This is a genomic window from Paraglaciecola sp. 20A4 (assembly GCF_011378905.1).
Taxonomy (GTDB): Bacteria; Pseudomonadota; Gammaproteobacteria; order Enterobacterales; family Alteromonadaceae; genus Paraglaciecola.
The window spans coordinates 403,700-461,370 of the sequence record NZ_WTPY01000001.1 but is presented as its reverse complement, the minus strand read 5'-3'; the positions used below and the strand labels follow the sequence as shown (position 1 = coordinate 461,370).

At 42.7% G+C, this 57,671-nt stretch carries 44 protein-coding genes and 1 pseudogene (2 of these 45 running past the window's edge); 18 read left to right on the top strand and 27 right to left on the bottom strand.

The annotated features are described in order from the left end of the window. The 7 genes from GQS54_RS01880 to GQS54_RS01850 all read left to right on the top strand — a co-directional run. Positions 1-45, top strand: the end of a protein-coding gene (locus GQS54_RS01880) for a polysaccharide lyase family 7 protein (protein ID WP_166422298.1). It extends 1,053 nt beyond the left edge of the window; only the last 45 of its 1,098 coding nucleotides appear in the window; its start codon lies beyond the left edge, outside the window; it ends in the stop codon at positions 43-45. 188 nt (positions 46-233) lie between these two features. Further along, entirely contained in the window at positions 234-2,474 is a 2,241-nt protein-coding gene (locus GQS54_RS01875; protein ID WP_166422297.1) for a polysaccharide lyase 6 family protein, read from the top strand. 180 nt (positions 2,475-2,654) lie between these two features. Continuing rightward, positions 2,655-3,416: an SDR family oxidoreductase gene (locus GQS54_RS01870; RefSeq protein WP_166422296.1), complete on the top strand. Its 762-nt coding sequence runs from the start codon at positions 2,655-2,657 to the stop codon at positions 3,414-3,416. A 75-nt stretch (positions 3,417-3,491) separates the two neighbouring features. Further along, entirely contained in the window at positions 3,492-3,926 is a 435-nt protein-coding gene (locus GQS54_RS01865) for an RbsD/FucU family protein (RefSeq protein ID WP_166422295.1), read from the top strand. Between the two features lie 100 nt (positions 3,927-4,026). After that, entirely contained in the window at positions 4,027-5,265 is a 1,239-nt protein-coding gene (locus GQS54_RS01860; protein WP_166422294.1) for an Nramp family divalent metal transporter, read from the top strand. 12 nt (positions 5,266-5,277) lie between these two features. Then, positions 5,278-5,775 (top strand): gluconokinase, encoded by a 498-nt coding sequence (locus tag GQS54_RS01855; RefSeq protein ID WP_166422293.1) that lies wholly within the window; start codon positions 5,278-5,280, stop codon positions 5,773-5,775. 98 nt (positions 5,776-5,873) lie between these two features. After that, positions 5,874-6,959, top strand: coding sequence for a polysaccharide lyase family 7 protein (locus tag GQS54_RS01850; RefSeq protein WP_166422292.1), 1,086 nt, complete (start codon positions 5,874-5,876; stop codon positions 6,957-6,959). 134 nt (positions 6,960-7,093) lie between these two features. Here GQS54_RS01850 and GQS54_RS01845 read toward each other — a convergent pair whose 3' ends face one another. The 4 genes from GQS54_RS01845 to GQS54_RS01830 form a co-directional block, all read right to left on the bottom strand. Continuing rightward, positions 7,094-8,170 carry a class I mannose-6-phosphate isomerase gene (locus GQS54_RS01845; RefSeq protein ID WP_166422291.1) on the bottom strand — a complete coding sequence of 359 codons (1,077 nt, stop codon included), beginning with the start codon at positions 8,168-8,170 and terminating at the stop codon, positions 7,094-7,096. A 134-nt stretch (positions 8,171-8,304) separates the two neighbouring features. Further along, entirely contained in the window at positions 8,305-9,546 is a 1,242-nt protein-coding gene (locus tag GQS54_RS01840) for an Nramp family divalent metal transporter (RefSeq protein ID WP_166422290.1), read from the bottom strand. Between the two features lie 128 nt (positions 9,547-9,674). Further along, a complete protein-coding gene (uxuA, locus tag GQS54_RS01835; RefSeq protein WP_166422289.1) occupies positions 9,675-10,889 on the bottom strand; it encodes a mannonate dehydratase in 1,215 nt (404 codons plus the stop codon). A 10-nt stretch (positions 10,890-10,899) separates the two neighbouring features. Further along, on the bottom strand, positions 10,900-12,363 hold the full coding sequence (locus GQS54_RS01830; RefSeq protein ID WP_166422288.1) for a mannitol dehydrogenase family protein: 1,464 nt from the start codon (positions 12,361-12,363) through the stop codon (positions 10,900-10,902). A gap of 662 nt (positions 12,364-13,025) precedes the next feature. Here GQS54_RS01830 and GQS54_RS01825 point away from each other — a divergent pair. Further along, entirely contained in the window at positions 13,026-16,046 is a 3,021-nt protein-coding gene (locus GQS54_RS01825; RefSeq protein ID WP_166422287.1) for a TonB-dependent receptor, read from the top strand. Positions 16,047-16,449: 403 nt separating this feature from the next. Here the strand turns inward: GQS54_RS01825 and GQS54_RS01820 are convergent, their stop codons facing one another. The 4 genes from GQS54_RS01820 to GQS54_RS01805 form a co-directional block, all read right to left on the bottom strand. After that, positions 16,450-17,784, bottom strand: coding sequence for an MATE family efflux transporter (locus GQS54_RS01820; protein ID WP_240919795.1), 1,335 nt, complete (start codon positions 17,782-17,784; stop codon positions 16,450-16,452). Positions 17,785-17,839: 55 nt separating this feature from the next. Continuing rightward, the gene (locus GQS54_RS01815; protein WP_166422285.1) at positions 17,840-18,604 is read right to left on the bottom strand and encodes a 2,5-didehydro-3-deoxy-L-galactonate 5-reductase; all 765 of its coding nucleotides are present in this window, start codon (positions 18,602-18,604) and stop codon (positions 17,840-17,842) included. Between the two features lie 120 nt (positions 18,605-18,724). After that, entirely contained in the window at positions 18,725-20,791 is a 2,067-nt protein-coding gene (locus tag GQS54_RS01810) for a DUF4962 domain-containing protein (RefSeq protein ID WP_166422284.1), read from the bottom strand. 64 nt (positions 20,792-20,855) lie between these two features. Beyond that, complete coding sequence (locus GQS54_RS01805) at positions 20,856-22,646, bottom strand: hypothetical protein (RefSeq protein WP_166422283.1); 1,791 nt, start codon at positions 22,644-22,646, stop codon at positions 20,856-20,858. A gap of 153 nt (positions 22,647-22,799) precedes the next feature. Between GQS54_RS01805 and GQS54_RS01800 the strand changes: the two genes are divergently transcribed. Then, positions 22,800-23,807 (top strand): LacI family DNA-binding transcriptional regulator, encoded by a 1,008-nt coding sequence (locus GQS54_RS01800; RefSeq protein WP_166422282.1) that lies wholly within the window; start codon positions 22,800-22,802, stop codon positions 23,805-23,807. Between the two features lie 609 nt (positions 23,808-24,416). Beyond that, the gene (locus GQS54_RS01795) at positions 24,417-26,663 is read left to right on the top strand and encodes an alginate lyase family protein (RefSeq protein WP_166422281.1); all 2,247 of its coding nucleotides are present in this window, start codon (positions 24,417-24,419) and stop codon (positions 26,661-26,663) included. Positions 26,664-26,786: 123 nt separating this feature from the next. Here the strand turns inward: GQS54_RS01795 and GQS54_RS01790 are convergent, their stop codons facing one another. Next, positions 26,787-27,722: a cation diffusion facilitator family transporter gene (locus GQS54_RS01790; protein WP_205967593.1), complete on the bottom strand. Its 936-nt coding sequence runs from the start codon at positions 27,720-27,722 to the stop codon at positions 26,787-26,789. Positions 27,723-27,926: 204 nt separating this feature from the next. On the opposite strand from GQS54_RS01790, the gene GQS54_RS01785 reads away from it, so the two are divergent. Further along, the gene (locus GQS54_RS01785; protein WP_166422280.1) at positions 27,927-28,334 is read left to right on the top strand and encodes a hypothetical protein; all 408 of its coding nucleotides are present in this window, start codon (positions 27,927-27,929) and stop codon (positions 28,332-28,334) included. Positions 28,335-28,444: 110 nt separating this feature from the next. On the opposite strand, the gene GQS54_RS01780 is transcribed toward GQS54_RS01785, so the two are convergent. The 6 genes from GQS54_RS01780 to GQS54_RS01755 form a co-directional block, all read right to left on the bottom strand. Then, a complete protein-coding gene (locus GQS54_RS01780) occupies positions 28,445-29,830 on the bottom strand; it encodes an NAD(P)(+) transhydrogenase (Re/Si-specific) subunit beta (RefSeq protein ID WP_166422279.1) in 1,386 nt (461 codons plus the stop codon). Positions 29,831-29,842: 12 nt separating this feature from the next. Continuing rightward, the gene (locus GQS54_RS01775; RefSeq protein ID WP_158768714.1) at positions 29,843-30,124 is read right to left on the bottom strand and encodes an NAD(P) transhydrogenase subunit alpha; all 282 of its coding nucleotides are present in this window, start codon (positions 30,122-30,124) and stop codon (positions 29,843-29,845) included. Next, positions 30,124-31,293: an NAD(P) transhydrogenase subunit alpha gene (locus GQS54_RS01770; protein WP_166422278.1), complete on the bottom strand. Its 1,170-nt coding sequence runs from the start codon at positions 31,291-31,293 to the stop codon at positions 30,124-30,126. Before GQS54_RS01770 ends, GQS54_RS01775 begins: the two co-directional genes overlap by 1 nt. A 154-nt stretch (positions 31,294-31,447) precedes the next feature. Continuing rightward, positions 31,448-32,371, bottom strand: coding sequence for a sugar kinase (locus tag GQS54_RS01765; RefSeq protein ID WP_166422277.1), 924 nt, complete (start codon positions 32,369-32,371; stop codon positions 31,448-31,450). Positions 32,372-32,440: 69 nt separating this feature from the next. Next, positions 32,441-33,739 (bottom strand): MFS transporter, encoded by a 1,299-nt coding sequence (locus tag GQS54_RS01760; protein ID WP_166422276.1) that lies wholly within the window; start codon positions 33,737-33,739, stop codon positions 32,441-32,443. Between the two features lie 139 nt (positions 33,740-33,878). Then, positions 33,879-36,161 carry a polysaccharide lyase 6 family protein gene (locus GQS54_RS01755; RefSeq protein ID WP_166422275.1) on the bottom strand — a complete coding sequence of 761 codons (2,283 nt, stop codon included), beginning with the start codon at positions 36,159-36,161 and terminating at the stop codon, positions 33,879-33,881. Between the two features lie 496 nt (positions 36,162-36,657). On the opposite strand from GQS54_RS01755, the gene GQS54_RS01750 reads away from it, so the two are divergent. Further along, on the top strand, positions 36,658-37,389 hold the full coding sequence (locus tag GQS54_RS01750) for a FadR/GntR family transcriptional regulator (protein ID WP_166422274.1): 732 nt from the start codon (positions 36,658-36,660) through the stop codon (positions 37,387-37,389). 106 nt (positions 37,390-37,495) lie between these two features. Here GQS54_RS01750 and GQS54_RS01745 read toward each other — a convergent pair whose 3' ends face one another. The 5 genes from GQS54_RS01745 to GQS54_RS01725 form a co-directional block, all read right to left on the bottom strand. After that, positions 37,496-38,242 carry a glucose 1-dehydrogenase gene (locus GQS54_RS01745; protein ID WP_158768708.1) on the bottom strand — a complete coding sequence of 249 codons (747 nt, stop codon included), beginning with the start codon at positions 38,240-38,242 and terminating at the stop codon, positions 37,496-37,498. A 352-nt stretch (positions 38,243-38,594) separates the two neighbouring features. Next, positions 38,595-39,791, bottom strand: coding sequence for an FAD-dependent monooxygenase (locus GQS54_RS01740; protein ID WP_166422273.1), 1,197 nt, complete (start codon positions 39,789-39,791; stop codon positions 38,595-38,597). Positions 39,792-39,925: 134 nt separating this feature from the next. Further along, positions 39,926-42,094 carry a 5-histidylcysteine sulfoxide synthase gene (gene ovoA, locus GQS54_RS01735; protein WP_166422272.1) on the bottom strand — a complete coding sequence of 723 codons (2,169 nt, stop codon included), beginning with the start codon at positions 42,092-42,094 and terminating at the stop codon, positions 39,926-39,928. Positions 42,095-42,112: 18 nt separating this feature from the next. Next, a complete protein-coding gene (locus tag GQS54_RS01730) occupies positions 42,113-43,240 on the bottom strand; it encodes a hypothetical protein (RefSeq protein ID WP_166422271.1) in 1,128 nt (375 codons plus the stop codon). A gap of 164 nt (positions 43,241-43,404) precedes the next feature. Beyond that, positions 43,405-44,394, bottom strand: coding sequence for a zinc transporter ZntB (locus tag GQS54_RS01725; protein WP_166422270.1), 990 nt, complete (start codon positions 44,392-44,394; stop codon positions 43,405-43,407). Positions 44,395-44,648: 254 nt separating this feature from the next. Here GQS54_RS01725 and rimK point away from each other — a divergent pair, with 254 nt between their 5' ends. From rimK to GQS54_RS01710, 3 genes are read left to right on the top strand one after another with little or no spacing between them, the layout of a single operon-like run. Further along, positions 44,649-45,554 (top strand): 30S ribosomal protein S6--L-glutamate ligase, encoded by a 906-nt coding sequence (gene rimK / locus GQS54_RS01720; RefSeq protein ID WP_166422269.1) that lies wholly within the window; start codon positions 44,649-44,651, stop codon positions 45,552-45,554. Then, positions 45,555-46,583 (top strand): succinylglutamate desuccinylase/aspartoacylase family protein, encoded by a 1,029-nt coding sequence (locus GQS54_RS01715; RefSeq protein WP_166422268.1) that lies wholly within the window; start codon positions 45,555-45,557, stop codon positions 46,581-46,583. It abuts the gene before it with no gap. Between the two features lie 2 nt (positions 46,584-46,585). After that, the gene (locus GQS54_RS01710) at positions 46,586-47,035 is read left to right on the top strand and encodes a RimK/LysX family protein (RefSeq protein ID WP_166422267.1); all 450 of its coding nucleotides are present in this window, start codon (positions 46,586-46,588) and stop codon (positions 47,033-47,035) included. 24 nt (positions 47,036-47,059) lie between these two features. Here GQS54_RS01710 and GQS54_RS01705 read toward each other — a convergent pair whose 3' ends face one another. Continuing rightward, a complete protein-coding gene (locus GQS54_RS01705) occupies positions 47,060-47,980 on the bottom strand; it encodes a diguanylate cyclase (RefSeq protein WP_166422266.1) in 921 nt (306 codons plus the stop codon). Positions 47,981-48,558: 578 nt separating this feature from the next. On the opposite strand from GQS54_RS01705, the gene GQS54_RS01700 reads away from it, so the two are divergent. Both GQS54_RS01700 and GQS54_RS01695 read left to right on the top strand, forming a co-directional pair. Beyond that, positions 48,559-49,152, top strand: a complete 594-nt coding sequence (locus tag GQS54_RS01700; protein WP_166422265.1) for a TetR/AcrR family transcriptional regulator — start codon at positions 48,559-48,561, stop codon at positions 49,150-49,152. Between the two features lie 299 nt (positions 49,153-49,451). After that, entirely contained in the window at positions 49,452-50,285 is an 834-nt protein-coding gene (locus GQS54_RS01695) for a mechanosensitive ion channel domain-containing protein (protein ID WP_166422264.1), read from the top strand. Positions 50,286-50,406: 121 nt separating this feature from the next. Here GQS54_RS01695 and GQS54_RS01690 read toward each other — a convergent pair whose 3' ends face one another. Next, the gene (locus GQS54_RS01690) at positions 50,407-51,552 is read right to left on the bottom strand and encodes an iron-containing alcohol dehydrogenase (RefSeq protein ID WP_166422263.1); all 1,146 of its coding nucleotides are present in this window, start codon (positions 51,550-51,552) and stop codon (positions 50,407-50,409) included. A 183-nt stretch (positions 51,553-51,735) separates the two neighbouring features. On the opposite strand from GQS54_RS01690, the gene GQS54_RS01685 reads away from it, so the two are divergent. Further along, the gene (locus GQS54_RS01685; protein WP_166422262.1) at positions 51,736-52,626 is read left to right on the top strand and encodes an AraC family transcriptional regulator; all 891 of its coding nucleotides are present in this window, start codon (positions 51,736-51,738) and stop codon (positions 52,624-52,626) included. Here GQS54_RS01685 and GQS54_RS01680 read toward each other — a convergent pair. The 5 genes and pseudogenes from GQS54_RS01680 to GQS54_RS01660 form a co-directional block, all read right to left on the bottom strand. Further along, positions 52,612-54,369 (bottom strand): glycosyltransferase family 39 protein, encoded by a 1,758-nt coding sequence (locus GQS54_RS01680; protein WP_166422261.1) that lies wholly within the window; start codon positions 54,367-54,369, stop codon positions 52,612-52,614. The genes GQS54_RS01685 and GQS54_RS01680 overlap by 15 nt on opposite strands. A gap of 24 nt (positions 54,370-54,393) precedes the next feature. Then, a complete protein-coding gene (locus GQS54_RS01675) occupies positions 54,394-55,113 on the bottom strand; it encodes a VTT domain-containing protein (RefSeq protein ID WP_166422260.1) in 720 nt (239 codons plus the stop codon). A gap of 3 nt (positions 55,114-55,116) precedes the next feature. Beyond that, positions 55,117-55,833 carry a glycosyltransferase family 2 protein gene (locus GQS54_RS01670; protein ID WP_166422259.1) on the bottom strand — a complete coding sequence of 239 codons (717 nt, stop codon included), beginning with the start codon at positions 55,831-55,833 and terminating at the stop codon, positions 55,117-55,119. Positions 55,834-56,009: 176 nt separating this feature from the next. After that, positions 56,010-56,968 (bottom strand): annotated as a pseudogene (locus GQS54_RS01665) (response regulator). A gap of 205 nt (positions 56,969-57,173) precedes the next feature. Next, positions 57,174-57,671, bottom strand: partial view of a molybdopterin cofactor-binding domain-containing protein gene (locus GQS54_RS01660; RefSeq protein ID WP_166422258.1) — the 3' portion only. Its footprint extends 1,791 nt past the window's final position; 498 of the gene's 2,289 nt are visible here — the last part of the coding sequence; the start codon falls outside the window, past its right edge; it ends in the stop codon at positions 57,174-57,176.

The following is a 57,671-nucleotide window of genomic DNA, read 5'->3' as shown; positions in this document are numbered from 1 at the left end:
GTGACATTTTCAAAGTTAGCGGTTAGCCCAGCAACGCCAATGTAGATTGGTTTAAGGCTTAGCACTAAGCGATAAAGATCAAGACTCAATTGTCCGTTTTGTAGCAATAATGCGGGTAATTGAGGTTTTCTAGTCAGATCAACAGTGCTTATGAAAATGAAAAAGAGTCGTTGCCAGCGACTAAATTATTTCGTTTTTAGAACCAACAAATTAAAATTAGGAGTACACAAAACATGCCAAAAGTATCCAAAAGACCCTTCTTTCCCTTTGTATTATTACTTACGCTTGCATCTTTTTCGCAAGTGAGTAACGCGGTACTGGTCGAAAATATCAAGCAGTTTAATGAAGCTGTGGCAGCAGTAAAACCGGGGGATGAAGTTGTTCTGGCAAACGGAACGTGGAAAGACGTGGAGTTAGTTTTCAAAGCGAAAGGATTACCTAAAAAACACATCGAATTAAAGGCACAAACACCGGGTAAAGTAATTATCACTGGGAAGTCTAATTTAGCATTTTCCGGTGAATATCTTGTTATTTCGGGCCTGGTCTTTAAAGACGGATACACCCCAACAGGTGAAGTGATTTCTTTTAGAACATCAGACGAAGATTTGGCTAACCACTCTCGAGTAACAAATACTGTTATCGATAACTTCAGCACCACGGATCGACAAATGTCAGACCTGTGGGTTGCTATGTACGGCAAAAATAACCATTTTGACCATAATTCTCTGGTCAACAAAAGAAACCGTGGCGTTACCTTAGCTGTCAGAATGAACTCCGAAGGTAGTCGCAAGAATAAACACCTAATTGAATATAATTACTTTGGTCCACGGCAAGTACTTGGCGCGAATGGCGGCGAGACGCTTCGCATCGGCACCAGTCATTTTTCTCGTGAGTATTCGAACACCACCGCCCAGTATAACTATTTTGACCGTACCAACGGCGAACACGAAATCATTTCAAATAAGTCCAGCGGCAACTCTCTAATTAACAATGTGTTCTTTGAAACCCAAGGTACACTCACCATGCGCCATGGCCACTTCACCACCGTGGAAGGAAACTACTTTCTGGGTAATCGCAAACCTAATACTGGTGGTATTCGCATCATTAACGAAAGTCAGTCGGTCAGTAATAACTATATGTACGGGCTGACAGGTCAAAGATTACGAGGTGCTCTGGTTATTATGAATGGAGTGCCTAACTCTACCCCTAATCGTTACGATCCTGTTATCGACTCAGCCATGAACAACAACATTGTAATTGACAGCGATCATATCGAACTTGGCGCTGGCGCGGATGAAGAACGTTCCGCGCCACCAACTACATCGGAATTCACTGGAAACATCATCTTAGGCAAGACCAATTTGACGCCCTTTACACTGTATGACGATATGTCTGGTATCAAATTCGCAGGAAACTATTTAAACGAAGAAGCCAGTACACCGATTAAATCCGGCTTCACTAGTACGCCCTACTCTGTCACAACAAATAAGTATGGCTTAAAAGCACCTGATGATGCATTACTTGAAAAAATCGGCTTTGGTGAAGTCAAACTACCTGTTACCAAAGCAGAGGTCGGCGCAAGCTTCTATCCCAAGAATGAAACTGATGTTGTCTTTAAAAGCGGTGAAAAGATTGTCGTGAAACCGGGTACCAATACACTACTTACTGCTTTGGAAGCCAGTAAATCTGGTGACATATTACTACTCGAAAATGGTGGCGATTATCTGTTAACCAAGTTCGCAGAAGTTCATCATCCCATCACTATTATGGCTAAAAAGGGTAAAAAGCCCGTTATTCGTTCGCAAAAGCCTAATTTCATTAATATTGAAAATGGTGGTGCGTTAGAAGTAGAAAATCTTTGGTTCGACGGTGCACAGTCGCCTGATTACAAAGGCAATACCATCATAAGTACGAGCAGCAATTCGATGAACATCAACTACACCTTATCGGTACGCAACGTCAAAGTGACAGACCTTGACGTGAATGGTTACTTTTATTTCTTCAAAGCTAATGCAGGGACTTTTGCCGATAGCATCGAAATTATAGATTCAGAATTTAGCAACATTACCGGTGCTATTTTGCAATTGAACAGAGAAGTAGATGACTTAGGTGTATATAGCGTCGAGAACCTCGTTATTTCTGGCAATACCTTTACCGACATAAAAGAAGAAGTCGCAACAGTATATAGAGGTGGAACAGATGAAAGTACCTTTGGGCCTGTCGTCACCGTCACAGATAATACCCTGACTAACGTTGGCAAAGGGCCAACCCATAGATCTGGCGCATCCATGTATTTTCATGGTGTTCAAAAGCTGAATATTTCAAATACAACGTGGAATAAAAGCGCTCCTCTTGAGCTGTACTTAACCAATGGTGAACCTACCACTGTGATTGAGAATGTTGAGATGAAAGACACCGATAAGATCCGCGCGAACAGTGGCGAATATAAAACCTCGAATGTGACTTACGATTAAGCTGTCATTTGGCACTTGATGGATTTTTCATACTTCCCAGTTACGTAACAAAAAGAGTCGCTGGGAAGAATCGATTTAAGTACAACAAATCCATTATCAATCAACGGGCGCAGCGGTGAAATTTATCCCCTAATCGACCCTAATATGATTTTCGACTTTTAAGATTTAGGAACAGCAAGTATGACAAAGTTAACCGGCAAAAACGTGCTTATCACCGCAGGCGCCCAAGGCATTGGCGAAGCAATTACCAAACATTTGATTGATAGCGGCGCAAACGTTGCTATTCATTACTTCTCAAGTGCCGACACAGCGAACGAATTGGTCGAATACGCAATCAGCAAAGGCCAAAAAGCGGTTGCGATAAGTGCTGACTTAACTAACGAGACTGAAGCAAATGCAATGGTCGAACAAACTGTAGATGCTCTTGGAAGTTTACACATACTTATCAACAACGCAGGCTCTCTTGTCGCAAGACGATTACTAAACGAAATGGATGCCGAGTTTTGGCACAAGGTTATGGACATTAACCTCACCTCTATGATGTTTGTGACACGTGCCGCAGCACCATATTTAGGCAAACATGAAAGCAGCAGTATTGTGAATCTGGCATCTCTAGCAGGTCGCAAGGGTGGTCACCCTGGGTCACTAGCCTATTCGACTAGCAAAGGCGCCATTCTCACGCTAACACGAGCGCTATCTGCGGAACTAGGACCGCAAGGTACAAGAGTCAACGCTGTCGCACCTGGACTTATTCTAGGTACGTCGTTTCATAATACTCACACAACCAAAGCCTCAGCGGATCAGACGATTACAGGTATCCCCATTGCACGAGCAGGCAACGCAGATGATGTAGCAAGAGCGGTGGTTTATCTGGCATCTGAATTTGACGGCTTTATCAGCGGTGCTACGCTCGATATCAATGGCGGCGTATACAATATGTAGTTGATTGTTAAACCATAAACAATCCTGCGCTCATTGACGCTACTTTCTATTCGGCTATTTAAAAAAGATAATTTTATGCTTAAAACAGCGGTAATACACCCGACCATTATGGAAGCTCTCGCTCGCTCTGGACATTTTGCCCAAGTTGTCATTGCTGACGGCAACTTGCCGGTAGGCGCTATGACAGGACCGAACTCAACGACGGTGCACCTTAACTTTCGTCCCGGTTTGTTAGATGCCTTAACAGTGCTCGAGGGCATACTTGAAGTTTGTCCGGTTCAAGGCGCTATTGTGATGGAGAAGCCCGTTGAGGCGAATGCGGAAATTCACGACGCCTACAAAGCTTTACTCGGGGATGTGACGTGGGAAGCGATGGAGCGCTGGGCTTTTTACGACAAAATCCGAGAGCCTGCGACAACGTTGATTATACAAACAGGCGAACAGCGCCGCTTTGCCAATATTATCCTCACTGTCGGGGTGGTAAAAATGGCAGAAGAAAGTGGCTTTTAATCGCTAGGCTTAATTGACTGCCAAGCACGATGGAAACACGTATAACAGGCTATAAAAGCCTGCAACTAATAATATATCAGTTCATTTTTGGGGAATAATAGTGTCAGCATTAATTAGAGCTATTTTGAGTTTTGGTCCAGCATTTTTAGCCATTGGCTACACCATAGGCACTGGCAGTGTGACGGCTATGATTGTCGCAGGTAGTACCTTTGGCATGCAGTTATTGTGGGTTTTGCTATTAAGCTGCTTGTTTTCAGGCGTCCTTATTTACGCGTATGGTAATTTTGCGTTAGTAACGGGAGAAACGGCCCTTTATAGTTTTAAAAAACACCTTAAATTCGGTAAGGTGATTGCCATCCTTATCATCATAGGAGTGTCCTTCGGCCAATGGAATTCACTGACTGGCATACTAGGGATTTCCTCCAATATTTTATTTGAAATGATCGCCATGTACTTCCCTGCTGTGATCCCACATAAATATGGTGTGGTAGTAACAATAGCCGTGCTGGTGATCACCATCATGTATGCAATATTGCTAATCGGAAAGTATTCATTATTTGAAAAAATTCTCGTAATCTTTGTATCCTGCATGGGGCTATCCTTCATATTGTCACTGTTTGTTGTACACCCAATGCCCGTTGAAGTCATGCGCGGACTTATACCCGTTATACCCGATGTCGTGGGTGGTAAAATGATGGTAGCGGCTTTTGTTGGCACGACCATGGCCTCGGCTACTTTTCTATCTAGACCTTTGTTTATTCAAGGCAAGGGCTGGGGTATGGCAGACAGAGCCCAACAAAAGAAAGATGCGATTGTTGCCGCTGTACTGGTGTTTGTTATTAGTGGTTCAGTCATGGCTGTAGCCGCAGGTGCTTTGTTTCATGAAGGAAAACCAGTTACTGACGTATTAGATATGGTCAACGCCCTTGAACCCATAGCCGGTAAGGGTGCACTGACTGTATTCTTTTTCGGTACGCTTGCCGCCGGTTTGTCTTCTGTGTTCCCATGTATGTTAATAGCCCCGCTGTTAATAGAGGATTACCGCTCAGGTAAATTGGACACCCAATCTACTCAGTTTCGTATCATCACGGGTATAGCAGCGTTATTTGCCCTAACTATTCCTGTATTTGGTTTTAATCCTGTTAAAGGGCAATTATTAACCCAGGTATTTAATGTATTTGTTTTACCGTTAGTTATCTTAGGGATCATTTTAATGATCAATAAAAAGAAACTGATGGCCGAATATGCCGCAGGTTATCTGCTTAATATCGTATTAGGCTTAGCGTTTATGTTTTCTATTCTGATTTCGTTTAACGGTATTCTTGGTCTACTAGAGTAATAAGGATACAGAATGATTGTAATTGTATGCGGTGTATCAGGAACAGGAAAGTCAACAATTGGTAAGTTGCTGGCAGAAAAGTTGGCATTGCCTTTTTATGATGCTGATGATTTTCATCCCCAGTCCAATGTACAAAAAATGACAAGTGGCGTGCCATTGAATGACGAAGATCGCCAGCCGTGGCTTGAGACGCTTGCAACTGAGCTAGCGTTATGGGAGAGCCAAGGCGGGGCAATACTCGCCTGTTCGGCTTTGAAAGAGGCATATCGCACTACGTTGGCGTCAAAATGTGCAAACGATATTGAATGGATAATTCTTAACGGTTCAAAAGCGTTACTTACCGAGCGATTGGCATCTCGTAAAGGACACTTTTTCGAGCCGCGATTATTGGAATCACAACTTAGCACGTTGGAATTACGTGATGATGACTGGGTGGTAAATATAAAACCGCCACCAGAGGAAATAGTTGGCGCAATCGTTAAGCGCTTGCAACCACTTAACAAATCCTAAGATATGAATCACTGTTAAGCCCAATTTTATTGAGCAGTTTTTATCTTCTAGCCACTACATATTCGACACCTTTTATCATCATTAATGGAGTATAAATAATGAATGTAAAAAAAATACTATTCCCTTGCAGTGCCATTGCAATATGCGTTTTTGCCTTATCAGGATGTAATGCAACTGATAATACCAATGAAAAACAACCTATGGTGCCAGCAGATAAATTTGATTTAACCCATTGGAAAATGACCATCCCTACCGACAGTAACAATGATGGTAAAGTCGATGGTATAAGTGTTGAGCAAATACAAACTTATCAACACCCTGATTATTTTTATTTAGACGCGCAGGGTAATATGGTGTTTGCTACGCCTAATAAAGCCTTCACTACCCCCAACTCATCTAATACCCGTAGTGAATTACATCAAGTCGTAGGTGGCATAAATGGTAGAAGTGATGGTTTTGCGAATAACTTTTCATTAGCAGCCAATAAACGAGCTGACCAATACGGCCAGACAGGTGGCAATCTGCAGGCCACTCTACAGGTTAACCACGTGGCTAAACGTGCTACCTATCCCAATAAACCCCCTGCTTATTCAGTGGTAGTCGGTCAAATTCATGCCACTAAAGACAAAACCTTAGTTGCCGAAGGCGAAGGTTACGGTTATGGCAATGAACCCTTAAAAATCTACTTTAAAAAATGGCCAGACCATGAATACGGTTCAGTTTTTTGGAACTACGAACGGAATCTCGAAAAAGAGGATCCTGACAGACAAGACATCAGCTATTCAGTCTGGGGAACACCATGGGACGAAGCAGCAGATCCTGGTGAGCAGGGTATTGCTCTTGATGAAACCTTTAGCTACGAAGTGAATGTATACCAAAATACTATGTATTTAACTTTCACCAGCGCTCGTCACGGCACAAAAAAATATGCCATCAATCTTGCTAACAACATCGACGCAAATGGCAACATTGATAAACTCGATCACCCAAGTGGATATGCTGGTGATGCTAATTTCTTTAAAGCTGGAGCTTATGATCAATGCAGTATTAAAGATGATCCAGGTATGTGGTATCCCGCATGTTTGGGAACTGGTGATTGGGAAACAGATAAGAAAAACGGCGACTATACACAAGTATCCTTCTCGCGCTTGGTGACAGGACCCGCCAAGAAACCTCGTAACTAGTTTCCAACGGTTATTATTTTTCTATGTTGATGGGGCTAGATTTATCCCTGCCCTGCCGACATATACTCACACCAGCACAATAAACTTGTTACTCACATGCTTATTGTGCTTTTACATTGTGCTAATTTTCGTTATCAACTATTCCCCGGATAACATTCTAAGATAGACATACCCGCTTCTGATTCGTACTGAAAATTGCTTACCCCAGCAGGACAGAAAAAACGTTCCCAACGATTCAGTTGCGTCACTTCATCGCCAATTCTAAGCGTCCCAGAACCCTGTGTTACAACACCATAGAAAAAAGCCTGTTCATGACGAGAAAAGCTGCCATTGACCGAAGCGCGCTTGACCGTAAAACAGCTTGTTTTATCAGCCCCAATAAGCTCTTCAAGGCAGTTACCCTGCTCATCGGTAGTAAGCTCTTTAGGAAGACAACGAAATTCGGCATCGACTTTATCTGCAGGAATTGGCTCAAAATTAAATACATCTAGCGCCGTTTCAATCCCTCTGTCCATGAATCTTGCCTGCTCGGGGATCACATATCCACAGCGCTCAAATTCAAACCTTACGGCCAAATCCGACGGTTCCATAATTTCCAGCATGAGTATGCCTTCGCCTAGAGCGTGTGGACGACCTCCTGGCAGCAGAAACACGTCGCCAGGCTTTACGGGTATGCGATCAAAACAACTTTCTATCGATTCGATATCCTGCGTTTCAATCCATTCTTTTAATTGCTCACGACTAGGTGGGCGCTGAAAACCCGCGTAGATATATGGCTCGCTCACGTCGTCTCGCGTTTCCAAAATAACATAAGCTTCGGTCTTTCCTCGCGGTAACCCAAGTCGCTCTTGAGCGAAAGCCCGAGTAGGATGGGCTTGAAAGTGTAAACGCGTAGCACTATCTAAATATTTAACCAGCGGAATATCGTCCAACGAGCGTGTCGAGCCTTTAGCACTTCCCAAGAAATATTGCTGATCTCGTTTGAGTAAATCACGAAACGGCACTGACTGTCCGTCGTCATCGTTAACCATCGCTAAACCTTCCGTCACATGCTCGCGACCGACATTACGTGCTTGAACGGTTGAACCAATCCAGTCTTCAGGGAAGCTCGAATCCTCAGGCGTTTCTTTACCTTCAATCGTATCGAGCAGCTTCCCCCCCTGATACGTTCGCCAAACACGATTAGCAGTAAACTTAATAATTTGATTCATAATTCTATTTCCATTACTTCATGAGCAGATGCACAGTAAATCCACCAGCCAATGAGATTTAAAATATTACCAAGGTGTAATTGGGTTTTGTCTAAAGTGGGCAGACAACGAGGCCAACCCAGCTAATTTTCACGTTACAGCGCCTGCAAAGTAGAGACGATTCCATGGTAGCTCATATAACTCATGACCAAAGCGAAGATAAAAATCATCGATAATATAACGTTAGTTATCGTTGAAAACTTGTGCTCGCCCATTAAGTTCTTTTTATTGCCTATGTAGACGATACACCCAACCGTCGCAGGCAACACTAATGCCCCAAACGCCTGCGAGCTGACCATAACGGCAATGGGCTTAGCATTAAATATAGGTACGATTAGTCCTAACAAGGAGATGACTAACGCCATAATTCGATAGCTTGGTCTCTTAAGATTTGGTTTACGTTCATGAAAGTCGTCCAGTAACCAAGGTAGCAATGCCACATTAGGGAACTGCGACGACACACCAGCAGCTATCAGTCCGATAGTAAAAATAGCCACGGCAGCAGAGCCCGCTAGCGGTTCCAGCAGGTTGATCATTTGGGTTACGTTTACCAATGTAATCCCCTTAATATATAACGAGCCAGCTGCTGCTGCCATTATTGAGGTACTAACGATAAACATCAAAAATGCCGAAAACAGCGCATCTCTATTTTGGGTCTTCAAGTCGGCCATAGTCCAACCAGCTTCTTTAACAAGAATGGTGCGTAATATAAACAACCCAGAAAAAACTGTGGTTCCCACCATAGACGCTATCACTAGAAATGAGTTTTTATCTGCCCCAGTATCGGGCACATTGGGCACCATGCCCTTTAATATTTCCAAAGCGGGGGGCATTAAAATAACAAAATTAATTAAAAAACATAGGGCCATAATGCCAACAAAAATGGCTAATACTTTTTCAAATACTTCCGTTCTTCCAACTAAAAAAATCATATAGACAAAGGCGATGAAAAAGAGGGCGAAGTAGATGGGTGAAACACCACCATCGATAAAATTCTTCGACCACTCGAAACAGACATCCGCTAAAATGCCCATCACGCCAATAACACTTCCACATATCTGGGTGGTAAGGGCGACAATAAAAAATATGCTCACCGCTGGGTGAATATGCCGTTTAAATGATTGCAGCGCCGTCAAACCCGTGACCAAGGTAAACTTGCCAAATAGGTGAATTAGAAAATAGGTAATAGCACAGGAAATAAAAATGGTCCAAAGCAAGGACATGCCGTAATCTGCGCCAGCTTTTGCCATCGCAGTGACACTGCCCGTGCCGACGGTAAATCCAAACAAGAATATTCCAGGTAGTAATGATTTAAAAAACGTTTTTATATTATTCATTTTAGTGTGCACCGGCAGTTATCGTAACCAGAGAATGACGAATTTAATCTTTACTTAATGCGATACAATTCGTAAGAAGTTGCAGGCACACACTCAAAAAAGACGGTACCTGCTAACGAGTGATATTGCTATTTTGTAGCGGATAGTGCTCGAATCACACCCCGAACTTCAGCCAGTCCTTTGAGTCGCCCGATGCCCGAGTAACCAGGATTTACGGTTTTACCAATATCTCCCATCATTTGGTGACCGTGATCAGGTCGGATAAAAATGTCTTGGAATTCAATATTTTCCCCCGCCAGTTTTTCGTCTGAGCGCCTTGTTTCTTCATTTAACAATTCCTTTATCACTTGCACCATATCGATATCGCTATCGAGATGACTGGCCTCAAAAAAAGAACGTTGTTCGTCAGGATCACGACTGACACCACGCAAATGTGAAAAGTGAATACGTGGTCCAAATTGCTTCGCCATAGCAGGCAAGTCATTGTCCGGGCGGCTGCTGTAAGTACCCACACACAACGTAATTCCGTTTGACGAACTCGGCAGAGCGTCAAACAACAACTCTAAATCATCAGCCGTGCATATAATGCGTGGTAGACCTAGCATATCTCGAGGAGGATCGTCTGGATGGATAGCCAACTTAACCCCCATGGCTTCAGCACGGGGTAGCACTTTAGAAAGAAACGCGAATAAGTTCGTGCGCAAGATATCACTGCTAACATCTTTATAATTAGCAAGCATTGCACGAAAATCATCGATACCATAACTATCAGTCATTCTGCCTGGCAAACCAGCAATAATATTATTTGTTAACTTTGAGCGCTCTGTTTCAGACATATCATCAAAAACGTGCTTAGCTTCAGCGATTTCTTGCGCACTATATTCAACCTCAGCATTTTCGCGTTTAAGAATAAAAAGATCGAAAGCAGCAAATTTTTTCTGGTCAAAACGCAGTGCATAAGCGCCACTGGAAAGCTTAAAGTTGAGATCCGTTCGCGTCCAATCAATAACAGGCATGAAATTGTAGCAGATGGTTTTGATACCACATTGAGCCAGATTTTCCATCGACACAATCCAATTCTCTATATATTTTTCATGGCCAGAACGCGCTAATTTAATGTCCTCATGAACGGGTATGCTTTCAACCACACTCCACTTAAGCGGCGCTAGATCAGTTTCGCAGTCTTCTATTAATGACTGATGCTGGCGAATTGCCGCCGTAGTCCAGATCTCACCGGTTGGTATTGTATGCAGAGCGCTGACCACGTCAGTGGCACCCGTCTGTCTTATTTCTTCTATGGTCACAGGATCGTTTGGTCCAAACCATCTCCAGGATTCGCGCATAATCGTTTCTCTATTTGTAGTGATTAAAAAAGGTATCTATCGCTCGCTCTACGCCAACGTCATTAATACTGCGGTGAAACTGTTGCACCAACGCCATAAAAGCGGTGTCACTGAAAAAGCGAAATTTGTTCGCACCAGCTAGTGTTAGAAAGCTCTCTATATCACCAGAGTCACTCTGGGATATGACCTGTGCGAATTCATCGCGCATAGGATCATTTAGATCATTGTTTACCAGCGCTTTACGTATGAAACAAACCCAAGCCGAAAGAGCGAAAGCCAGATAAGATGTCTCTCCCTCATGGTTAAGCGCATCATCAATGGTCGGTAGTAATCGTTGTTGAATTTTCTGTGAGCTGTCGGTGCCAACCTGCAATACTGCGTAAGGCAGATTGCCATTGTGAAAGCGCGTGAGCACCTGATCGATATACGTTTCGCCACTGACACCTTTTGGCACAGGAGTTACTGGCATCACATTTTGCTTAAGTGCTTGTTCAGCAAATAGGGCAAGCTTTTGGCGCTGAAGTGCTTGATGAATAAACTGATCACCCGCGAGGTACCCTAGTGCAGCGAGTATAGAATGCCCCGCATTTAAGAAGCGCAGTTTAATTCGCTCGTAGGGACCAATATCATCCACGAAAAGTGCACCTGCACGATCAAAGGGAGGACGAGCACCAGCAAAGCGGTTCTCAATAATCCACTGAGTGAATGGCTCTGCAGCCACTGGCGCAGCGTCGTATAACCCAAGTTGCTCTGACACCCTATCTTTTAATCGCTGATCAGTCGCAGGAGTCACTCGGTCTACCATTGATGAGCTAAAAGCTACGTTTAATTTAACCCAGTTTAGTGTTTCACGGCTGTGACGTTCCAAGAGCATCTGTACGCCCCGCAAAAGATGTTCTCCGCCAGCATGCATGTTGTCGCAACATAGAATAGTTAACGGGCTACCTTTATTTGCACAACGCTTAATCAATGCAGCAGCCAGATATCCGTACGTCGTTTGCGGCACTTTAAGTGATTTAAGATCTTGGGCAATTTCATTATTACTCTGGTCAATCTCTCCACTCGTTAGGTAATAACCTTTTTCCGTTATAGTGGTAGTAACTAATTGAGTTTGGTTGTTTGCCACTGCGTCAATCACTGACTGGGAAGATTCTGCAGCCACTAAAATATCTTGAATTGCACCGATGATTCGATAACTTGTAGTCTCACTTAGTGTCGCTAAAGTATACAAAAAATTCTGCGGGCTAAGATTGTCTCGCATACCAGGCGAGCGCATTGAAATACCGGTTATACCCCACTGGGTTTCCCCCTGATTCAACAATATGTCGCAATAGACTGCCTGATGGGCGCGATGAAAATTACCTATACCAAAGTGAACAATACCTGAGGTGATTGAGGCAGGTTTGTAACTCGGTCTTTTTATAGTGCTCGAAAGTTGGCGCAAGGAATCTATACTTAATGGTTCTATTTTCATCTAAATCTACTTTTTTATATGTGACCAATTCACAGGTTATTGAGAGGTTCAATATATGACAGGTTAACCAAACGCTGATCTCTTAAGATAAATAAGAATTCATCATCCGTCCCTGATTAACTATCTGTGCTCTATGGTGCAGTAGTTACTGACACAACTGGGATACATCCGTCTCTTCTGTCGTTTTTTAATAACGGTATAAACTGGCATGTCTATTACCAATAAGTCTTAATAGTTGCTCATTTGTTAACAAAATCATTATGACCATTTTTATATTGATGTCCAGCCTAGCGAATAAAAGTAAAAAGTAAATGTGCTTATTTTAACTAAAAATAGAGCTTTCCCCAGCACCTAAAACTAAAAATAAAAATAACCCAAATCATTGTTATATATGATATTTTAACCATAAAACTGGTAATGAAAATATTTTGGTAAACCAATTTACTGTAAACTGGTATAACCAAAATGTTTTTGAAAGAGCTGAATATAATAGACTGAGGGTTGACCAATTTGTTTTTTTAGAATACTTTTGTAACAACCTTGTTAGCGTTTTGCAGGCCTTATGTAATCTTGATGTTGCAAGGTGCAAAAACTATAAATTAACGAAGTGGTGTTAGGGGGATTCATTGAGGCTCTTTAATCGCTGCCCACGGAGACACAAAATGACGCACAAACTATCTAGAATATCCTTAGCGGTTTTAGCAGCAACTTCGCTGAATTTCGCATCCTCGGCCCTAGCTCAACAAAATCAGCCAGAAACTGAGGTCGATGAAACTGAAATAATTCAGGTTTCCGGCATTCGTAGCTCATTAACAAATGCGCTTGCAGAAAAACGCGATGCGAGCAACCTAGTTGAAATTATTCAATCAGAAGATATAGGTAAACTGCCCGACCAAAACTTAGCTGAGGTTTTAGAGAACGTTACCGGCGTCCAAATTACAAGAACAGCAGGTGTGGGTACTGGTGTACAAATCCGTGGTACTAACGCAAACCGCACCGAAATCAATGGTGTGTCTACTGTAGGGTCTGGTTCTGGCCGTAGCGGAATCAATTTTGAAGATGTTTCAGCCGCTATTATCTCTGCCGTTGAAGTCACCAAGGCGCCTTCAGCGAAGACCATTGAAGGATCTGTTGGTGGTACTGTAAATCTAAGAACTATTCGCCCACTGCAGTTGGACGAAGCACTGGCTTCAGTCAGAGTGCAAGGCGAAAATAGTAGCCTTACAACCGATAGCACATTTACGCCAAGATTATCAGGCACCTTTGGTGACAATTGGGAATTAGACGCAGGTAGGTTTGGGGCTGTATTTAGTGCCAGCTATTCTGAGCAAGATGTGACTGCATTCCGCCCTCGAACTGACCGGGACAACTCAGTAGCTTCTGCTAGCGGTGTTGCTAGCGCGCAATCATTCGATTATTTACCTATTCAATTCTTCGTACAAGATTACGATAACTATGAATATGAAACCAAAAACTTTGCCGGCACGTTAGAATTCGCCCCCAATGACAATACCAAGTTTTTCTTTGACGTGGTTATTAACGATCAAGAACGCCGACAAGAAAGCTCTAGAATTCAAGCATCTGGTATCAGCGGTCTTAAAGATTTCGCCGCCCCAACAGGGTTTGAAACAGTTAATTTCGGTTCTCTAGATGGAGTGAATCTAGGCAGTATACAAGCGGCAACTCAAGGTGTTATTCCACTTGATGCTGACGGATCAGACGGTAATCTACGCTTTTCAGGTGATACCAACTCTCGCATCTCAAAAAGTGAAATATACAGATTAGGTGGCGAATGGACCGGTGAAAACGTTAAGGTTAGCGTAGAATTAGCATCATCAAGTAATGACACGACGACTCCTAGCTTTAACACTACGCTTAACTTTATCAACCCTAATTCTCCTCTTGATTCAGCTACTTTACTAGCAAATGCTGAGTTGAATGCAACTAATGCGGATAATCCTGATTGGGTTGAGCTTTATGATTCGAATGAGAATGGCACACCTTTCATATATGACCTTACGGGTGGAGCATTAGCCTTTGGTATTCCAACAGGTGATGCGACAGCGCCCACTTCTGAGCAACTACTTGACCCTGCTAACGTTGTACTACGTGACGTTAATATCGGCCGAAATAAGTCTGAAAATGGCGAAGATGCTTTCCGTACTGATTTTACTTACTATATAGATAGCATAATCACCTCAGTCGATGTGGGTTATCGTTACAGCAAAGTAACGAGTATGCTCGATGAAATTAACTCAAACGTGGGTTTGCGAGATATCGCTGATAGCCCCTCAGGCGATCTTTTCTCTGAGCTTCTTGTTGCAGGGCCTAACAACTTCAATGATGCTGATGGTCGTGAGTTGTATGTTCGTGACTTCTTACTTCTTGATGCTGAGCGTGTTGCTTCTGATCCAGATGGTGCACTAGCTATTTTGCAAAATGCTATCGATGAACATGGTGGTTCAGTTTCAATTGATGCGCCTACATCAAGCTCGGCCGGTTTCTTTGATATCGAAGAAAAAACTCACGCTTTATATGCCCAAGCTAATTTTGAACATGGCATGTTCCGCGGCAACTTCGGTCTTCGTTACCTTCAAACTGACGTAACATCAACGGGTAACTCTATTACCCAAGATGGCGCCGGCAACGAATTAGTGTCGCAAGTAACAACAAAGGGTGATTATAACTTTGTGTTACCTCGAATTAACTTAGTGGCAGATGTACATGATGATGTAGTGGTTCGCGCTGGTTGGGGTAAAGACATTCGTCGTCCTGATTTTAATGAGTTATCTACCTCTGTTACCTTTTCAACCAGCCCTAACCCGGCAGTATCAATCGGTAACCCTGGTTTACAGCCTGAAGAAGTAACCTCATTTGATTTATCAGCTGAATGGTATTTCGCTGAAGCCAGTGTACTGAGTGTTGGGTTTTTCCATAAGAAACGTACCGACCTGTTCGTACAACAACAATCGAACCCGTTTGAAGATTCTGTCACGGGCTATCGCGACCTGACCGACCCATGTGAAGGCGGCGGTATTTTCAACCCTATTGCTGATGTAAACGTATTTGGTCCTGAAGTTGGCGTGGGTGTTTGTGTACCAACCACGACTCAAATCAATGACTCTGGGGAAACCACGCAAAAAGGCATTGAGTTTGCACTTCAATATGATTTAGCGAGCTTTGAAGATGATTTAGGCTGGGCATCTGGTTTTGGTATTATTGCTAACTATACCATTCAAGAATTCTCAGGTGGCGAAGCGGTTAATGGCGCAACAAGTCGTGCAAACACAGTGTTTGCGCTGTCTACGGGTGTTGATGATATCGATGTAACAGCGGTACAAGGTTTACTTGACCTGTCTGAAAATGCTTATAACTTTACGCTGTATTACGAAAAATATGGTGTTTCAGCTCGTATGCGTTATACATGGCGTGAAGCGTATCGTTCAACTGACTTCGGCAGTACTTCTAGCCTACCTTGGGGTTTCCCTGTGGTTCAAGAAGACCGAGGACAGCTTAATGCCAGCATCAATTACGATGTTAACGACCAGTTGAACATTGGTATTGAAGCAGTCAATATCACTGAGTCTGAAGTTGAGCAATCTTGTATTAATGAAGGTGCACTTTTGTGTTACCAAGGCTTAACAGACCGCCGTATTACTGCAGGCGCTACTTACCGCTTCTAATGTCTTAGACTGAAAGTTTAAGCACATTAGCGTGCTAAAGCAGGAACCCATAACCCCAGCCCAGTGCTGGGGTTAATTATTTTTGCTTCATAAGAATACGCATAGACAAATATGGCTAATAAGCCCCCACCCGTTTACTTTTCTCTCGAGCTATATTAGCGTCGTAACAGACACAACCTATGACGCATTCCTTACCTTTAAATACTATTTTAATGAGCATCAGCTTTTAGTTGATAACATTTCACCTAAAGAGCGTTTTCCAATAAACAGCAACGCCTTAGAGAAATGCCATTGTTATTCCTAGGCTCGCGAGGTGTCGTGTCCTGATAGAGTGGGTATCGTTGATAGTTTAATTGGTGGTTCGGCTTGATTAAGCGTTATTAAACTAGGCGTTCGAAGGTGATTATTCCGGGCTTAGCCGACTGATATAGCGCTGTTTAAAATGGTGAAAGGGTAACGTTTTAAGAAGCTCTTCAATGGGGATCATGGCGAATGCCCAGAAAATAGAGACATCAAAATAGAGGATAAGAAGCGCGCAAATCGGTAGCGAAATAAGCCATTGCGTCACAACGTGAATTTTCAGTACTAGATTACTATTGCCAAGCGCACGCAAAATATTACCGGCAACCGTGTTGTAAGCCCTAATAACAGGTAAAGCGATGTACAGGGGAGCGATGACTATCAAAGCCGTTTGTGTATTAGGCTCGATGTCGGGGTATATAAACAATATAAATTGGCTAAGGACTAGCAAAATCCCTGCAATGACGACAGAGACTGTCATGCCCACTTTAGTACAGCTCTTGATAAATAATTTTAGTTCTGCGGTATCTTTTTGACCCAGCGCTTGACTGATAGTAATGCCTGACGCTTGTGCCCAAGCATTAGGGAATTGCGTAGCAGCACGTAACCAAGGAAAAATTAAGGTAATAGCAACAAAGGAGTACAGTTCCAGTTGTGCAAACAATAACTGATAGACCGTCGCACCAATGGAAAGAACTAAAAAGTTAGCTGCTATAGGATATATTTGAGTGTATTGAGGCCTTAACTCCCGCCAAAAGTGGCGATTATGGGGATACCTTAAATCCACTTCAGTATCTGTTTTTAAAGCAAAATAAAGGAATATCGTTCTTAAAAGTACCGCGACTAAGCTCCCCCAAGCAGCCCCTTCTAAACCCAATCCTCGATATTCGCCAAGCCCGTTTATCAACACATAGCTAAGCAATGCATTTACGGGCAATTCAATCATAAAGCCTTTTAACGGTACTTGCGTCTTACCATTTCCATTGCAAAAAGCAGTACACACTTGAGTGTATGCAGTTAGCAAAACAATATATTTGGTAATCGAGAGATAGGATCCGGTCAGCTTAGCCAGTTCTGCATCATCAGTAATGAACGACACTATTTCAGTGCCAAAGAAGTGCAGAACAAAAAGGAAAACTAGCGAGGTAACACTGTTGATGAATAGCCCAGACCAATAAGCAACGGCAAGGTCATCGCGACTATTCGAGCCAACAGCCCTGCCAACGAGCAGTTGAATGCCATTGCCAATAGCGATCTCTATCCCTAGTACAAACGCCACTATTGTGGCTGCAATGCCCATTGCAGCCACCGGTAATTCCCCTAGAGGCGCAACCAAATAGGTGTCAATAAGTAGCATAGATTGTACAAGCAAGGCATTAAAAGCTAACGGCCACGCTAACGCCCAGTTTTTTTGAATATACGTTGCGGATTTAATCAAAAACATGCCTCTATCAATCTTACACCCACAATGCGCCTATAGAGTGGCTTAGCCTTTACCGCCCCATCCAACCACCATCAACCAATAAGATAGCGCCATTAACGTAAGCGGCGGCTTCAGAAGCTAAAAACACAGCGGGGCCTTTAAAGTCATCTGGGTTTCCCCATCGTCCCTGAGGTATACGCGCCAAAATAGAGGCGGCTCGTTCAGGATCATTGCGCAACCCTTCGGTATTGTCAGTGTCAATATAGCCTGGAGCAATTGCATTTACATTCACCCCCTTACCAGCCCATTCATTTGATAGTGCCATCACAAGTTGCCCTATCGCTCCTTTGCTTGCTGCATATCCAGGAACGGTAATCCCCCCTTGAAACGTTAATAATGACGCAGTGAAAATAATCTTCCCTGCTTGGCGAGCCACCATGTCTTTACCAATCTCACGGCTTAGGATGAACTGAGAATTTAAATTAACATCAATAACCTTATCCCAAAGTTCGTCACTATGCTCTACGGCAGGTGCGCGTAATATGGTCCCCGCGTTATTGACCAATATATCAATTTTTGGGAAATCAGCTTTGACGGTTTTAATAAATGCGTACAGCGCTTTTCGGTCTGCAAAATCACATTGATATCCTTTGAAGCTGCGCCCAAGTGCATTAACTTGCTCTTCAATTTCAGACCCGTGAGACTGCAAACTTGCGGACACACCGATGATATCCGCCCCGGCTTCCGCTAACCCCAAGGCAATACCTTTGCCAATTCCGCGCTTACAGCCGGTTACCAATGCGACTTTACCTACTAAACTAAATTTCTCTAACATGTTAATTCTTTCCAAATAATCGTTCATGCTTGACGGGCAACGTAGCCAGCCACCTGAATGGACATGGTCTATGGTTTGTTGCGGCAGCTAGGTGTCAGCTTAAAAGCCGATTCTGGATAGCTACGCAATGCCATCATAGTGGGTCGTTTTCACTTTATTTCCCGCCTTGTCTGTTAAAATAGAAATCCATTTTGCGTCGACTTGAATCTCACCGTAAGCGATCTTGTTTTCACTAGAAAACAAAAAGGTTTCAATGTGCTTTTTGGAGGTTATTTTTACACCGATACAGTTATCAGCTTCGATTCGCTGAACTGAAATATCCTGAGAGACTCTACTTTGCAGCGCATCTTTAGGCTGAAGTACATTAATAAAGTAAGCATTTTTACTTTTCTCATGGTTCTCAATCAATAACGTTTTCAAACTGATACGGCGAATATCATCTGGACGCTGTGGCGTCATAATCTCTTCTACTAGGGTTTCATCAACTTTGCTGTCACGCACCTCAGGAAAAATGGTAAACACATTTAAGGCACCTTTGGCGTTAACAATTTCAAACTGATCTTGCGACACTTCATTGGCATATCTTTCAGAGTGCATACGCCAGGTGTATGTATGTTCCAGATTACTCTCGAGCTCATCTAAAAATATAAAGTATCCACACTCACTATTAATAATGTGTCGTGCGTTACGCGTGAGTTCCATCTCTGGATAATACATCTTGCTTGATTCGCCAACGACGAAGGTATAGCCATTGTCACTTGAAAAAGCCTCTACTTGTGCGATCGCCTCTTCTGGCACATCCCGCCAAACGTTATGGATCCCTTTGCAATTTAAATCAAAACGCTCAGGATCACTCAAATCACCTTCTCGCCATATTTTCTCGCCTATGCAACCCGTGCCATCTACCGTAATCAAGTTATGCACTTCGGCTTTAGAGGTTCGGTTATAACCCTCATCAATCGCTAACGATGCGCCATTATGTATCAATATAAAGTGATTAAAATCGACGTGGTAGTGAGTCAAACTGCGTGTTTTCCAATGATTTTTTTTGTCTAACTCCCAGCTGAGTTTCCATTGTTTGTGGCCTCCAGCTGGGCTTGATTTAAATGAAAGATGAGTCGCATCGGTTTCCCAACTTGACCGTATAACGACAAGCCCTAAATCAGGAAAATACTTCGTTAGCGGCAAGCTTGCAGGAGACTGCGGTTCTATTTCCGGTTTATACCAAATCAATTCCAGAAAAGCTTCAGGCAAGATCCCAGGAAATATTTTGCTTTCATAGGCCTCTCTAAACAGGAATTTATCGCGTACTAATTCGCCCAACCATTGCGCATGGCCGTTCGAATATTCAGCTGCAATTTTATAATACGCTGAAATTGAATGAGAACTTCGTCTGTCATGCACATCCGCGAAATTAATATTTTCTTCCCAATTCGGTGCACATTGATAAATACGGTAATCGAACGAGTTCTTTAAGAATCCCGCATTAAAATAGTTTGGTCCCCCGTCTTGGCGAATATAATCAGCAGCAGAAAGAAAGAAATTGATGGCATAACGCCAATATCCTGTCCCCTCGTAATTTGATCCATCTTCAGGCAGATACTCAAATACCTTCTCAAAGTTATCTTTAATCTCATCTATCCAAACTTGTGCACCATTGTGTTCTTCGCGAATTGCGTAGGCCGTTGTCAACAAACCTGAGTAGTTAATCCAGTTATGGTTTTGCCAATAATTGGTCGACCAACAATGTCCCAAATTTTCTTGGCCATAGTCGAATATTTTATTGCCTTGAAGAATCAACTTACGGAGGAATTTTTCACGCTCTTCTGTAGATAAGTGTTCTTTGAGCCAGTCATAGGATAAACCCAAGCCATATAATAACCACGATGCGCTAAGATCCACGTCAACTAGGAATCCAAAGCCCCAAACATCATAGTCAACCGCGGTAAAAATCCAACGTTTTGCTTCTTCGAGGTAATGCTCTTGCTCAGTTAATAGGTAAGCTAAGCTTAAATTAGCCGCCGCCATTCCCATATAGGTGATACTGGTATGAGGGTGCTCTTTTGAAAGCACTTCCCCTTCATATAAACGGCATTGCTCTAGAAGGCGAGTAAGGTGCTCCTTTCGAGTGGTTTTAAGCTGTGCTTTTAATACGTCAAGCTGATCATTTATAAGTAAGTAAGGCATGGTAAATCCCTGTTTTGTAATGTGAAAATTTGCTAATGAGGCAGGCGTCATTAACGAGCTGCTATCAGTCAGCTCGTTGCGCTTCAGTATTTATTGATGACGCAGGCGCTTTCCCTGCCCTGAGCATCAATAAACTGATTGCCCCTATGATCAATGCCAGCACTAAAATGGTAAGCCTCCCCTCAATAGGATTCGGTATCACCAGCATTAACGCGATGAAACCTGTGACTGCAGTGCCGAAACGCCCGATCAGTGTCAATTGCGTTAAGTCATTGCCCTCACCCACTTCTTTTGCAAAGTCGATGGGCGTTTTCATATTCGTAATGAACTTATCGACCATTTGGCGATGAGGAGAATCTTTAGCTGGCGCAAAAAGCGTTGATATAAGAAAACCAAATGTCCCCGTGCCTAACACACCGAAGAATTGCTGCTGAAAACTCCATTCGAAGTTATCACTGTAGTTTTGAGAAAAGCCAAGATAGCTCAACGGCATCTCAAAATAAGCCAAGCTTGAAAATACAAGCGCGCAAGCAATCGACAGTAAGGCCGCCCACCAAGGAGTTTGTCGAATAAACATACCGAGTAGCAAAGGAATGGTTATAGGCATGGAAAGCAGCGTGCCTACCTGCAACATAATATCGAATATTCCCGATCCATCTTGTTGCGCAAAATACAGTGCTAAGCAAACAATCAGCACGCCCATAATCCAAGTCAAAATACGTCCATAATGCAATAACGCTAATTCCGCTTTAGGCTTCCAGCGCAACAAGCGAGCCATTTTCGGATATATGTCTTTTATCAGAATGGCGACATTTGTATTAAGACCCGTGTCCATCGAACTCATTGTCGCAGAAAGGATAGCGACCACTATTAAGCCAACCAGTCCGATAGGCAACAGACTAATACTGGCGACGGCGTAGGCAGCTTCAGCTGGCTTAGCGATATCGAAAGCCATCACCAATTCAGGATATAAAAGACGAGCAGTAATAGGTGGCAAGAACCAGATAAAACTGCCGAGCAACATTAATATGGTACAAAGCAACGCTGCCTTTCGCGCTTCGCGTCCATCTTTGACAGAAAAATAACGTGGGGCAGCATTCATCGAGTTAAAGACAATAAACTGTTTTGCCATCATGGCGCTCGCCCAACCCCAAGTGTAAGCACCACCAAAGAGAGTAGTCGAGTTGACCATGCTGTATTGCTCAGTAAGACCTTGCGCTTCAATTTCGGCAAATAAATTATCAATTCCGCCAAGTGCATCTAGACAAAGCCAAGCAACAATTAGGGTTAGAGGTACAAGAATTAAGCCCTGCAGAAAGTCAGTCGCCATAACAGCCCAACGCCCGCCTGTAGCAGAATAGAGCAGTACAACAATACCGCAGACCACGATGACATAATTAATATCGTAGCCAAACACTGCCGAGCAAAAAATGCCGAGCCCATAAAGTGCCATGGCTGAATAAAGGATACGTACGGGCACTTCATAGTATGCGTAGAAATCCCGTGTTGTTTCACCAAAACGACCGGCGATAGCCTCAGGGAATGTGGTTACTCGCATTTGACGTAACCAAGGTCCCATAAAAAGAAAGTTAACGAAAAAACCAAGGGCGTTACCAATAAAGATAAACATAGCGGAAAAGCCGGACTCATAGGCTATTCCAGCGGCACCAGTAAATGTCCATGCACTGAAAGCACTCATAAAAGCACTACTTCCTACTAACCACCAAGTGCCTTTGCTGCCTCCTTTAAAATAATCGTCCGTGTTAGCCGAGAATCGTTTAAAAACAAAGCCAACAACAATAATCAGCATAAGATATGCAACGATGACTAGGTATTCAATATTCGAAATTTCCACTTTCTTACCTCATATGTAGTTACCAATGCTATACATAAAAACGGTAACCTTGAAAACATAAATCGATTTAGTAAATCGATTTAGTTGATAAAATTATCATACTCTTGCAGAATGTCAATCTGCGTTTAGCTAGAGCTTGTTACAGAAGAATATATGTCAAAAATAAAGTTAATTGATGTCGCTAACTTAGCGGAAGTGTCGAAAAGTACCGTGTCTCAGTACTTAAATGGACGCTTTGACTATATGTCTGGAAAAACTAAAGAACGGATAAAACGGGCGGTTAGCGAGCTAAATTATGTTCCAAATCCTATTGCCCGTAGCCTTAAACTGGATAAAACCAAAACGATAGGTGTCATTGTAAGAGACATAACGGGCTTCGATACCAGCCGCACGATAAGAGGCATCGACGACTACTGCAAAACAAGTGATTACAACGTATTAATATACAACACAGACGTTGATCCCGAGGTAGAGGCTAGATCGTTAGAGGCATTGTATCAACTGCGAGTTGACGGCATTATCATTGCTCCAACAGGTAAAAATACAGATTTAATCAATAAGTACATCGCTAACGGCCTACCTATCGTGAACTTTCAACTTGAGCATGATGGAAATGAAAAAAGCATCATTATTTCTGATTATCGAAAGGCCGCATATGATGCAACCGAATATTTAATTACATTAGGCCATCAGCGTATTTGCTTTGTGACTCAAGATTTTACCAATGTAAAATCCAGAATGGACCGTTACCTTGGCTACGCAGATGCCTTGAATCATTATGGCATTCCGGTCGATGAGCAATTAGTACAATATTGGCATCGTAATTCCGGGTTTCAATCATCACCTCAAAGCCTCCTTGAGGGAGTAAATCCGCCCACGGCATTTTTTACTCAACATCTCCCCATTACTACTGAGTTGTTAGCGATGCTAAACGCTGCCAACATTTCAATTCCTGGTGATGTTTCTCTATTGGGCTTTGATGATATTCCTATGGCGGAGTTTTTTAAGGTACCTATTACCGTTGTGACACAAAATCCTTACGAAATAGGCCGAGAAGCCACTAAATTGTTGCTGAATAATATTAGTAACAAACAATTGAGCTGCCAAAAAGTGATGCTGCCCTGCTCTTTGACCGAAAGGTTATCGTGTAAAAAGTTATAGCTAAGTATTTAACCAATAAAAACGCACAACCTACCTAAATTACCCTCCGGTGCTCGTTGGCCACTGCAACGATAATGTAAAACCTAATAACCTAATAACCTAAATATCATTATCCAATGATTTATAAAGGCTGCGTCAAGTAGCCCTCATAATTGGCAAGTACAAACTCCAAAATTGGTTGATCATTTGGTATAACAAAAGATTGACATTCAACCTACCAATCAGTTAAGTTTGCAACAGTAAAAATCATTATATTAACATTTACACAATAAATTCTTTCCCCAATATAAATAGCTATCAGTTTGATTATATTTAATTAATTGATGATAAAAGCTGAGTATTTGAGGTTATTTAACACGTAAAACGAATCTTAACTTGGCGAGTAAACCACAGTGGGTAATTAGCGTAATTTTGTGAAGAGTGACTAGTTAACTACGTCTGTACGGCCTCAGATAAAAGGTTTCTCCATTATAATTAAGGGAATAAAGCTAGCTGGGTTTCACCTATTTTTGGCTGCCTATGGGTGGTATCGACCAATAGGTACTCTTCTATCCCCTTTAGGACCTAAAAACAACCTCTTGTAAACATGATAAATCGGAGCTAATAGCGATGAGAAAAATGAAAATCACTGCTCTTTTACTGGTGGCAGCGACATTGAACATACCTTTGGCAGTAAACGCTCAGGAACATCCAAACCTGATTATGACAAAAGCTGGAGTACAAAAGGTTAGAAGTAACTTGGGCAGCGTGCCTTTATTTGATGCATCAGTACAAAGCGTAAAAAAAGAAGTCGATGCTGAAATTGCGCTTGGCATTGATACCCCCATCCCCAAAGATTTTTCAGGTGGTTACACCCACCAAAGACACAAACTAAACTTTCTGACGGCACAAAAAGCCGGTGCGCTTTATCAAATATTACAAGACGACAAATACGCTAAGTATATTAAAGACATGTTGTTTCAATATGAAGCTATGTACCAAGACTTGCCGGTGCACCCACAAGAGCGCTCTTATGCTCGCGGTAAACTATTCTGGCAGTGTCTGAATGACAGCAACTGGCTGGTTTACATGAGCCAAGCTTATGATGCTATCTACGATACGCTCTCAGTGCAAGAGCGAGAAAAGCTTGAAAATAACCTGTTTCGTCCCTTTGCAGATTTCATCTCTATCGAGAATCCACAATTTTATAATCGTGTGCATAACCACAGCACATGGGGTAATGCTGCGGTGGGTATGATTGCATTGGTAATGGACGACAAAGAGTTGCTAGATCGCGCGTTGTACGGGATAGAAGACGATGGTTTGGAAATTGGTGGCCGTGACAACGATGGCGGCTTTATAAAAGTAGCTGGTCAAAAAGCTGGATTTTTAGCCAATTTAGAAGACCCCTTTTCGCCAGATGGTTATTACACTGAAGGTCCATATTATCAGCGTTACGCTATGTATCCGTTCTTAATATTCGGCTTAGCCATGAACAACGTCAAACCGGATATGAAGGTATTTTCGCATAAGGATAATGTGCTGCTGAAAGGGGTAGATGCGTTACTCAATTTGACTGATGCCGATGGCGAATTTTTTCCGTTAAATGATGGTCAAAAAGGGATGTCATATTACACGCCAGCCTTGGTAACGGCGGTAGATATTGCTTATCAGTATGGGGAGCAAAATCCACAATTACTGAGCATTGCTGAAAAGCAAAATGAAGTATTGTTAGATCAATCAGGCTTGGCAGTTGCTATTGGCATTCGTGACGGTAAAGCTAAGCCATTTGTTAAGAAATCAATCAACCTGACCGATGGCCAAGATGGCGATCAAGGTGGTGTCGCGGTACTTCGATATGGTAACGAAGACTTAACGTTGGTGTTTAAGTATGCGGCACAAGGGTTAAGCCATGGTCACTACGACAAATTATCTTTTTCTTTATATGAACAGGGCGATGAAGTCGTTCAAGATTATGGCTTAGCACGCTTTGTTAATATTGGTCAAAAAGGCGGTGGTAATTATCTTCCAGAAAATAAAACTTGGGCTAAAACCACTATTGCTCACAACACCTTATCTATCAATGAAGAGATGCACTTTGGTGGTAAATATGAAATAGCCAGTGAACATCACTCAGATTTGTATTTTTACGATGCAACTAAAGATGACGTGCAGGTCGTTAGCGCAATAGAAAGTAACGCTTATCCCGGTACACAGATGCACCGCACCATGGCCATCATTAAAACTGAAGGTTTCGAAAAACCTTTCTTATTGGATATTATGAAGGTTAATTCCAATAGCAAAAACCAATATGATTTCCCCTTCTATTTTATGGGCCAAGTGCTTAGTGATAACTTTGAATATGACACTCCGACATCTTTAACACCACTGGGTAAAGACAATGGGTATCAACATTTATATCTAGAAGGCAAAGGCAAACCGTCTGGCAACACCACACAGTTTTCATGGTTGGGCGAAGGCAAGTACTACACGTTAACGTCAGCAACAGAGAAATCAGACGAGTTATTGCTCACCCGATTAGGCGCCAACGATCCAGAGTTTAACTTACGCAGAGATGCAGCATTGATGCTCCGCAGAAAAGATAGTGGCAACACCACGTTTGCGTCTGTCATTGAACCCCATGGTAGTTATAGTTCCGTTTCTGAGTTATCGGTGAATTCAGACAGTAGCATTGCTCAGCTCACAGTGGTGCAGGATGATGATAAATATACTGCCGTTTCAATTAAGGATGTAAAAGGGCAAACCAGCTTATTTATTGTAGCCAATGATGGTGCGTCTATGAGTAAAAAGCATACGTTAAAAATTGACGGCAAGTCATATAACTGGACGGGCGCATACCACTATACCGGTGGTTAATTAGCGACTTGAAAATATAAGTGATTGTCGCAACGCGGCAGTCACTTATTTCAAAATGAACCGATGAGCGCTTCTCACATACCTTATTTAGTCAACTATTTAGCCCTGCGCACTAAGCTAAACTCAAGCGTCCCTGCAGGCTTCCTGTGGAAATTCAAACTCTATTGTTGTGTGCGATAACTTATACTCGTCTAAGCAATCAGCCACTTCACATTTTATCGCCACTAATTGCTCAGGCATCAGCATTTCATTTAAAACCAAATGTGCGGTCAGTACATGTTGCTCACCATCCAATGACCAAAAGTGTAAGTGATGTATATCTTCAACATGTGCAATGTGTTGCAGCTTGTGTTTAATTTGATCCTGCACTTGCTCATCCGGTACACCTTGTAGAAATAACCCAAGTGTCATCTGAATATTGCGTACCACGTTGTATAAGATGAACAACGTGAATGCTATCGAGAGGAGCGGATCAAGTATAGGTAAGTTAACAAACATAAGTACCACTGACACAATAAGCACAGCAACCCAACCCAATACATCTTCAATTAAGTGCCAGTTAAGTACCCGCTCGTTTAACGTATTCCCTGCACTGAGCTTATAAGCAGCAAAACCATTCACTGACACCCCTAGCAACGCTAGCAAAAACATACCTTCAGTGTGGGGCATCTCAGGAGCAAACAAACGAGGAACACTTTCTATTAGTACCCAAATCGACCCACATACCAACACGATGCCATTTAGCATTGCAGCCAAAAGTGATAGGCGTTTAAAACCATAGGTAAAACGATCTGTGGCTTTTTTATTTCCAGCGCGATTCAAAAACCACGCGGTACCAATGGATAAGCTATCGCCTAAATCATGCACGGCATCCGCCATGATAGCCGTACTGTTGGTTAGCCAACCTCCAATAAATTCAATAATGGTAAACGTGACATTGAGAAAAAAAGCCCAGCCGATGCGAGATGATGATGGGTCAATATGATGATGGTGGCCATGATGGGAATGGTTATGCTCAGAATGGGAATGGACGGCCTTAGTTTCTTTTGCTTGTGTCATGATCTTAAATAAAGCTTCACTTTCTGCTGTTGAGTTATTATTACCACACAATGACGTGCCTTTCATTGCTTGAATAATTGTCTCGTAGCACGTGGGTAGGGTAATACCGAACTTTATTACGCCAGAATGCTTGCATTTATTGAACTTGAACAGGCAAAATCTGTCTTCCAAACAGCTACTTTCCTATAGAATAAAATTCACGTTATGAAACACTATTTTTTGTTACTGCTTGCCCCTTTAGCGCTATTTGGTTGCGCCACGTTAATGCCACTAGATGACGGTTTAACCCCGTTTAAAGGAAAACCTGTGAATCGATTGTTCAACGTTATTGGCTTCCCCAATAATATTGAGTTGGTCAATAATAAAATTGTTCATACCTACCTAATCGAACGCAATCACGTTGGTTTGGTTACCGAAACAGAATATACGACAGGTTTAGAAGGCCAAGACCCGCTTATCGCCAAGACTATGATGCAACCAACACAAGTCAACGTAGAATGTGCATTAACAGTGATCACCAATAAGCAGAAAATAATCGAGCAATGGAAATACGAAGAAACTTACGAAGGTTGTACGCCATACCGCGTAAAGCTCGCAGATTTTGTACGCTGATAAACAGACTGAGTAATATCATGCAGACAAAAAAAAGCCCTCATCGCTTGTTGGCGCATTGAGGGCTTTTTAAAATATATCAAACGTAAAACTATTTGCTGAAGATACAGTTAATCGTTAAATTGTCTAACAATATGACCCAGTGTTTCTTTAGCATCACCAAATATCATGCGGGTATTAGGTTTGAAGAACAACGGGTTATCAATACCAGCAAAGCCTGATGCCATACCACGTTTAAGTACAAATACATTTTTAGCTAAATCTGCATTGATAACTGGCATACCATAAATAGGGCTGCCTTTCATTTCACGTGCCGCTGGGTTGACGACGTCATTTGCACCGATCACCATAGCCACATCGAAATTTTCAATACGCTTATTGATTTCGTCCATTTCGAACAACTGCTCATAAGATACGTCAGCTTCTGCAAGTAGCACATTCATATGCCCTGGCATACGACCCGCTACTGGGTGAATGGCGTACGCAACTTCACAGCCATTTTCTTCAAGCTGAAGCTGCAATTCTTTCATTACATGTTGGGCTTGCGCTACCGCCATACCGTAACCTGGAATCACCACAACAGATTGGGCAGCTTCTAGCACATAATAAGCATCATCAGCTGATAACGGCTTAACTTCACCTTCAATCACCATGTCTGTTTTATGTACCGCCATAAAGCCTGAGAACAACACATTGCTTAATGAGCGGTTCATGGCTTTACACATGATGTTGGTCAGAATAATACCGCTTGCGCCAACTAACGAACCAGCGACAATCAAAATATTATTATGTAAGGCGAAACCAGCAGCACAGGCAGCTAAACCCGAGTAACTGTTAAGTAACGATATAACCACAGGCATATCCGCGCCACCAATCGGTAGCACTAACATGATGCCAAACAGTAAAGACAAACCTAGAGCAACGTACAGCACTTCAGTTGATGACAACGCAAAATCAGGCTGAGCGACAAATGCGTACCCCGTAGCAACAATGGCCAACACGATGATGCCATTCACAACAGCTTGTCCGCTAAAGGTCACTGCGCGTCCTGTAATACGCTCACTTAATTTAGCCCAAGCCACAATACTGCCTGAAAAGGTTACACCACCGATAAGCAACGCTAAAAACGTCACCACCAGTATAAACGCCGATATACCAGCACCACTTTGAATCGTCGCCCAAGCAACGAATACACTTGCCAAACCACCTACGCCATTCAACAAAGACACCATTTCTGGCATATCGGTCATAGCGATTAAACGTGCCGCAAAAAAGCCCACCACAGCGCCTGCTAGCATCGCGATAGCAATCCATTGAAAATTCACGATACTGTTGTCGAGTAAAGTCACAACTATGGCTAACAGCATAGCGATGCCAGAGATAAGGTTACCTTTGCGCGCACTAGATGGATGACCAAGAAGCTTCAAGCCAAAAATGAATAACGCGGCAGAAATTACGTAGGTGAAATTAATCACTAAATCTATATTTGATGTCATATTTATTCCCGCCTACTGCTTTTTCTTGAACATGGCTAACATTCTATCGGTGACCAAATATCCACCAACTACGTTGATTGTCGCCAAAAAAACGGCAAAAGCCCCTAAATACATGGCGTATTCACCCAATGTTTCATCACCAGCTAGAGCTAAAGCACCTACTACCGTAATACCCGAAATAGCGTTAGCGCCCGACATTAACGGTGTATGTAATGTCGCGGGGACTTTTTGAATTAATTCGAAGCCGATGAAAATCGACAACAATAAAATAAAGAGCAAATATATGGCTTCCATCACGCTACTCCGTCTTGTGTTGTTTTCTTCTGTGCTGCATAGAAATCACTGATCATGGCATTCACCACTTTACCTTGATAGGTAATAATGCAGCCAGACTGCACCTCATCGTTTATATCTAGGGCAAAACGATTATCATCTTTCGACCAAAACTCGCTTATTAAGTTATACAGGTTACTTGCGTACATTTGGGTCGCATGTTTTGCTACGCCATTTGCCCATGCTCCCGTACCGATTACATTCACGCCGTGAATGCTTACCGTTTCTCCTGATATACTCCCTTGTACATTGCCACCGGTTTCTGCAGCCATATCGACGATAACGCTACCTGGACGCATCGACGCAATAGTCTCTTGGTTAATCAATACGGGAGGCTTGCGGCCAAACAATTGTGCGGTAGTAATTACGATATCTGAATCAGCGATACACTTTGCTTGCTCTCGCTGCTGAATTTGCATTTGCTCAGGTGTCAGCGCCTGAGCGTAGCCCTGGCCGGTTTCACCCGTTTTGCCTAAATCTATATCTAAAAACTTAGCCCCTAAAGAGCGCACTTGCTCTGCTACCACAGTTCGCGTATCGAATGCAGTTACACTCGCCCCTAAGCGTTTAGCCGTCGCGATAGCTTGTAATCCCGCCACACCTGCTCCGATAATAAATACTTTAGCGGGCTTTAATGTACCTGCTGGTGTCATCATCATGGGCAGTACATTAGGGAGGGTATTAACAGCTTGCATCACCATCACATAACCCGCCAAACTTGCTTGTGAACTAAGCGCATCCATTTTCTGGCAACGGCTAATACGTGGGATCATTTCCATACTGATACTGGTTACACCTTTACTGCATAACGTATCCACGAAACTAGGTTCATTGAAGGGATCAAGATAGCTCACAACCAATGCGTCTGGTTTGACATTAGCCACATCCTCAACGCTAAGCTTATGTAAACCTAGTATAATGTCGCCCTTTTGCAGTAACGCGTTGCGGTTCGCTTCGACGGTTGCCCCCGCCTCTACGTATTCTGCATCTGTTACATGGATATGCTGACCCAATCCTGATTCGATAAGCACATCTGCGCCCAATAATTTATATGCCTTTACGTTAACGGGCAAAAGCGCACAGCGCTTTTCGCCAGCTTTCACTTCAGCTGGAAATGCAATAGTAGGCATAGGCCCTCCAAGTTTTGTTACAATTTGACTTACAACAGTGCACAAACTATGCACTGCTAGAGTGCAATTTAGTAATTCAAATTAGTTATATAGAATATGTAAAATACGTTATAAAAAAGTTACAACGTATTAGTTTGAGTGATATAGGTCTATACTATTGAGTGAGAAGTCGGACGAAATCATCCTTGGGCGTGATCGCTCCCGGATATTGAATAACAATGGCGGCCGCCTTTGAAGCTAGACTCACCGCGTGTTCAATCTCTTTACCGGCTAACCTAGCGCCAAGGTATACCCCATTAAAAGAGTCACCTGCTGAAGTTGTGTCGACCACATGATCCACAGGCGCAATAGGAAGATGAATAAGATTGCTGCCTAGTTGGCAATACACGCTATTAGAACCATTCTTAATGACTAATTCGTGAATGCCATAAGGCTGACAAAATTCTAAAATGTCACTAAGTTCAGTCAACCCATAAAGCTGAGAGAAATCATCAATACCCGGTAACAGAATATCTGTTAGTTCGTAAGCAAGATGGAATTGCTCTTGTGCTTCTTTTGGCGAACGCCATAATCTTGGGCGATAGTTTGGATCAAAAGCAAGCGTGACGCCCTGCTCCTTCAAACGTTTAAGCATCGCCCAAAAAGCAGGACGTTCCTTAGGGTGAATAACGGCCAAAGATATACCTGAAAAGAATACCAGATCGCTGTTATACAACGACTCGACTGTATCTTCGTCTACGTAGCGCATCAATTCTCGTGCAGCTGAATTTTCGCGCCAATACAAAAATGAACGCTCGCCATGCTCGTCCGTTTGCACCAAATAAACGCCGGGGTTTTGTTTACTTTTCTGAGATAAATACTGGTTATTTAATGACGCCTGCTCACAATGTTGACGTAGTTTCTCGCTGACAACATCCTGTCCAATAGCGCTCATAAAGTACACATCCTGTTCAGGAAATGCCCGTTTCTGATAGACCGCGGTGTTGTATGCATCTCCCGCAAAAGACTGATGCATTACCCCATCGTTGCCTTCACGCAACTCCAACATACATTCGCCAATCAATACTACTTTTCGCATGATACACCCTGGATATAATTCAATTATAAAGCCCTACGGGCTTCCATTAACGTTGTCTTGATAACAACCCTACTTAAGGCTTTTTAACGGTTCTACTTTTGGGATGAGAACCCACACAGCCAACATGGCAATGACCGCTAAAGATGCACCGATAACAAAAGCCGGCGTATAGTTTCCGTCAGCTGTTAAAAATGGTACCAACGCTGTTAAGCCTAACGCGCCAAACTTAGCCGCCATGCCTGAAAAGCCAGCAAGTGTGCCAACGGCTTTTTTACCGAATAAGTCACTGGGTAACGTTTGCACATTTCCGATTGCAGTTTGAAAGCCAAATAAAATAACCGCCATTATCATCACTGCAGCAGTAGGACCACCTGGGTTCGCCATGGCTAATAAAGCCGGCAGCATAATCAAACACCCAAGGGTAATGGTTAATTTACGCGTTTTATCAACATTCCAACCCGCTTTAATACGGTTTTGCGCAAGCAAACCACCAAACCAAGCGCCAAACATTGCACCAACATAGGGTACCCAACCGTAAATACCGATCGCTTTAACGTCCATTGCGTAAACTTCGTTCAGGTAAATAGGGATCCAGAAAACGAACAACCACCAAATAGGATCAATGGCTGCAGAGGCTATAATCACTCCCCAGCTTTGCTTGCGAGACAGCAGCTCCTTCGTAGAAGGATTGTATTCATCTTCATCATTTCCCGTTTCTACATCTAACGTTCTTTGCCCGGTTAAAATATACTCTTTTTCTTCATCAGTAATCCACGGGTGTGTTTTAGGAGGAGCCTTAACCAAAATAATCCACGGAATAAGCCACAACAATCCCATCAAACCTATTACCACAAAGACCATTTGCCAGTTGAAAAACACGGTTAAATAGGCGATTAAGGGAATAGCAATAATACCACCGATGGCTGCGCCAGAGTTGAAGATGCCTTGGGCCAAAGCACGCTCTTTGCTTGGGAACCAATCCGCGTTGCTTTTAGCAGCGCCAGGCCAGTTACCGGCTTCAGCCATGCCCAATACAGCACGAAAAATACTAAAGCTAAGTACACCTTGAGCAAATGCGTGTGCCGCAGTCGCGAGTGACCAAACACCAATAGAAAGAACAAAGCCTAAGCGTGTACCAACCCAGTCAAATATTTTGCCAAAGATAGCTTGTCCAAAGGCATAAGATAAAATGAAAACAATCGATATATTGGCATAAATCTGTTTACGTTCTAAGTCCGACTCATTTGGAAAAAGGTCTTCAACAATATCGGGCCATAGCACGCTCAAAGCTGAGCGATCTATATAGTTAATCACAGTCGCAAGGGCAACTAGAGTGACCACCCACCAACGCAAATTCTTCATTTTCATATTTTTATACTCTTGTTGGGTTAACGTAATTGTTAGACCAAAAAATAAACTACCCGCTTTTTAACAATACTAAGCTTTAAACTCTTAGAACTTTTAAACAACAACCATGCTCAGTTGAAGCATACAACGATAACGGACTTTAAGAACCATTACCGATTGTGATCATTTTATTATCTGCAACAGTGGCGGTTACTGGGCCTTTAGCATAACGTTCAGTAATGACTGGCGCTGAAGTATCGGTAAACGTGTTGCCCTTAACCACTGTCACTGGCTCACCTACCGTATGATCAATAATTATCGGTGCGCTTTGCACAAACTCATTGTTTGAAATAGTGGTAACTTGCACACCTAATAGCGTCAAAGCTGCATCTGACTTATTGCGCTTACCCTTGCCAATATCACTGAATTGATTGTTGCTTAGCACGACATGAGGGCCAAAGGTACTTTCGTCCGTTCCGCCTCGGTAAACCTTAGCAATAGCCCCTTCAACATGTTCTACCATTGAATCTGATATCGTCAGATACTCGACGTTATATATGCCCAAATCATCAATTTCTTTGTTTAAGCGAAATAGATCACCTGTAATATGACTAAACTGACTATTGGTCACGCGAATATAGTCGGCAAAACTACGATTACCGGCGTCAAAAAAGTGATACGAATGGTTAATGTCGAGGTGTACAAATGCACTGTTTTCAATGACTAAACGATAATTTTGCTGCATCGGTAAACGGGTAGTACGAATAAGGGTATTGCCTGCTGCGTCAGGTGCGCTCGAAGCATCAATATGCACCCCATCTAACGTCAGGTTACCAAAATTGTTGATCTCGAATAACGTGGAACGTAGAGGATAAATAACCGCTTCGCCCTTCGTTTTGGCGCGAATAGTTAAGGTTTTATTTAAGCTTAGGATCTTAGCTTCACGATACTTACCGGCTTGAAGTTCAAGTACATCTCCAGTAGTTGCTTGGGCTATTGCATCAAATAAAGTGTTATCACCAGGCGCAACAGAAATTATTTTTCCTGAATCAAAGGCTATATCTGGCTCTGTTTTTGCGTACCAGCTTACCCCTACTTCATTTTTGCTAATAGGATTTAAGTCTTGGCTTGCACCGAATTTCTGCTGCGCTTTATCGCTGGGATAAAGTAGCCCATTAGCGGCGCGCTTTAAGGTGATCTCCTGTTGATTAAAGCCCTTATCGATACTGGCTTTAGCATCTTTATTCAATAAGTTATTTTCAAACTTTATACCGCTAATATCATCAAAAATATCGATTCCGTCGGTACCTTTATCATTAACAATAATATTGTCTTTAACCACAGAGTTTATAGGCGTGGCAGTGCGTTCTTTATCGCTACCCGCTGCAAACTGAATATGCTCTACGTTCACTAAGGTATTATTTTCAATCAACGCATTATCCACTTGGTGATAACGATTGATCTTCGAATTAGGCACACCGTTCATGATGGTTAAACCACTGCCAAATCGGTATCCAGTTAACCCTTCAAGATAGTTATTGCGAATAATTTGGTCACGGTTGATTATGCGTATACCACCAGTGTGATCCACACCATTGCCAAAAAACACATTATTTTCGACAATATTGCCGTTTCCGTGACGTAGAGTTAGCGTGCCGCGGGATTCAAAAAATACGTTATTGCGAATAGTATTTTTACCTGATTTATTCGAAATTATCTCTACTTCGCCATTACAGCGATCAAAGTAATTATTTTCAATCAAGGTAAAAGAGTCAGTTAACGAATGATGACTCGTGCCAACCCGTAATGTTTCACCGCCATTTGAACCTAGAATAGGTCGCGGACCAAAGTAGTTATGATCAATACGATGGTGATTTTGCTGACTTGCTTCAGTCGTTAACCGCACCGCCATGGTTACACCAGCGTTTCGCTTACCCACCACATGATTGTGGTCAAACCGGTTATGTTGGCCATACATCATCACCCAACTGTCTTGTTCGAATTTCTCAGGATTACTGAAGTTATCAATAACGACTTCAGTAATACGACTGTGATTAGCCACGTCTTCTTTATTTCGACGAAATGCGATGACTTCGCCAGTAGGCGTAAAACCATCTTTAAATACTAGACCTGTCACCACCAAGTGTTCACCCGCAAGACGAAGGTTAGATTGTCCGCTAAGAAAGACTTTGCCTGGTGTTTGCCCGCGCAGCGTTATAGGTTCTTCTTCGGTACCATTGGCTTTAAATAGAATCTCAAAATTCTGCCAAGTGCCGTCAGCTAAAATAATGTTGTCGCCAGGCTGCACTTTCTTCAGCGCATTATCGTAGGCTTGAGGATCTTTGACTAGGATATCTGCCGCGAATGCATTGCTACACGCAACAAACAATAGCGATAACAGAGCGGGGCGTGTCAGAGAATGGAAATGAAAATTAGCGCGCATAATAATTGCTCAATCCTGTTCAAAATCGTTGATAGCCCTTACCGGTATTGGCAGTTCAGCTAAATAAGTGCGCTTTGCACGTGCGGGTACAAAGCGCCCTTTAAAAATTATATTAAGCCCGAAGGCATCGCCAACATACACATAAGTGTAGTGGTACAGAGGGTTTGTGTAAGTTGACGATTAAAAGCTGTGATCATGAAGAGCGCGACTTATTTTTATTTAGTTTCAGCATTACTAACACGTATTTTCTCGCTTTGCTTTCCAAGTACAGACACGCCAATGTAACCAATAGTCGAATTAAATGTCAAACTAATATTAACCAATTTAACAAATATGTTATTACCAATGAATTAAATATTGGTAATAACCAAAGTTAACGCTATGCTATATACTTGTTAAATAGTTTCGCGCTAGATTCGAAAGAGCTTGCATAAGCTGTACTTGTGGTAGAATAACCACAAGTAATAGGTATGACATTTAAAAGTAGGAAGTAAAAATGAAGAGTCGTCGATTATTCTGGAATATAGTCGAAAAAATAGAACTGCTTATTGAGTCTGGGTTATATCAACCTGGGAGCCGCTTGCCTCCAGAGCGAGAACTCGCTGAAACCTTCGATGTTAGCCGTCCTACTATTCGCGAAGCGATTATTGCCCTTGAGGTACGCGAACAAGTTGAAGTAAAAACAGGCTCAGGCGTGTATGTATTAGAAAACAAACTTGCCCCGCAGCCATTGCATAAAATCAGTGCTTTTGAGTTAACTCAAGCCCGTGCCCTTATTGAAGGTGAAGCCGCTGCACTAGCTGCTGCCACTATTACTGACGAAGAATTGCTCGATTTGAAAAGCACTTTGGACGCCATGGAAAAAGATGAAAATTCTGAACATGCTGACCGAGATTTTCATATGATCATTTCTCGCGCCACACGTAATAATGCCGTATTAATGGCAGTAGAAAATTTATGGCAAGTGCGTGACACCAATGCCGAAGTGAAAACCGCTTATAAAGGTGTTTGTAGCCAAAGTAGCGCGAAACGTTTAAATGAGCACACGGCTATTTATCAAGCACTTAAAAAGCGCGATAGCCAAAGCGCTCGTGCAGCTATGCATCAGCACTTCAATCGTTTGATTAATGCCCTGTTTGAAGCAAAAGAAGCGCAGGCTTTAGAAGAAGTTCGCCGACAAACAATTGAGACTCGAGGGTTATATTCATTGTCTCACGTAATGAAGTAAGCACGTAACCTATTCCTATCGGTGCTAAATTAGCGAATATTAGGATGTCCAGACAATAAAAAAGCCAACATATGTTGGCTTTTTTTTAAGTTACCTTAATAGTAACTTAAGAGAACAACATACCACCGTTGATATCAACGTTAGTACCTGTCATATAAGATGCTTCATCAGAGGCTAAGAACGCCACTAGTTTTGCCACTTCTTCAGAACTTCCTTCGCGCTGTAAGGCAGTTGAACCAGCAACTTTTTCACGTACAGCATCAGGGGTAAAGGTATCATGGAAGCCTGTGCTTATCATGCCAGGGCAAACGCCATTAACACGAATATCAGGACCAAGTTCTTTCGCTAGTCCACGAGCAAAGGTCATTACCGCGCCTTTAGATGTAGCGTAAATTGCTGCACCACCGCCACCGCCATCGCGACCAGCCTGCGATGCTAGGGTAACTATGCTGCTACCTTTTGGCATATGTGGGATACACGCATGAGTCATCATGAATAATGATGTTAGGTTCAAATCCATTACTTTATGAAAATGAGCCAAGCTCATATCGGCAACCTTAATGCGTTCCACTAAGCCACCGGCTACGTGTACTAAACAATCAACTTTGCCAAACTGCTCAACCGTAGTTTGTACACATGCATCTACATCTTCTTGCTTAGTTAAATCAGCTTTAACTGCAACGGCACGCACACCAAGTTTTTGAATCTCGTCTACTGCACTTTGTGCGGTAGCTTCACTAGCAAGATAGGTAATTACCACATCTGCTCCGCGGCCTGCCAATTCTAACGCACAAGCGCGGCCAATATCACGTCCGCCGCCTGCCACTATGGCTACTTTGCCTTTCATTGTCATAACTTTCTCCACTGGATTTCTACATTAGCAAATTAATAAACTTTCAACTAGTTGCTCCAGGGAGCACCGCACAGCCCGCCGAAGTGTTTTACCAATCCAAGTCTACTGCGCTAAACTAACTAATCAACCACCACATTGTCAACCAATTATTTGCATTTGGCATTACCAATTGTCTTTTTTGGTGATTATTGTTAAAAGCGTGTTACGCGATTTATCTCTATTGAGGGTTAGCGAATATTTTTTAAATATTTGCGCGTATTTTTTATACCCCTTTCAATTGGTCAAGGGTACCTAAATCAATATAGGCTGTTGATCCACATAATAACTATAACCAATTCTATCGATGGCATTATTAATCAAGTGTTACATTGTGGGCATAAATAAAAGCGATGGGTAGCGACGCCAAACTTGGGGATAAAGCATTCATAACGTCTAAAGCTTTAAGCTTTATTTTCGCACTCAGGCCATTCAAATGATACAGATCAGCGTTACTTTTTGCCATTTTTTGCACTTTGGTGACTCGTCCAAAACGTTCAGCTTGGTATAACGCCAACCCTTGATGTATGTCTATATCAGTTGATACCCATTTAGCCAAACAAAAAGCATCTTCAATCGCCATTGCCGCCCCCTGAGCAACAAATGGCAACATAGGGTGGCAAGCATCACCGACTAGCGCCACATTATTATCGACCCACTTATCTAAAGGGTCACTGCCAAATAATCCCCATAGAAAACACGTTTCCAGGTGGCTTAGTAATTCTGTCACCTGTGGATGCCATCTTTCAAACGCTCTTCGCAATTCAGTAACATCTCCTGGTACATTCCAGCGCTCGTCATTCCACTCTTTTCGCTCTTGAACAGCGATAATATTAATCTCTTCAGCACCACGTACGTAATAACTCACCAAGTGTGCGCTGGGACCTATCCATAAATTGGCATCAGGTTTAACAAGATCAGCAGGAACGTTTTTTGATTTTATGGTACCTCGCCACGCAACATGACCGGTAAAATGCAGTGATGAGTTAGGCAGCATGCATTTTTTAACCGAAGAGCGAATACCATCTGCGCCAATTAACATATCACAGGTAAATTGACGTCCATCATGCAGTTCAACTTGTACCTTAGTTACCGAGCCGTGTTGTGTATGCTGATAGCACTTAACCTGCGCCTCCAGGGTAATGGTGACTCCTTGTTTACGCGCAGCTTGGTGCAACACTGCGTGCAGATCTGCTCGATGAATATGTAAATAAGGAGCATTATATTTTTGTTCAATGCGCTTGCCCAAAGGCATGCGCAAATACTCGTGGCCGCTAAAAAAATGACGCATAGTTGCGTACTGGGGGAAAAAGGCTTTTGCCACAAGCGCTTCGCTTACACCTAACTTTATCAGTACGTGCATAGCATTAGGGCTTAATTGGATCCCTGCGCCGACTTCATTAAGCGCGTCACTTTGCTCCAAAATATGTACTTCAAAGCCTTTTTGTCTTAACGCTAAGGCCGTACTCAATCCTCCAATACCGCCACCAGCAACAATTACGCTTTTTGCCATCAACTCGCACCCACTTCGTTATTATTCAGCATACATTACTCGCAAAACATATCCTCGAAGTGTATCAGTACAAATATAAAAAAACGCCATTTAATCAGGCGTTTTTCACTCTATTTATGTGGTTGATCAATTACTTATCTTTTTTTCCAAACCGTCAGATGATTACGCGCTCTTGCGCTAGAGCGGTTGTCTAATAGGTAGTCACTGACCAATTCACCTTCTTGAAGTAAATCGCAATTGTTTCCAACGATTAATTTGAGCTGTGCTTCGCTTGTCTGGTTTTCGCCATTTGCTTTAAACCCACCTAACCATTTGTGCTTTGGTGTAATGTCTTCATTCCACGCATAAGCGCACGTTAATAACAAAACGCCTTGAGGATTTAGACGCGATAATATGGTGTCTAGAAACACCTGCGGGTCGTATAACGAATCGAGTACGCGATGGGCAATAATAAAGTCATATCCAGTAAATTGCGGCTTCAAATTATGCCCATCACCCTGAGCAAAATTAAGATTTTCTGGGGCGTGATTGAAACCAAGTTGCTGGCGGCTAATTTCACAAAATTGTTGTAGTTCACCTTCATTTGGCAGGGCATAACGAAGTTGACCGTTTTCTTTTAACTTTAAGCAATGTTGAATATGGCGAGCGGTGAAATCGATCCCGTTGACAGCAGCAAATATACGACTTAGTTCGAATGACACGCGCCCTACTCCGCACCCCATATCCAACGCTTTACCTATTGCACATTGGCCACTTTGAACAAGCGAACGCGCTATTTGTACGACCAGCTGTAAATCATGGTCTGCTGCTGCGCTATGAGGGCCATAATGGTGGTGCAACATTCGACTGATGTCCGTTTGGCTTTCATAAGGATTAACTGGCGTTATAGGCACCACTTCATTGCTTGACTGAACATATCTAAAACCGGCATGTTGATGAAAATGACGACGAAATGCATAACGCGAGTCTCGTGTGGCTTCGTTGCCGGTAGATATCCACGAGCCACCTTTAATTAAATTATGCTGACCGTCGAAAGTCGGCGTCGAAAAATCATCGTACAAGGGATGGACTTTGAAGCCATCAAAGCCATCAATTAGACTTTCTGACCACTGCCACACATTACCAATAATGTCATAAAACTCGCCTTGCTCAAACGTATCGACTGGGCATGATGAAGCGTAGTGTTCAAGATTAATATTTCCTGGGGCTTGCTCCCACGTTGGTAAGTCGCATTTCAAGGTATCTCGCATCACCTGCCATTCAGCTTCACTTGGTAACCGAACAAACCCCTCTAACTGGGTACTTTTCCAGTTACAAAATGCTTTGGCCTCTAAATAATTGACTTCAACAGGCCAGCTTAGAGGTAGAGGCACATCATGCAGTAAATTACGCTGCATATAATGCCCATTGGTAAACGACCAAAAGCGCGGCATGTTAGCTTTAGTATAAGCTAACCACTGTTTGCCTTCATCGGTCCAATAGGTTGGCGCTTGATAACCACCAGCGTCTACGAATTGCATAAATTCCTGATTAGAGACTAAGGTCTTGCTTGCATTAAAATCTTCTACAAATACATCTGAAATCCCATATTCATTATCCCAGCCATACGTGTCGTTATTATTGAGCTTACCCAAGCGAATTTTTTTTGCTGACACAGGAATAAGCTCGTTGCGTAATGCTTTTGAAGGAGCGTCACGCGTAATAGGAAAGCTAGGCCATTGGCCGTTATCTGTTAAATATTGGCTATCGAGCATCCGCATAATCACAGATGACGTTTCGATATGAATCCCCTCATGCTCACACCCCATTAAAATAATCCAAGCGGGTGAGTCTTGGGTAATAGGCAGGCTAAATTCCATATTATCAATAAAATCGCCGACCATATTTTTCACTTTATTTCGGTAAGTACGGACTTCATCTACCGCCGGCCACTGATAATTACCGGGGGACAAATCATCCCAAGACATTTCGTCTACGCCGACTGCGCAAGTAGATTCAATACGATTATCCACACGTTGCTGAATGTACTTACCAAGCAGCAGCTTGTTAACATAAAATACCGCCGTATGACCATAATAAAATATCAATGGGTGACGCAGTGCTTCAGGTTGTAAATAAAACGCTTGGTCGTCATTAATTAAATCAAATAATGATTCATACAACGCCCAATTTTGTAAAAAATAGCGTTTTAATTCCCGGCGCTTAAGCGACACGTTATCACCACTCAATAAAGGTGGTTTATGTAATTTGGGTAGTTGTCCTGATGCAGGCTCGATACCTACGTGTAAATTCTGTGCATACATAATTAATTGCTTCTTTATTTATGTCGTCAAAGCCGGTAAATATCGGGCTAAAAATTCAGCGTGTAGCTTCTGTCCAACGGAATCAAACTGATCCCGAAAAGCTTGCTTACAATGACGGTCGACTTGATGTGCAAACCAACGTTGCTGGTTAAATATGGTTAATGCTCCCTGACTGACAGAGCCATTCACTAATTGGGTATCGCGTAACGAAGAAGGGAACGCGCAGCTTGCGAAGGTTGGCGGCAGTCCATCAGTGCTTTGCCAGCTTTCAATCCCTTGTAGAACGTTAAGTAAAATAAAGATCATATTCAAAAAAGGATCATACGCATTACTTGTTGCACCAATTCTATGTTCCACTCGGGCTGTTTTATGCCAATCGTGGCTATAACTTAGCACCTGATTATTTGCCCCATATAAAAAAGGCTCCTGGCCCATGAGTTGATTATGCTTACCCACTTCTTTGTAAAGAGCGATACTGCCTTGGTGTCCGCCAGATAATAGAAAGGGCGAACTAAGTTCTGCATCTAAACCATACTCCGTGCGCAATGCCAAACGTTTGAACGCATCCTCTTCCGGCAAAAACAGTGCACAGCATGCCAAACTCGTAGTCAGTAAGTGGTACTGTATCCATTCTCCTAAGGTAGAATTAGGGATGAGATTATGACCTTTATCATCTGCCACGCTCACGTTCATTTGGATAGCATTTGGTATATGCACCGACCGTGTATCAGTAGAGAATATAGTCCCTGAGCCTGCTACATAGCGCCCTTTATCAGCCGCCCAAGCAACCGGTTTTAGTAATACTCTTTCAGCACCAAAACGGCGCATAATAATAGGTAATAAGCGCATCGCACTGGCTAAATCTTGCGCTTCCTTTAACGGTGATTGACCATTAAACAATGAGACATATTCCCATTGTTGGTGCCAAAACTCAGTTTTCAACTCACCATTAATACCCAGTTTCAAAAGCGTTTTATTCACCCCTTCAAAGTCTAAGCTATGCTTCGCATTGGCGGTCTCGTAAACGCCTTCAAGTTCTACATGGACTATGGCCTTGTAACCTAAGGCGGCAATTCGCTTTAAAAGCAGAGTAATAACCTGCTGGGTGACGATTTGATTATTTGATGAGGTCGCAAACTGCTGCACAACGTCCCTTATTTTTCAATTTATGATGCGCAAATGCACATTCCCCCTATTATGAAGTTTCACTACGTACAGTGACCAAAAAAGATTGTAAATAATTGCATCATATTAATTGCAGTATATGATAATTTTAATGATTCAGTGTGTGATGAGGTTGTCGCGGATATTTAAAACCACCTTTTCCAGATCATAAAGCCACCAAGCACTGCGACTAACGCAATCATAGAAAATGTCAAAACGTTAAATGCTTCTGGATTATCAATCCCGGGTAAACCACCCACGTTCATCCCAAATACACCGGTTAAAAATGACAATGGTAAGAAGATAGCTGTCACCAGAGACAATACGTATAACACCATGCCTTGCTTTTCTGCTATACGGTTGCGCAGTTCGTCTTGCAAGACTAACGCCCGCTCACGGGCTAAATCTAAGTCTTCAACGTAACGCGTGGTTCTATCGCTCAACTCCCGCAAAGTAAACGCTTGATCACTGGTTAAAAATTGATTACTGCGATACAAGGTATCTAAGGCATCACGTTGCGGGGCGAGATAACGACGTATCGCAGCGGCTTGTCTGCGCACAGCAGACAATCGTTGGCGCGCCTGAATATCCATCGATTCAGATGTTTCAAATGCCACTAATTCTTCATCTAAAATATCGACCATTTCACTGATCCGTACGACTACTCGCTCAATAATTTCTAATAGCAAGTCACCGACACTGTTTATCTTTGTGCCCTGCTCAATGTCATTTTTAACGTCTTGCACAGAAAGCAGCTTGCGCCCCCTACGGCGGCTAGAAACAATACCCTTTTCAGTCAACCACAAACGCAATGACACCATATCTTCTGGGTCGGCATCGGGGTTAGTGTTGATACCACGTAAATAAATTAACAATCCCCCTTCAATTTGTAATGTCTTAGGACGCGTTTCTAAGGCAAGTAATGAATCTGACACTGACTTAGACAGGCCCAAATCGGCCATAGTTTGCTCTGCGTCAATGGCGTCAGATTGTATATGGATCCAGCTGAAACCGTCGTTTTGCGAAGGGTTTTGTAATTCTTTAGGATCGATATTTCGTGCAGAACCCTGTTCAAAATAATAAGCCCATAGAAAACTGTCGCGCTGATATACAGATGACTTTTGATGATCCTGCATGGTGATACCCCCACCGAACGAATAGTGGGGCGAATATAAATCACCTCATAATGGATGCCTACCTGTTTTTCACGGTCAAAGGATTCAAACTTTCATAAAAGGTGTAGACTAATGGCATATAATCGAAGCAATATTACCACTTTAACCTTGTTGCTTATTACACCTGACAATAAGCTAGCGTTGACGCTCATTATTCGGCCTAGTCCTTACACGGTTTGACCCAATTTACATTTATTCGTTTTTCAGAGATCCATATGAAGATAGCTATTTTATCGCGTAACAAAAATATTTACTCCACAAAGCGCCTCAAAGAAGCAGGCGAAAATCTAGGCCACGAAGTCGATGTCATCGATACGCTTCATTGCTATATGGACATTAGTAGTAATCGCCCCACGGTTAGATTTAAAGGCGAAGCGTTACCTCATTATGACGCCGTAATCCCGCGCATAGGCGCATCAGTAACGTTTTATGGCACAGCTGTAGTACGCCAATTTGAGATGATGGGAACATTTAGCATCAATGAATCTGTGGCGATCAGTCGTTCACGGGATAAATTGCGCTCAATGCAGCTACTGTCGCGAAAAGGTATAGGTATGCCGCGCACCGGTTTTGCCCATCACCCAGATCGTATTGATGACTTAATTAAAAATGTCGGAGGTGCGCCGGTCGTTATTAAGTTGCTTGAAGGAACGCAAGGGATAGGCGTAGTGCTGGCCGATACGCAAAAAGCAGCAGAGTCTATAATCGAAGCATTTATGGGTTTGAACGCTAATATTTTAGTTCAAGAATATATTAAGGAAGCTGGCGGTGCCGATATCCGCTGTTTAGTCGTCGGCGGAAAGGTCGTCGCGGCCATGAAGCGCCAGGCGGCAGCAGGTGAGTTTCGTTCTAACTTGCACCGGGGAGGCTCAGCCAGTTTAGTGCGTTTGTCACCACAAGAACGTAAAACCGCCATCGATGCCGCAAAAACCATGGGGCTCAATATGTGCGGGGTAGATATTCTGCGCTCAAATAATGGCCCTGTTGTCATGGAAGTCAACTCTTCACCAGGTCTTGAAGGGATCGAAAGTGCTACAGGTAAAGATATTGCAGGCATGATAATTGATTTTATTGCAAAAAATGCCAAACCCAATAACACCAAAACGCGCGGTAAAGGCTAAATGACACCACTTATTATCGGCGGCATCGAAATAGCGCCTGGCGAGACCAAAAAAATACAATTAGAAATGCCGCCACTTTACACCGCGACTAGAATGTCGATTCCCGTTCATGTGCAAAGAGGGAAACGTGCTGGTCCTGTGATGTTCGTTAGTGCTGCTATACATGGTGATGAGCTAAATGGAATCGAGATCATTAGCCGCTTATTAAAAAGCAAATCCCTTGCAAACTTGCGGGGCACATTGATCGCTGTTCCTATGGTCAATGTTTACGGTGTACTTAATCAAAGTCGCTATATGCCTGATAGACGCGATCTAAATCGTAGTTTCCCCGGCAGCAAAAAAGGTTCGCTGGCAGGTATTGTTGCCGATTTATTCTTACAAGAAATCGTCAGTAAATGTGATGTGGGCATCGACTTACACACGGGTGCCATTCATCGTAGCAACTTACCGCAAATTCGTGCCAACTTAGATGATGAACAAACCATGGAAATGGCAAGAGCATTCGGCGTTCCAGTGTTGCTTAACAGCAACTTACGGGACGGATCTTTACGCCAAGCCGCATCTGATCTCGGGGTAAATATTTTACTTTATGAGGCGGGACAAGCGTTGAGATACGATGAATTTTCGATCCGCGCGGGGGTAAAAGGCATTATCAATGTCATGCGTTCACTGAGCATGCTAAGTGCAAGACGCACTAAAAATGATTCAATTCAACGCTTTGTCGCTCGTCAAAGTGGTTGGATCCGAGCTCAAGAGAGCGGCTTTGTTAATCATATTGCCCAGTTAGGGGATCACGTACTCAAAGGCGCGCCCCTCGCTACCATCGCAGACCCTTATGGCACCCCCCTTACCACTGTCCTTAGCCCAGCTGAAGGCGTGGTTATCGGCAAACAAAATATACCTTTGGCGCAAGAAGGTGAAGCTATGTATCACATCGCTTATTTTCACACCCCTGATTCTGTGGCGGAGCATGTTGAATTGCTACAAGACAATTTATCGCCCGTACCACCTACATTTGATGAGACTTAATCATGCATAGATATTTGAATAAACCCATAATTGGTACACTTGAGTTGTGCGACTTACCTGAGCTGACCATTCAATCTTTGAATGTGCGGGTTGATACAGGCGCCACAACGTCTTCATTACATGTAGATAATATCGAAGAATTTAAGCGTAGTGGTAAGTTATGGGTTAGTTTTGATATTCATCCCAATATCCACAACGTAGCGGAAATTGTCCGCCGTGAAGCAAAAGTAGAAGTAATTAAGCGGGTTAAAAGCTCCACCGCCACCCTTGAGAAACGCTATACCATTAAGACAGAAATTAAGATGGCTGATTTAAACTGGGACATTCAACTTACGTTAACTGACCGCTCTGAAATGACTTATCTTATGCTACTTGGCCGCGAAGCCATGGCCGGAAAATTTTTAGTTGACCCCGCCCTTGAATACGAATTAAGTGCAGGTTTAGTCAATTAATTAGACGTCAGAAATGTAACCGAATTACTGAGAAACGAACATATTTCGACCGGAAGTCTTTGCTTGATACAGACGTTTATCCGCAATATCTACCAGCTCGTTTTCCTCTGCTGATGCAGGGTCGCAAACAGCAATGCCGATACTGCCTGTAATCATGCCAAAAGGTGAGCCTTTATGCTCGATTTTTAGGGCGTGTATTTCTTGCTGAACTTTTTTAGCAACTGATATTGCGCCAGCTAGGTTGGTTTCTGGTAATACAATTGCAAACTCTTCTCCACCAAAGCGTGCCACAAAATCTCCGGGGCGAACAACCGCATCTTTCAATGCCTTAGCAACCAATTTCAAACTATCGTCGCCGGCTAGATGCCCGTATAGGTCGTTGAATGATTTAAAAAAATCGATATCAAACATCAGTAAACCAAGCGAATTACCTGAGCGTTGATTAAGCTTTTGCTGGCGAACCAAATACTCATCGAAATATCGCCTGTTGCTAACTTGCGTTAGCCCATCTTGATAAGCCATACGGCGTAACTCATCGGTTAAAAACTTTAACGCAAGATGAGATTTTATACGATGCTTTAACGTATTGACGTTTACTGGCTTAGTCAGAAAATCAACTCCTCCAGCGTTCCAACAGCAATCCTCTGCTTTAGAATCTCCGTGGCCGGTAACGAATACAATCGGGATGTCTTGAGTTTCAGTATATTCTTTCAACAAATTGCATGTAGCAACGCCGTCCATACCTGGCATATCCATATCCATCAAGACCAAGTCGGGCGGTGTTTCCAAGCAAAAATCAATCGCCGCGTTACCCGACGTAACCGCGAATATGTCATAGGTTTCAGTCAACGCATTCGACAAAATATGAATATTGATAGGTTCATCATCGACAATGAGTATTCTGGCCCGACTATCGAGCTTGTGATTTCTGCCTACTTCGGGCATGACCTGAGGAATAACGCTGAACTCCTATCTTAATCTTTAACTAAAACTTGGTTTTTTAAATCGTGAAAGTCTTTCTCACTGATCTACATGCTAATTTTCCGCAGACTATATACTAAAGCCGGGTTGACATTAAGCGCTTTCGTGCTCGGGAAATAGATAGTCATCGATTACAGTGAATAATTTTATAAAAATCAGATTTACCCGTTATTCTACATATTGTAGTAAGTTAATAACGTACAACATCTTTTTTTAAATGATAAATGCTCACATCAGGTCCAAAACATAGGTCATTTAATTTATCTATATTCGCGCAAACTTGTCACTTATTGCCGCTTAATAGCGAAACCACTTTGATATACATCGAAACGGCTTGGAATATGTAACGATTGACATTGTAGCACGGGAACGCTAACCTATAATTGAACACTCGTTCAAAACTGTATTTAGCGTAACAACAATAATGTTCATTTAAGTACTCTGTCAATATCGGCACAATATCTTAAATATCCATAATTTATTCAGCCTACTGGCTTGTATCTGCCAATTACAGCAAATAAACATTTTATAGAGGGGTGATTATGGCGAACATATCGAAATTCGATAGGCAAGAAGTACTCGAAAAAGCTAAAAATTTATTTTGGGAAAAAGGCTACCTAGGTACTTCTACTCGCGAATTACAAAGCTCGATAGACATGCGACCTGGCAGCATTTATGCCGCTTTTGGCAGCAAATCTGCGTTATTTATCACCGTGCTAAACCACTATGCTCAAGCGCTTAGCGAGCAAATACAAACCCAAGTTTTTGGTCAAGCTGATGTCTTACAAGCATTTAGAACACTATTACGTGAATTGGTACTAAGCCCAAACGCGAATAGACCAAGTGAAATGTGTATGCTGGTAAAAACATTGTCTGAGCTTGATGAAAGCCATGTTGAAATTTTAACCCAAGTTCGCTCCCTTCTTGTGAATGTCGAAGCTATATTTGCTCAAGTACTTAACCAAGCGAAAGAACAAGGTACTCTGCCCTCTGATTTAGATGTAAATGCAGCCGCAAAAACATTGCAAGTGAATATCATAGGTTGGCGTACTTATCTAAAAGCCACTGGGGATAAGGAAATTATCGAGCATCAATTAGCGCAATTATTTGTACAAATGGCGGTGTCTCGCCATTAATATCGGCTTATTATTTTAAAGCTTGCTTATCGAGAAAATAATGTCTCGCAGCGCTAGTCGCTTTATCCGAATTGTTGATTATTCCATTATTAGCGTTTTTAACATCTTTAAAAACGTGTAAATTCAATAAACTATTGTCTAATACCCCTTTGTGCCGTTCCGCCATAGCATTTAGTGTATGTCACATTGTTAGCAACGATAAGTGACTGATGGCGGTAATCCTCTATATTTACCGCGCCAAAATCACTTTGCGAACATCAGTAGTCGTTTGCACAATAAATACTTAAAAGGGACGTTCAATGGAATCATTCGAAACACAATTACAAACATTCTATGATAAGGCGATCACGTTAGGCACTGAGTACGGTAGTCAGCTTATTCTAGCGATCATTGTATTAGTTGTAGGCCTGTGGATTATCGGCAAGGTCAGTAACGCGGTAAGACGCCATGCTGTAAAAGGACTGCCTGATGAAACCCTAGCGCAATTCTTAACCAATATATTTGAGGTTGTCCTCAAGGTGCTGCTTGTTATCAGCGTAGCATCCATGGTGGGAATTGAAACCACCTCTTTCGTGGCTATTTTAGGCGCTGCAGGTTTAGCGGTAGGCTTCGCTTTGCAGGGAAGTTTGTCGAACTTCGCAGGTGGCGTTATGATCTTAATCTTTCGCCCATTCAAAGTTTCAGATTACGTTGGTGCTCAAGGACTAGAAGGAGCAGTGATCGATATCGGTATTTTTGTTACCACCTTTGAAACCTTCGATAAGCGTATTATTATCGTTCCCAATGGCCCATTAGCTAACGGTAATATCACCAATTACACGGCAAGCAGCGTAAGAGCGGTAGAGATATCTATCGGCATCTCTTATTCAGATGATATTGCTAAAGGCAAAGCCGCTATGGAAGAAGCCATTAAGAATGATCCACGGGTTTTACAAGAAGAAGGCAACGTGGTGGCGGTGGTTGATTTAGGCGCAAGTTCAGTCGATTTCTTAGTGCGAGCTTTCGTTAAAACAGAAGACTATTGGTCATTGTTTTTTGATATTCGCCCAATGCTCAAGGGTGCGATCGAAGAGGCTGGTCTAACAATACCTTTCCCTCAGCGCGATGTGCATATCATTCAAGAGAATAGCTAGTTATATGATGGGTTACACCGTTCGCGTGTAACCCAATTTTCATAGGTAAATATTATAAAAGCCGTTAACGCCTTAAGGATAAGACCCAACGGCAACACACAAATGCTTATTTTATAGAAACCTAGGCTACAGCTTGTTCAAGAATTTCACGACTGCACGCTAATGTTATCGCCTGTTTCTCACCAATTGCAGTCATACCATGCGCTTCAAGTTGCGCCATAACCGTATCTACAGCTTGCGCTTTATCGCCTTTATGTTCTGTTAATTTCGTCGCAACGTCCAAGCTATGATAGAAATCTTCTATGGCATCAATGGTGCGCTCAGCTAAATCTTCAGAAAACGCTAGACCAAAGACATTTTTGCCCATCTGCTCTAGTTTGGCTTTTTTAGCCGCGAGTTGGTTGCGTAATAATGATGGCTGAACTATTGCTAATGAACGTGCGTGATCCACACCGTACAAGGCTGTTAATTCATGACCAATCATATGCGTAGCCCAATCTTGAGGAACTCCAGAACCAATTAAGCCATTCAATGCTTGGTTTGCCGCCCACATTAAATTCGCACGCCATGCATCGTCTTGCTCAGTAAAATTATCACCTAAAGATTTTAATGCTTTAAGGAGTGCTTCTGCGTAACCATCTTGCACTAAAGCACCTGATGGAAACGTTAAATATTGCTCACAAGTATGCACCCATGCATCGACTAAACCATTGACTAGTTGACGTTGAGGTAACGTTTTCATAACGTCTGGATCCATAACGGCAAATTTAGGCTGAACAGCTGGTGCCATAAACGCCAGTTTTTCTCGCGTTGCCGCTTTACTTACCACTGAGCCTGAATTCGACTCGGAACCAGTCGCAGGAAGTGTTAGCACGGCACCTAAAGGTAGTGCGGTGGTAACTCTATGCTTACCCGTCAGAATATCCCAACCGTCACCATCATAATGTGCTGCTGCTGCAATATATTTCACACCGTCAATGACCGAACCACCACCGACACCTAACACAAAGTCAACCTTCTGCTCTTTGGCAATAGCGACCGCTTTGTCGAGCACTTCAATTGTGGGGTTTGCGCCAACACCTGAAAATTCAAGCCAATCATGATCGGCTAACGCCGAGACTACTTGATCATATACGCCGTTGCTTTTAATCGAACCACCACCATACACAACCAGTACTTTTTGCTTATTAGAGATAAGCTTGCTCAGTGATGCTATTTGTCCTTGGCCAAACTGAATCTGTGTTGGGTTTACGTAACTGAATTTCATATTAATGTCCTCGATTGAAAATGTAAGTTGTTCGTAAAGTTCGCCGTACACAACGAATCTTTAAATCAGTAGATATATAATAGTGGTGAGAAAGATACTTTAAAAGGTCAATAAGCACCAAAAGCTTGCCTAAAACTATCTTATTAAGTATTTTATCTATTAATAAGATAGTAAGAGACGCTTATGAGTAACATCGCAACTGCATTAAATACATTCGCTGAACAAGCGGACTTACTTAACCTTGAAGGCAAAGCCCAAACATCTATACCAGGCGTGCATTTTTTCCGTGATAGCAAAGGTAGCGCGCGACAACCACTGGTTTATCAATCAGGCATTATCATCGTTGCTCAAGGTAGAAAAGTGATTCATTTCCCCGAACATCAAATTCAGTACGGTGCAGGAAACTATTTAGTCATTGGGATCCCCATGCCTTTAGAATGCGAAGCATTCGCTGAAGACGGTTTACCCATTATGGGTCTGGCTGTAGATGTGGATCCGGCGTTATTACACCAATTGGTCAATCAAATGCATCAACATCAAGGCTATATAAATACTGAGCACTGCCGCCAAGTTAGCTGCGTCCAATCAGCAAAAATAGATGACCCATTAATGCAAACTATAAAACGCTTGATTGAAGTACTGCCTAATACCATCGAAAGTGATATTTTTGGCGCAGATATCGTCAAAGAGCTCGTTTATCGCGTGCTATGTGGTCCCCAAGGGAAAACGTTGATTGGCTTGGCTCAGCACGACGGACACTATGCACGCATAGCACGATCGCTAAATACCTTGCACGCCAATTATGCTAGCCCTATTTCAGTAGAAACGTTAGCAGAAGACGTAAATATGAGCGTATCAGCTTTCCATAGAGCGTTTAGACAGGTCACGTTTGAGTCCCCTTTACAATACCTAAAGAAAATTCGCTTAGTCAAAGCCAAAGACTTAATTTCCGCTAACGGCACAAGAGCGAATGAAGCCGCTTTTCAAGTAGGTTACTCAAGTGCATCACAATTTAGCCGCGAATTTAAGCGTCACTTCAATCAATCACCGAGTGATATATCACTCAATGCTTAATGAAAGCTTAGTAAACTCATTCACGTTAATATTCGGCTCAGCACATGTTGAGCGCCGAGCGCTATAATTCAGCACAACCCAGTTCACTCTGTGAGCAAGACCCACCGGGATTGCTTTATTCATATTAAAGCAATCGGTTTCTGAAGTGGCATCGAGTAAGATAACACCGTTAGGTTTGTCTTTTTGCCAGTGCCACGCCGCGTTAATTTGCGGAGCAGCAGGTGTGTGATAACCAAAATGTGTAACTGGGTAAGGTGAAAATAGAATAAATTGTTCGGAAAAGTTAATTAACGCCAGCTGTGCATCGTCGGGAACGATATCAGCCATAGCCGTAAACACAGATTTAGGTGTTTTAACCTTATTCAATAATTGATAGCCCCAAGTAGAGTAACTAATCCATAGTAAAGGTATAAATAACATCCAGCTTGTAAAAGGTTTTACCCCACGTTTTTTTGCCGTCACCACAAAAATAGAAATCAGTAACCCTAAAGCCCCAAGCGTCATAAGAAATGCCCAAGGTTCAATCCCATACTTAACACTGAGTTTGGTAGCAAAAGCCATGTCTATTTGCCCGCCTAAGCCAAAAAGAAATACCCCTATCGACAGCCCAAATACAATTGAAAATATAAGCCAGTTCAATACTTTACTCTGTAATATTTGTTGCAAAAAAGGCGCGATGATTAAGGCGAGCATTGGCAAAGCAGGTAATATGTAGACGCCGCGTTTGCCGGGACTAATACTGAAAAAAATTAACAATAAGACTATCCAGCCAAGAATAAGCGTAACACGCCAGTCGCTATTGCTAACCGCTTTAGCCCAAGGCTTAACGACCCAAGGTATACAAAGGCTTAGGGGTAACCAAAAGACAGGAATAACGCTCGTCAGATAATACCAAAACGGTTTTAAGTGATGCCAAGAATCAGCATAGCGAGTGACCGTTTGTTTAAATAGAATATTGTCGCGGTAAGCATCAAAAAAAGGATTTTGCTCGATATCGACCCAATATAACATGGGCAAGAACCATAAACAGATCGCCCCCAACATGACGAGGGGTCCTAGCAACCAATGCCAAGACCAACCAGGCGTTGAATTGATGAAGTACGCCTGCTTACTCAATTTGAGGATCACAAAAGGAATAAGCATTAGTACAGGAAGAAAACCTACCCCCTTAGTTATAATACCGAGTCCCATAAAGAACCAAGCCAGAAAATACCACAACCAACTGCCTTTAAGGAGCAAGAAGCGCAACAGACTGTAACACCCGACGGTAATCCAGCAGCACACCATAGCATCAATTTGAGCGGTTTTTGCCTGCAAGGTAAATTGCAATGTAACCAATAGCAATAGGCCCGCATACCAACCAATTTGTTCAGACCATAACCTGCGTCCAATATCGTAAACCAGTAATACGGTAACAATTCCTGCCAGCGCACTGGGCACAAGAAACGCCAACTTAATGGAACCAAACAGCGCATAGAAAATAGCAATCGACCACATAAATATGGGCGGCTTATCAGGGTATAACTCACCGCCGCGCATGGGGAAAAACCATTGTCCGGTATCGACCATATCTTTAGCTATTAGAGCAAAACGAGGCTCGTCCGCTGGCCAAGGATCGCGTAATCCTAACCCCACTAAAATCATTGAACAGGCAAGTAATAACAACAATATCAGGTTAGTGTGATGATTATGGCCACAGAGAAAGTGCGGCCTGTTTAATCGTGTTGCAGTTGATGATGTCATGAATACAACCCCGCGCTAACTAGCCTAATCACACATCAACCCGTCTGCTTGCGGCTTAGCCGTTGCTTCCACTATTTTCGAATTCTTATATTGCTTATACAGACTAACGCTTAATGCGCTTGAAACACCAAACAACACCACGCTTAATAGTATTTTCCAAAAAGATAGCACAACAATGCCTTTTCCCATCAAAGCAAAAACCGCCATTTGCGGGACATAACCGATGCCTGAGCCAATCAAGAAGTAGCGCGCTTTTACATCCGTTACACCAGCGAGTAGGTTAGTCAGTAAATTATTACCTACCGGAAGTAGGCGAATAACCACGGTTTTTGTAATGGGTTTATCTTTTAGAAAATCATTAACACGATGAATACGCGGAGCATAACGGCGCTTGATCAATGGCCTAAGAAACACTCGAGCAACAAAAAAACTCAGCAGGCAACCAATGACTGCGGCGGCGACCGACAGCGCTACGCCCTGGGCAAAGCCAAAAGCATACCCCCCTAAAAATGCCATAACCTGTCGAGGGCAACCTATCGCCATTGTGCCAGCGCTGAATAACAGGAAGTATCCCATCCCCAGAATACCGTTATTACGGATGGTTGAATCAACCCAGTGACGATTAAAAGCATCAAATAAGGGGAGCGTACTAATGAGCCCGCCTAATACCGCGCACACCAGTAAAAACAACAAACCTTTTTGCAGTGCCTTGGAGCAAAATAATGCACGAATTTTTTGGTACATTAATTAGTCCAAATACTCAGGTATTTTAACCCGTCGCTTTAACCATAACACTCCAAAAATATCAACGACGCCCACTCGAAGCCGACCCAACATATTGTACTTAGACTCCCCTGCTTGCCGATCGCGGTGGTTGACCTCAAGTACAATAACTTGGCCGTTGATGCGCTTAACCAGTGCTGGGATAAATCGATGCATATGGTCAAAATAGGGTAATTTCATAAAGGTATGTTTAGGAATGATTTTCAAACCACAGCCGGTGTCTGGCGTGCCATCGTTTAGGAGCCAAGCACGTATGCTATTTGCTACTTTCGATTGAAAGCGCTTCCAGGCAGTGTCTTTTCGTTTTCGGCGGTAGCCCGCCACACAGAAATCGCTGCCAGGTGTTAGCTTGCGGGCGGCCTGCAGTAAATTAGGAATATCTGCCGGATCGTTTTGCCCATCTGCGTCCATGGTAACAATCAATTCACCGCTAGCAGCCTTTACGCCACTCATGATAGCCGTACTTTGTCCCACGCTTATCTTATGCCGCACTGGTTGGATACAATCAAAACCGGCATCGATTATTTTATACAGCTCATTAATAGTACGATCATCGCTACCATCATCGACATAAATTATTTCAAATTCGACTGTGCCGTCGAGTACTTTGATAATCTCATGGATCAATGGCGCGACGTTCTGCGCTTCGTTTTTGGCCGGGATTACGACAGACAATTCCATTTTATAACACCAAATTTATGTTCTGCTAACAGCAACCTGTCTTATCAACAATGTACTATCGTCAGCAAACTGAAAAACCAAAATTAATTAATCTGTAAGTATATTGCGAAATTCTTAAGGAATTATTAACGCTTAAATTACGCCATTAATAGAAACCCAATTGCGCGACTTACTATTTATGCGACGTTCAGGTAGCGGGCGATTGTTTCAGCCCCATTATTTGCATGAATAGGCTTGAATATGAAGCCAGATACGCCCTGCTCCTGACAAGATTTAACCAATAATTGATCTGTGACAGAGGAAAGCATAACAATGGGTACATCTGACCCCAAGCGACGAATTTCAGCTAACGCTTTATCGCCGTTGAGTTTATCCATCACAACGTCCATGAAAATGAAATCAGGCGGGTTATTTTTGACTATTTCTAGCGCACCACTACCATCATTCGCTTCAATGACATTTGAGTAGCCCAACTCGTACAGGAATCTGGTTAACGCTTTACGGATCATTGCACTATCGTCGACCAATAAAATTTGGCTGTCTTTTGTCAATGGGTTTATATGAGGATTTTCGATACCAATACTTTCTTCTCGCTTAATTCCCACTTCGCGATAATCTACGTTGCGTATCAATAGATTAAAATAATATCGCCCGACACCTTCAATATTAATCGGTACGGTAACAATGTCTTGAACGCCATTTAGATACTTATCTATCTCAGTTAAATCTTCGACAAAATACGGACTAGAAAAACCGTATTCTAGGCTATATCGACTATGTAAATCAGTTGAACGGCCAACGATGGTATTACCCCACTCCGCCAAGGCATTACGCAAATCGTTCGTCATCTCTTGATGCTTATAGGTCTCATTAAACATACTTTGACAGACTGCATTACCAATAGAAATAGCTGTTTCAGGGTAATGGTGCATCATGATCACGCCATTTAAATTCCCTGTCACTTCACAGCATACCGCGTACCGCGTACCGCGTATCCTTTAAACCGAAAATCAGCGGCGTTGTCCATAAATGGTTCACCAGCAGTACCCGACAGATTGGTCATGGCTTTTAAACTTGCAAGGGACTCGTTGATAAAAGGGTAAAGGATAACCTTGTAGAGGGTTTCTACTGGCATATTGCATTCTCTTATTTTTATTATTTTGATTGCGTGAGCAGCAAATTACTAAATGTAAGGAAGTATTGCAAGTAGGTTAAATAGACAGTTCGCCTTTGTTAAACATCTTATTTTCGGGGAATTCTAGGTTTGTCTGAATAGTGGGATTATTTATTTAAAATGAATAGGTGGCGCGCACTGTAGTCAGTAACGCGCCACAATAATGCTAGCTTGGTATAGCGGCCAATACAGCTTCAGGGCGAATAGGTAAATCTCTTACTCTGGCACCCACGGCGTTAAAGATTGCGTTAGCAATAGCAGGCGCGACAGCAATCAACCCCGGCTCCCCTAACCCAGTAGGAAATTCTGTGTTTTGCACAAAACTGATATCCAACTCGGGTAGGTTGTTCATGCGTAGAGGTGAATAAGTGTTGAGGTTAGTATCTTTTACTTGACCTTTTTCAAACGCAGTTCCCTCGAACAAAGCTAAACTCAAACCCCATAGCATCGAGCCTTGAGTTTGCGCTAAGGCACCATCAGGGTGAACAACTGTTCCACAGTCTAATAATCCCGTTAACTTATGTACCTTTACCTTACCTGTTGTAGGATCAACTTCAACATGGGCAACACACGCCCCCCAAGTTGGCATATCACGCTCTTGCCCAGACGAAATAGCTATGCCTAGGCCTTGATTTTTAGGCAGCGTTTGCCCCCAATTCGTTTG

Excerpts from the sequence above, each read along its gene's own strand:
- GQS54_RS01790 (WP_205967593.1), bottom strand. The coding sequence starts at position 27,722 with ATGACACAAGCAAAAGAAACTAAGGCCGTCCATTCCCATTCTGAGCAT.
- GQS54_RS01875 (WP_166422297.1), top strand. The coding sequence starts at position 234 with ATGCCAAAAGTATCCAAAAGACCCTTCTTTCCCTTTGTATTATTACTT.
- GQS54_RS01770 (WP_166422278.1), bottom strand. The coding sequence starts at position 31,293 with ATGCCTACTATTGCATTTCCAGCTGAAGTGAAAGCTGGCGAAAAGCGC.
- GQS54_RS01710 (WP_166422267.1), top strand. The coding sequence starts at position 46,586 with ATGCATAGATATTTGAATAAACCCATAATTGGTACACTTGAGTTGTGC.
- GQS54_RS01815 (WP_166422285.1), bottom strand. The coding sequence starts at position 18,604 with ATGTTAGAGAAATTTAGTTTAGTAGGTAAAGTCGCATTGGTAACCGGC.
- GQS54_RS01705 (WP_166422266.1), bottom strand. The coding sequence starts at position 47,980 with ATGCCCGAAGTAGGCAGAAATCACAAGCTCGATAGTCGGGCCAGAATA.
- GQS54_RS01725 (WP_166422270.1), bottom strand. The coding sequence starts at position 44,394 with ATGCAGGATCATCAAAAGTCATCTGTATATCAGCGCGACAGTTTTCTA.
- GQS54_RS01830 (WP_166422288.1), bottom strand. The coding sequence starts at position 12,363 with ATGAAAATAGAACCATTAAGTATAGATTCCTTGCGCCAACTTTCGAGC.
- GQS54_RS01865 (WP_166422295.1), top strand. The coding sequence starts at position 3,492 with ATGCTTAAAACAGCGGTAATACACCCGACCATTATGGAAGCTCTCGCT.
- GQS54_RS01850 (WP_166422292.1), top strand. The coding sequence starts at position 5,874 with ATGAATGTAAAAAAAATACTATTCCCTTGCAGTGCCATTGCAATATGC.
- GQS54_RS01760 (WP_166422276.1), bottom strand. The coding sequence starts at position 33,739 with ATGAAAATGAAGAATTTGCGTTGGTGGGTGGTCACTCTAGTTGCCCTT.
- GQS54_RS01870 (WP_166422296.1), top strand. The coding sequence starts at position 2,655 with ATGACAAAGTTAACCGGCAAAAACGTGCTTATCACCGCAGGCGCCCAA.
- GQS54_RS01785 (WP_166422280.1), top strand. The coding sequence starts at position 27,927 with ATGAAACACTATTTTTTGTTACTGCTTGCCCCTTTAGCGCTATTTGGT.
- GQS54_RS01800 (WP_166422282.1), top strand. The coding sequence starts at position 22,800 with ATGTCAAAAATAAAGTTAATTGATGTCGCTAACTTAGCGGAAGTGTCG.
- GQS54_RS01780 (WP_166422279.1), bottom strand. The coding sequence starts at position 29,830 with ATGACATCAAATATAGATTTAGTGATTAATTTCACCTACGTAATTTCT.
- GQS54_RS01740 (WP_166422273.1), bottom strand. The coding sequence starts at position 39,791 with ATGGCAAAAAGCGTAATTGTTGCTGGTGGCGGTATTGGAGGATTGAGT.
- GQS54_RS01825 (WP_166422287.1), top strand. The coding sequence starts at position 13,026 with ATGACGCACAAACTATCTAGAATATCCTTAGCGGTTTTAGCAGCAACT.
- GQS54_RS01745 (WP_158768708.1), bottom strand. The coding sequence starts at position 38,242 with ATGACAATGAAAGGCAAAGTAGCCATAGTGGCAGGCGGCGGACGTGAT.
- GQS54_RS01765 (WP_166422277.1), bottom strand. The coding sequence starts at position 32,371 with ATGCGAAAAGTAGTATTGATTGGCGAATGTATGTTGGAGTTGCGTGAA.
- GQS54_RS01680 (WP_166422261.1), bottom strand. The coding sequence starts at position 54,369 with ATGACATCATCAACTGCAACACGATTAAACAGGCCGCACTTTCTCTGT.
- GQS54_RS01855 (WP_166422293.1), top strand. The coding sequence starts at position 5,278 with ATGATTGTAATTGTATGCGGTGTATCAGGAACAGGAAAGTCAACAATT.
- GQS54_RS01845 (WP_166422291.1), bottom strand. The coding sequence starts at position 8,170 with ATGAATCAAATTATTAAGTTTACTGCTAATCGTGTTTGGCGAACGTAT.
- GQS54_RS01775 (WP_158768714.1), bottom strand. The coding sequence starts at position 30,124 with ATGGAAGCCATATATTTGCTCTTTATTTTATTGTTGTCGATTTTCATC.
- ovoA (WP_166422272.1), bottom strand. The coding sequence starts at position 42,094 with ATGTATGCACAGAATTTACACGTAGGTATCGAGCCTGCATCAGGACAA.
- GQS54_RS01685 (WP_166422262.1), top strand. The coding sequence starts at position 51,736 with ATGAGTAACATCGCAACTGCATTAAATACATTCGCTGAACAAGCGGAC.
- rimK (WP_166422269.1), top strand. The coding sequence starts at position 44,649 with ATGAAGATAGCTATTTTATCGCGTAACAAAAATATTTACTCCACAAAG.
- GQS54_RS01715 (WP_166422268.1), top strand. The coding sequence starts at position 45,555 with ATGACACCACTTATTATCGGCGGCATCGAAATAGCGCCTGGCGAGACC.
- GQS54_RS01670 (WP_166422259.1), bottom strand. The coding sequence starts at position 55,833 with ATGGAATTGTCTGTCGTAATCCCGGCCAAAAACGAAGCGCAGAACGTC.
- GQS54_RS01840 (WP_166422290.1), bottom strand. The coding sequence starts at position 9,546 with ATGAATAATATAAAAACGTTTTTTAAATCATTACTACCTGGAATATTC.
- GQS54_RS01750 (WP_166422274.1), top strand. The coding sequence starts at position 36,658 with ATGAAGAGTCGTCGATTATTCTGGAATATAGTCGAAAAAATAGAACTG.
- GQS54_RS01690 (WP_166422263.1), bottom strand. The coding sequence starts at position 51,552 with ATGAAATTCAGTTACGTAAACCCAACACAGATTCAGTTTGGCCAAGGA.
- GQS54_RS01675 (WP_166422260.1), bottom strand. The coding sequence starts at position 55,113 with ATGTACCAAAAAATTCGTGCATTATTTTGCTCCAAGGCACTGCAAAAA.
- GQS54_RS01695 (WP_166422264.1), top strand. The coding sequence starts at position 49,452 with ATGGAATCATTCGAAACACAATTACAAACATTCTATGATAAGGCGATC.
- GQS54_RS01700 (WP_166422265.1), top strand. The coding sequence starts at position 48,559 with ATGGCGAACATATCGAAATTCGATAGGCAAGAAGTACTCGAAAAAGCT.
- uxuA (WP_166422289.1), bottom strand. The coding sequence starts at position 10,889 with ATGCGCGAATCCTGGAGATGGTTTGGACCAAACGATCCTGTGACCATA.
- GQS54_RS01810 (WP_166422284.1), bottom strand. The coding sequence starts at position 20,791 with ATGCCTTACTTACTTATAAATGATCAGCTTGACGTATTAAAAGCACAG.
- GQS54_RS01795 (WP_166422281.1), top strand. The coding sequence starts at position 24,417 with ATGAGAAAAATGAAAATCACTGCTCTTTTACTGGTGGCAGCGACATTG.
- GQS54_RS01755 (WP_166422275.1), bottom strand. The coding sequence starts at position 36,161 with ATGCGCGCTAATTTTCATTTCCATTCTCTGACACGCCCCGCTCTGTTA.